Annotated in this window: 61 protein-coding genes, 1 tRNA gene and 1 pseudogene (2 of these 63 running past the window's edge); 36 read left to right on the top strand and 27 right to left on the bottom strand. The window is 38.7% G+C overall.

The features are described 5' to 3' along the window. The 6 genes and pseudogenes from H7N69_RS03290 to H7N69_RS03265 all read left to right on the top strand — a co-directional run. A protein-coding gene (locus H7N69_RS03290; protein WP_187884787.1) for an ABC transporter ATP-binding protein crosses the window boundary here: on the top strand, positions 1-1,224 show its 3' portion. 432 nt of this gene lie to the left of the window's left edge; 1,224 of the gene's 1,656 nt are visible here — the last part of the coding sequence; its start codon lies beyond the left edge, outside the window; its stop codon occupies positions 1,222-1,224. Beyond that, positions 1,218-1,841: a neuraminyllactose-binding hemagglutinin family protein gene (locus tag H7N69_RS03285; protein WP_187884786.1), complete on the top strand. Its 624-nt coding sequence runs from the start codon at positions 1,218-1,220 to the stop codon at positions 1,839-1,841. Before H7N69_RS03290 ends, H7N69_RS03285 begins: the two co-directional genes overlap by 7 nt. A 3-nt stretch (positions 1,842-1,844) precedes the next feature. Then, on the top strand, positions 1,845-2,414 hold the full coding sequence (locus tag H7N69_RS03280) for a restriction endonuclease (RefSeq protein WP_187884785.1): 570 nt from the start codon (positions 1,845-1,847) through the stop codon (positions 2,412-2,414). Positions 2,415-2,546: 132 nt separating this feature from the next. Beyond that, positions 2,547-3,692: an AAA family ATPase gene (locus H7N69_RS03275; protein WP_187884784.1), complete on the top strand. Its 1,146-nt coding sequence runs from the start codon at positions 2,547-2,549 to the stop codon at positions 3,690-3,692. A gap of 11 nt (positions 3,693-3,703) precedes the next feature. Next, positions 3,704-4,376 (top strand): annotated as a pseudogene (locus H7N69_RS03270) (DUF3226 domain-containing protein). A 56-nt stretch (positions 4,377-4,432) separates the two neighbouring features. Next, positions 4,433-5,428: a HoxN/HupN/NixA family nickel/cobalt transporter gene (locus H7N69_RS03265; RefSeq protein ID WP_000780403.1), complete on the top strand. Its 996-nt coding sequence runs from the start codon at positions 4,433-4,435 to the stop codon at positions 5,426-5,428. A 3-nt stretch (positions 5,429-5,431) separates the two neighbouring features. Here H7N69_RS03265 and H7N69_RS03260 read toward each other — a convergent pair whose 3' ends face one another. Continuing rightward, the gene (locus H7N69_RS03260) at positions 5,432-5,947 is read right to left on the bottom strand and encodes a flagellar FLiS export co-chaperone (RefSeq protein WP_165559190.1); all 516 of its coding nucleotides are present in this window, start codon (positions 5,945-5,947) and stop codon (positions 5,432-5,434) included. Between the two features lie 135 nt (positions 5,948-6,082). Here H7N69_RS03260 and csd4 point away from each other — a divergent pair, with 135 nt between their 5' ends. Beyond that, the gene (csd4, locus tag H7N69_RS03255; protein ID WP_097680802.1) at positions 6,083-7,399 is read left to right on the top strand and encodes a DL-carboxypeptidase Csd4; all 1,317 of its coding nucleotides are present in this window, start codon (positions 6,083-6,085) and stop codon (positions 7,397-7,399) included. A 21-nt stretch (positions 7,400-7,420) separates the two neighbouring features. On the opposite strand, the gene H7N69_RS03250 is transcribed toward csd4, so the two are convergent. From H7N69_RS03250 to H7N69_RS03215, 8 genes are all read right to left on the bottom strand, one after another. Further along, on the bottom strand, positions 7,421-8,224 hold the full coding sequence (locus tag H7N69_RS03250; RefSeq protein ID WP_187884783.1) for a hypothetical protein: 804 nt from the start codon (positions 8,222-8,224) through the stop codon (positions 7,421-7,423). Positions 8,225-8,438: 214 nt separating this feature from the next. Continuing rightward, the gene (copP, locus tag H7N69_RS03245; protein ID WP_000869076.1) at positions 8,439-8,639 is read right to left on the bottom strand and encodes a copper-binding metallochaperone CopP; all 201 of its coding nucleotides are present in this window, start codon (positions 8,637-8,639) and stop codon (positions 8,439-8,441) included. After that, entirely contained in the window at positions 8,640-10,865 is a 2,226-nt protein-coding gene (copA, locus tag H7N69_RS03240) for a copper-translocating P-type ATPase CopA (RefSeq protein WP_187884782.1), read from the bottom strand. Continuing rightward, positions 10,862-11,575, bottom strand: coding sequence for a CDP-diacylglycerol--serine O-phosphatidyltransferase (gene pssA, locus H7N69_RS03235; RefSeq protein WP_156578805.1), 714 nt, complete (start codon positions 11,573-11,575; stop codon positions 10,862-10,864). Before pssA ends, copA begins: the two co-directional genes overlap by 4 nt. After that, positions 11,565-11,819, bottom strand: coding sequence for a hypothetical protein (locus H7N69_RS03230; protein ID WP_187884781.1), 255 nt, complete (start codon positions 11,817-11,819; stop codon positions 11,565-11,567). Before H7N69_RS03230 ends, pssA begins: the two co-directional genes overlap by 11 nt. 2 nt (positions 11,820-11,821) lie before the next feature. Then, the gene (gene ftsH / locus H7N69_RS03225) at positions 11,822-13,720 is read right to left on the bottom strand and encodes an ATP-dependent zinc metalloprotease FtsH (protein ID WP_000805304.1); all 1,899 of its coding nucleotides are present in this window, start codon (positions 13,718-13,720) and stop codon (positions 11,822-11,824) included. Between the two features lie 8 nt (positions 13,721-13,728). After that, positions 13,729-14,706, bottom strand: coding sequence for a 50S ribosomal protein L11 methyltransferase (prmA, locus tag H7N69_RS03220; RefSeq protein WP_187884817.1), 978 nt, complete (start codon positions 14,704-14,706; stop codon positions 13,729-13,731). A 12-nt stretch (positions 14,707-14,718) separates the two neighbouring features. After that, the gene (locus H7N69_RS03215; RefSeq protein WP_000772151.1) at positions 14,719-15,093 is read right to left on the bottom strand and encodes a chemotaxis response regulator CheY; all 375 of its coding nucleotides are present in this window, start codon (positions 15,091-15,093) and stop codon (positions 14,719-14,721) included. A gap of 247 nt (positions 15,094-15,340) precedes the next feature. Between H7N69_RS03215 and H7N69_RS03210 the strand changes: the two genes are divergently transcribed. Beyond that, positions 15,341-15,985, top strand: coding sequence for an outer membrane protein (locus H7N69_RS03210; protein WP_000348862.1), 645 nt, complete (start codon positions 15,341-15,343; stop codon positions 15,983-15,985). A 15-nt stretch (positions 15,986-16,000) separates the two neighbouring features. Here H7N69_RS03210 and H7N69_RS03205 read toward each other — a convergent pair. From H7N69_RS03205 to panB, 9 genes are all read right to left on the bottom strand, one after another. Further along, positions 16,001-16,088 (bottom strand) — tRNA-Ser (locus H7N69_RS03205). A 42-nt stretch (positions 16,089-16,130) separates the two neighbouring features. Further along, positions 16,131-16,538, bottom strand: a complete 408-nt coding sequence (locus tag H7N69_RS03200) for a hypothetical protein (protein WP_165515144.1) — start codon at positions 16,536-16,538, stop codon at positions 16,131-16,133. Positions 16,539-16,540: 2 nt separating this feature from the next. After that, entirely contained in the window at positions 16,541-16,783 is a 243-nt protein-coding gene (locus tag H7N69_RS03195) for a PP0621 family protein (protein ID WP_165515142.1), read from the bottom strand. Continuing rightward, positions 16,777-17,313 (bottom strand): 16S rRNA (guanine(527)-N(7))-methyltransferase RsmG, encoded by a 537-nt coding sequence (rsmG, locus tag H7N69_RS03190; protein ID WP_187884780.1) that lies wholly within the window; start codon positions 17,311-17,313, stop codon positions 16,777-16,779. Before rsmG ends, H7N69_RS03195 begins: the two co-directional genes overlap by 7 nt. Continuing rightward, a complete protein-coding gene (gene queA / locus H7N69_RS03185; protein WP_187884779.1) occupies positions 17,310-18,347 on the bottom strand; it encodes a tRNA preQ1(34) S-adenosylmethionine ribosyltransferase-isomerase QueA in 1,038 nt (345 codons plus the stop codon). Before queA ends, rsmG begins: the two co-directional genes overlap by 4 nt. Continuing rightward, on the bottom strand, positions 18,348-19,109 hold the full coding sequence (gene tatC, locus H7N69_RS03180) for a twin-arginine translocase subunit TatC (protein ID WP_187884778.1): 762 nt from the start codon (positions 19,107-19,109) through the stop codon (positions 18,348-18,350). Next, entirely contained in the window at positions 19,102-19,584 is a 483-nt protein-coding gene (tatB, locus tag H7N69_RS03175; protein WP_187884777.1) for a Sec-independent protein translocase protein TatB, read from the bottom strand. The genes tatC and tatB overlap by 8 nt, the downstream gene beginning before the upstream one ends. Positions 19,585-19,651: 67 nt before the next feature. Further along, positions 19,652-20,662: a Holliday junction branch migration DNA helicase RuvB gene (gene ruvB / locus H7N69_RS03170; protein ID WP_000664502.1), complete on the bottom strand. Its 1,011-nt coding sequence runs from the start codon at positions 20,660-20,662 to the stop codon at positions 19,652-19,654. Further along, positions 20,663-21,475 (bottom strand): 3-methyl-2-oxobutanoate hydroxymethyltransferase, encoded by an 813-nt coding sequence (gene panB / locus H7N69_RS03165; protein ID WP_187884776.1) that lies wholly within the window; start codon positions 21,473-21,475, stop codon positions 20,663-20,665. Between the two features lie 148 nt (positions 21,476-21,623). On the opposite strand from panB, the gene H7N69_RS03160 reads away from it, so the two are divergent. The 12 genes from H7N69_RS03160 to H7N69_RS03105 are packed head-to-tail and all read left to right on the top strand — an operon-like array spanning position 21,624 to position 32,279. Further along, positions 21,624-22,346 carry a hypothetical protein gene (locus H7N69_RS03160; RefSeq protein WP_000523328.1) on the top strand — a complete coding sequence of 241 codons (723 nt, stop codon included), beginning with the start codon at positions 21,624-21,626 and terminating at the stop codon, positions 22,344-22,346. Next, entirely contained in the window at positions 22,336-23,193 is an 858-nt protein-coding gene (locus H7N69_RS03155) for an outer membrane beta-barrel protein (RefSeq protein WP_121033614.1), read from the top strand. Before H7N69_RS03160 ends, H7N69_RS03155 begins: the two co-directional genes overlap by 11 nt. A gap of 11 nt (positions 23,194-23,204) precedes the next feature. After that, positions 23,205-24,146, top strand: coding sequence for an outer membrane beta-barrel protein (locus tag H7N69_RS03150; RefSeq protein WP_187884775.1), 942 nt, complete (start codon positions 23,205-23,207; stop codon positions 24,144-24,146). Between the two features lie 9 nt (positions 24,147-24,155). Then, complete coding sequence (locus H7N69_RS03145) at positions 24,156-25,478, top strand: M23 family metallopeptidase (RefSeq protein WP_187884774.1); 1,323 nt, start codon at positions 24,156-24,158, stop codon at positions 25,476-25,478. Between the two features lie 2 nt (positions 25,479-25,480). Next, positions 25,481-26,065 carry a septum site-determining protein MinC gene (gene minC, locus H7N69_RS03140; protein WP_187884773.1) on the top strand — a complete coding sequence of 195 codons (585 nt, stop codon included), beginning with the start codon at positions 25,481-25,483 and terminating at the stop codon, positions 26,063-26,065. Beyond that, positions 26,062-26,949, top strand: a complete 888-nt coding sequence (gene lpxC / locus H7N69_RS03135) for a UDP-3-O-acyl-N-acetylglucosamine deacetylase (protein ID WP_187884772.1) — start codon at positions 26,062-26,064, stop codon at positions 26,947-26,949. Before minC ends, lpxC begins: the two co-directional genes overlap by 4 nt. A 21-nt stretch (positions 26,950-26,970) precedes the next feature. Then, positions 26,971-27,468, top strand: coding sequence for a tRNA (adenosine(37)-N6)-threonylcarbamoyltransferase complex dimerization subunit type 1 TsaB (locus H7N69_RS03130; RefSeq protein WP_187884771.1), 498 nt, complete (start codon positions 26,971-26,973; stop codon positions 27,466-27,468). A 53-nt stretch (positions 27,469-27,521) separates the two neighbouring features. Next, the gene (gene thrB / locus H7N69_RS03125; protein ID WP_000261728.1) at positions 27,522-28,403 is read left to right on the top strand and encodes a homoserine kinase; all 882 of its coding nucleotides are present in this window, start codon (positions 27,522-27,524) and stop codon (positions 28,401-28,403) included. Then, complete coding sequence (locus tag H7N69_RS03120; protein WP_001232481.1) at positions 28,390-28,644, top strand: DUF448 domain-containing protein; 255 nt, start codon at positions 28,390-28,392, stop codon at positions 28,642-28,644. The genes thrB and H7N69_RS03120 overlap by 14 nt, the downstream gene beginning before the upstream one ends. After that, positions 28,641-31,493, top strand: a complete 2,853-nt coding sequence (gene infB, locus H7N69_RS03115; protein WP_187884770.1) for a translation initiation factor IF-2 — start codon at positions 28,641-28,643, stop codon at positions 31,491-31,493. Before H7N69_RS03120 ends, infB begins: the two co-directional genes overlap by 4 nt. Beyond that, positions 31,493-31,828, top strand: coding sequence for a 30S ribosome-binding factor RbfA (rbfA, locus tag H7N69_RS03110; RefSeq protein WP_000991151.1), 336 nt, complete (start codon positions 31,493-31,495; stop codon positions 31,826-31,828). The genes infB and rbfA overlap by 1 nt, the downstream gene beginning before the upstream one ends. Continuing rightward, positions 31,821-32,279, top strand: coding sequence for a ribosome maturation factor RimP (locus H7N69_RS03105; RefSeq protein ID WP_078243612.1), 459 nt, complete (start codon positions 31,821-31,823; stop codon positions 32,277-32,279). The genes rbfA and H7N69_RS03105 overlap by 8 nt, the downstream gene beginning before the upstream one ends. 89 nt (positions 32,280-32,368) lie before the next feature. On the opposite strand, the gene acs is transcribed toward H7N69_RS03105, so the two are convergent. Next, positions 32,369-34,357, bottom strand: coding sequence for an acetate--CoA ligase (gene acs, locus H7N69_RS03100; RefSeq protein ID WP_187884769.1), 1,989 nt, complete (start codon positions 34,355-34,357; stop codon positions 32,369-32,371). A gap of 198 nt (positions 34,358-34,555) precedes the next feature. Between acs and H7N69_RS03095 the strand changes: the two genes are divergently transcribed. Together H7N69_RS03095 and hsrA are read left to right on the top strand one after the other, a co-directional pair. Further along, entirely contained in the window at positions 34,556-35,668 is a 1,113-nt protein-coding gene (locus H7N69_RS03095; RefSeq protein WP_187884768.1) for a metallophosphoesterase, read from the top strand. Positions 35,669-36,017: 349 nt separating this feature from the next. After that, positions 36,018-36,689 carry a response regulator-like transcription factor HsrA gene (hsrA, locus tag H7N69_RS03090; RefSeq protein WP_001265004.1) on the top strand — a complete coding sequence of 224 codons (672 nt, stop codon included), beginning with the start codon at positions 36,018-36,020 and terminating at the stop codon, positions 36,687-36,689. Between the two features lie 792 nt (positions 36,690-37,481). Here hsrA and H7N69_RS03085 read toward each other — a convergent pair. Then, entirely contained in the window at positions 37,482-38,525 is a 1,044-nt protein-coding gene (locus H7N69_RS03085) for a 3',5'-cyclic-nucleotide phosphodiesterase (RefSeq protein WP_187884767.1), read from the bottom strand. A 28-nt stretch (positions 38,526-38,553) separates the two neighbouring features. Beyond that, positions 38,554-40,755, bottom strand: coding sequence for a flagellar biosynthesis protein FlhA (gene flhA, locus H7N69_RS03080; protein WP_001262901.1), 2,202 nt, complete (start codon positions 40,753-40,755; stop codon positions 38,554-38,556). A gap of 136 nt (positions 40,756-40,891) precedes the next feature. Here flhA and rpsO point away from each other — a divergent pair, with 136 nt between their 5' ends. The 13 genes from rpsO (at position 40,892) to H7N69_RS03015 (ending at position 51,016) form a co-directional block, all read left to right on the top strand. Beyond that, positions 40,892-41,164, top strand: coding sequence for a 30S ribosomal protein S15 (rpsO, locus tag H7N69_RS03075; RefSeq protein ID WP_001197108.1), 273 nt, complete (start codon positions 40,892-40,894; stop codon positions 41,162-41,164). A gap of 43 nt (positions 41,165-41,207) precedes the next feature. Beyond that, on the top strand, positions 41,208-42,497 hold the full coding sequence (locus H7N69_RS03070; RefSeq protein WP_187884766.1) for an O-antigen ligase family protein: 1,290 nt from the start codon (positions 41,208-41,210) through the stop codon (positions 42,495-42,497). A gap of 130 nt (positions 42,498-42,627) precedes the next feature. Further along, entirely contained in the window at positions 42,628-43,140 is a 513-nt protein-coding gene (aroQ, locus tag H7N69_RS03065; protein ID WP_000699294.1) for a type II 3-dehydroquinate dehydratase, read from the top strand. 13 nt (positions 43,141-43,153) lie between these two features. Beyond that, positions 43,154-44,227, top strand: a complete 1,074-nt coding sequence (locus H7N69_RS03060) for an aminopeptidase (protein WP_165559206.1) — start codon at positions 43,154-43,156, stop codon at positions 44,225-44,227. Then, positions 44,227-44,715 carry a 2-amino-4-hydroxy-6-hydroxymethyldihydropteridine diphosphokinase gene (gene folK / locus H7N69_RS03055; protein WP_031250607.1) on the top strand — a complete coding sequence of 163 codons (489 nt, stop codon included), beginning with the start codon at positions 44,227-44,229 and terminating at the stop codon, positions 44,713-44,715. Before H7N69_RS03060 ends, folK begins: the two co-directional genes overlap by 1 nt. Further along, positions 44,712-46,088, top strand: a complete 1,377-nt coding sequence (gene flhF / locus H7N69_RS03050) for a flagellar biosynthesis protein FlhF (protein ID WP_001872639.1) — start codon at positions 44,712-44,714, stop codon at positions 46,086-46,088. The genes folK and flhF overlap by 4 nt, the downstream gene beginning before the upstream one ends. Next, positions 46,085-46,969, top strand: a complete 885-nt coding sequence (gene ylxH / locus H7N69_RS03045) for a flagellum site-determining protein YlxH (RefSeq protein WP_001064498.1) — start codon at positions 46,085-46,087, stop codon at positions 46,967-46,969. The genes flhF and ylxH overlap by 4 nt, the downstream gene beginning before the upstream one ends. Before the next feature lie 4 nt (positions 46,970-46,973). Further along, positions 46,974-47,288 (top strand): hypothetical protein, encoded by a 315-nt coding sequence (locus H7N69_RS03040; protein WP_001265943.1) that lies wholly within the window; start codon positions 46,974-46,976, stop codon positions 47,286-47,288. Further along, positions 47,266-48,033 (top strand): RNA polymerase sigma factor FliA, encoded by a 768-nt coding sequence (locus tag H7N69_RS03035; RefSeq protein ID WP_078243900.1) that lies wholly within the window; start codon positions 47,266-47,268, stop codon positions 48,031-48,033. Before H7N69_RS03040 ends, H7N69_RS03035 begins: the two co-directional genes overlap by 23 nt. Then, positions 48,026-49,090: a flagellar motor switch protein FliM gene (gene fliM, locus H7N69_RS03030; RefSeq protein WP_000763568.1), complete on the top strand. Its 1,065-nt coding sequence runs from the start codon at positions 48,026-48,028 to the stop codon at positions 49,088-49,090. Before H7N69_RS03035 ends, fliM begins: the two co-directional genes overlap by 8 nt. A 3-nt stretch (positions 49,091-49,093) precedes the next feature. Next, entirely contained in the window at positions 49,094-49,957 is an 864-nt protein-coding gene (fliY, locus tag H7N69_RS03025; RefSeq protein WP_187884765.1) for a flagellar motor switch protein FliY, read from the top strand. Positions 49,958-49,985: 28 nt separating this feature from the next. After that, positions 49,986-50,522: a NanQ anomerase/TabA/YiaL family protein gene (locus H7N69_RS03020; protein ID WP_187884764.1), complete on the top strand. Its 537-nt coding sequence runs from the start codon at positions 49,986-49,988 to the stop codon at positions 50,520-50,522. Next, positions 50,519-51,016 carry a DUF2147 domain-containing protein gene (locus tag H7N69_RS03015; RefSeq protein ID WP_187884763.1) on the top strand — a complete coding sequence of 166 codons (498 nt, stop codon included), beginning with the start codon at positions 50,519-50,521 and terminating at the stop codon, positions 51,014-51,016. The genes H7N69_RS03020 and H7N69_RS03015 overlap by 4 nt, the downstream gene beginning before the upstream one ends. Before the next feature lie 20 nt (positions 51,017-51,036). Here the strand turns inward: H7N69_RS03015 and fur are convergent, their stop codons facing one another. The 4 genes from fur to H7N69_RS02995 form a co-directional block, all read right to left on the bottom strand. Further along, positions 51,037-51,489 (bottom strand): ferric iron uptake transcriptional regulator, encoded by a 453-nt coding sequence (gene fur / locus H7N69_RS03010; RefSeq protein WP_001253271.1) that lies wholly within the window; start codon positions 51,487-51,489, stop codon positions 51,037-51,039. A 159-nt stretch (positions 51,490-51,648) separates the two neighbouring features. Then, complete coding sequence (locus tag H7N69_RS03005) at positions 51,649-52,824, bottom strand: replication-associated recombination protein A (protein ID WP_187884762.1); 1,176 nt, start codon at positions 52,822-52,824, stop codon at positions 51,649-51,651. Beyond that, positions 52,821-53,192, bottom strand: a complete 372-nt coding sequence (locus H7N69_RS03000; protein WP_000332997.1) for a heat shock protein transcriptional repressor HspR — start codon at positions 53,190-53,192, stop codon at positions 52,821-52,823. The genes H7N69_RS03005 and H7N69_RS03000 overlap by 4 nt, the downstream gene beginning before the upstream one ends. 9 nt (positions 53,193-53,201) lie before the next feature. Beyond that, positions 53,202-54,068 carry a DnaJ C-terminal domain-containing protein gene (locus H7N69_RS02995; RefSeq protein WP_187884761.1) on the bottom strand — a complete coding sequence of 289 codons (867 nt, stop codon included), beginning with the start codon at positions 54,066-54,068 and terminating at the stop codon, positions 53,202-53,204. Positions 54,069-54,235: 167 nt separating this feature from the next. On the opposite strand from H7N69_RS02995, the gene H7N69_RS02990 reads away from it, so the two are divergent. After that, on the top strand, positions 54,236-55,486 hold the full coding sequence (locus H7N69_RS02990) for a hypothetical protein (protein WP_187884760.1): 1,251 nt from the start codon (positions 54,236-54,238) through the stop codon (positions 55,484-55,486). 106 nt (positions 55,487-55,592) lie between these two features. On the opposite strand, the gene H7N69_RS02985 is transcribed toward H7N69_RS02990, so the two are convergent. Next, on the bottom strand, positions 55,593-56,429 hold the full coding sequence (locus H7N69_RS02985; RefSeq protein WP_187884759.1) for a 5'-3' exonuclease: 837 nt from the start codon (positions 56,427-56,429) through the stop codon (positions 55,593-55,595). Positions 56,430-56,684: 255 nt separating this feature from the next. Next, positions 56,685-57,049 carry the 3' end of an OriC activity response regulator gene (locus tag H7N69_RS02980; RefSeq protein WP_187884758.1) on the bottom strand. 532 nt of this gene lie beyond the right edge of the window, so 365 of the gene's 897 nt are visible here — the last part of the coding sequence; its start codon lies beyond the right edge, outside the window; the stop codon is at positions 56,685-56,687.

Below are 57,049 nucleotides of genomic sequence, written 5' to 3'. Positions count from 1 at the left end.
ATTGTTGGGTTAGTGGGGGTGGTGATCTATCAAAGCCCTAAATTAGCGTTAGTGGGGCTAGTGATCATGCCGCTAGCTGCTATTCCTATCAGTAAAATCATTCGTAAGGTTAAAAAACTCGCTAAGTCCCATCAAGAGAGTAACGCCAAAATCACCGCTCGTTTGAGTGAAGTCTTTAACAATGTGGAAGCGATTAAAATCTCTAATGGCGAAAAGTTAGAGCATAAGGCTTTTGTGAAAGAAAATGAAGCGTTTTTTAAAATCGGTATCAAAAACATCGCCGTGGCTGAAATTTCTTCGCCTTTAATGGAGTTTTTAGGATCAATCGCTATAGCGTTAGTGATTTATTTAGGGGGGAATGAAGTGATTAGGGGCCATATTAGCGTGGGGGCGTTTTTTTCTTTCATCACAGCCCTTTTTATGCTCTATACGCCGATCAAACGCTTAACTAGGATCGTTTCTAATTTTCAAGAAGCTTTAGTCGCTAGCGATAGGATCCATGAGATTTTAGAAAGAGAGCCGGCTATTGTTGATGGGGAATTAACGCTAGATGATTCTATACACACCATAGAATTTAAAAAGGTATGGCTGACTTATGCACTAGACAATCAAGAGCGTTATGTTTTAAGCGATATTAGTTTGAAATTCCAACAAAATGAAATCATCGCTCTAAAAGGCGAAAGCGGGAGCGGTAAAAGCTCATTAGTGAATCTGATCTTACGCCTTTATGAGCCAAGCCAGGGCGAAATTTTCATCAATGATCAAAAAATAGAGAGCATCACTCAAAAATCCTTGAGGGAAAAGATTAGCGTTGTCACTCAAAGGGTGTTTATTTTTAACGGGAGCGTGGCTGAAAATGTGGCGTATGGCTTAGAAATTGATGAGGTAAAAATCAAAGAATGCCTAAAAAAAGCCCAAGCCTTAGATTTTGTGGAAAAAATGCCTCATGGGATAGAAAGCGTTTTAGATGAATTTGGCGCTAATCTTAGCGGTGGACAACGCCAAAGAATCGCCATTGCAAGAGCCTTGTATAAAGACGCTCAAGTTTTAATCTTTGATGAAGCCACTTCCGCTTTAGACAATCACACAGAAGAGAGTGTTAAACAAAGCATTTTGGAATTGAAACAAAACCGCTTGATCATTCTCATCTCGCACAACCCAAGCACGCTTAAATTAGCCACTAAGCATGTGAAATTAGAGCATGGGCGTTTGATAGAATGCTAAGGGTTTTAAGCGTTGGTGTTGCTTTTATTTTACTAGGGTGTCAGTTTTTCAACAAAACGACGCTCCATTTAAAATATAAAGATTACCCCAAAAACAGCGCTTTAAAAACCGTTTTTACTTTAAACCCTCCTAAAATCTTTTTTAACGCCCATTTTGTGCCGCCCTTTTACCAAAAAGAATTTAAAAAAGCACTCGCCCAACAAATCGCTTATTTTTTAAAAGATAAAAGCACTCTCACTTTCAATGTTTCAGGCAATGTTTTTTTTTCTTTTGAAGAGAGTCCTAAGGATTTAAAAGCCATTAAAGAAAGGCTTAAAAAGACGATTGAGCCTAACGCTGACCCAAAATCCGTCATGCGTTTTTTAAACCTTCAAGCGAGCTTGATTTTAGAATGCGTCCCGCAAACAACTTGCCCGTTTGACACCCTTTTAATCCCCACCTCTTTCAGCGTGCCTGTTTATTACGCTAATCGTTTGGGCGATAACCCCTCTCTTTTTTCCCAAGAGGACAAATCCTATCATAACGCTTTAATCAAGGCCCTTAATAAGGCTTACTATTCTCTTATGGAGGGTTTAGAAAAGCGTTTGAACGCTATAGAAAATGCGGCATGGCTTTAGGGCATGAAAAAGATTGTATTCTTTATTTTTGTTGTTTTGTTTTCGGTAGGGATTTATTTAACTTGGCATGTTTTGTTGGAAAAATCTCTAGAATTGAAATTAGTAACTTCGGCTAATGATTTGCTTTTAAAATTGTTAGCACTTCTTGGCGTTTTTTCAATATTAGTGTTATTTCAAGGCGTTATTTCTTCGTATAAGAAGCGCCAACTCAAACGCATTTTGCAAAAAATAGACGCCATGAACGGCTTTGAATTTGAAGAATACTCCAAAATCTTTTTCACTTCAAAGGGTTTTGAAGTTACAATCACTCAAAAAAGCGGCGATTATGGAGCGGATTTGATTATAGAAAAAGACGGCATCAAGTGGGCGGTTCAGGCCAAACGCTACTCGCATAAAGTTTCACCCAAAGCCATTCAAGAGGTGGTCTCTTCTAAAGCTTACTACGCTTGCGAAAAAGCTTGCGTGATCACCAATAGCTATTTCACGCAGGCCGCTCAAAAACTGGCTCAAGCTAACGAAGTGCTTTTGATTGATAGAGACGAATGGGTCAAATTTTTGGGTGGGAAAAACTAATCCAAATAGGATAATTTATATAATGCTTTTATTTTTATGATTTCTTATTTATTTCCTATTAAATTTTGTCGTAATCGCATGCGTTATAATATGAAAATTTAGCATCAATTTTTGTTTGGATAAAGGGGTTCAATGATTCAGTCTGTTCGCATTAAAAATTTTAAGACTTTTAAGGACACTCAAATTGATGGTTTTACCAAACTTAATATTATCACCGGCCAAAACAATGCGGGCAAATCCAATTTGTTAGAAGCGTTGTATTATTTGGTAGGTAAATCCATGCATCCATGCACTAATGTATTAGAAATTTATGACAATATACGCAAAGAGCCTTTAACATCAGAATCAAAGAACTTGATGTTTTATGGTTTGGACACTAAGGAAGAAATACAAATTGTTACAACTTTAGACAACAATCAAACCTTGGACTTGCAAATAAAATTCATAGCCAGTGAAAACCAAAAGGTAATAGAGTCGCAAATAATACCTACAGCAGAACAAACTCAAATGCTCTCTCAGCTTAATTTCACTCTTAAAAAAAATAATGAAGAAATCTATAACGATCACTTAAATATTGCTAAAGTTCCCAATTTCCCACCAATTCCTAATCAGTCAGGTTACAATAGGCAATTTAAGAATTTTGATCCTAATCAATTGCAAAAACTTTTACCCTTTGAAAGCGCTGTCATAATACCTAGCGATGTTGTTTACAGGCAAGCTCATATGATTCAAGCAGTGAGTAAAATTTGCAGTAACAACCAATTAGAAGAAGAATTAAATAAACATCTTAATCAATTTGATAACAATATCCAATCTATTAGCTTTAATACCAACAACCAACTCAAATTAAAAGTGAAAAATATCAAAGAAAAACTCCCACTATCTGCATTTGGCGATGGTTTGAAGAAATATTTGCATATTGTAAGTACTTTTATGGCTGATAACGCAAAAACGATTTATATTGATGAAGTGGAGAATGGCTTACACTTTTCTCGCATGAAATTATTATTAAGGTGTGTTATTGATTTTATCAACGACAACAAAGATGGTAATTTGCAAGTGTTTATGACTACCCACAACCAAGAATTTATAGAAATTTTAGATCAAGTTATCAGAGAAAAGGATTTTGCGCATCAAACTAAGTTGTTTTGCTTGGAACAATACGATGATTTAATCGTTGCAGAGTCTTATTATGGAGAAAATTTATCTCTTTATTTCAAGAATAGCACCAATCTTTTTGGAGGTAAAGAAAGGTTTAAGGAAAATAATTATGAGTAAAAAAGACACTCATTTATACAGAAGGAAAAAGTGATAAAAATTTTCTAAGTTGGTGTCTTGATGTTTGGGAATATCAAGCTCATTTTGATATAATCCATGTAGAAGGTAAAGATCAATTATTCTCAGATGGACTTTGTAAGAATATTAAGAGTATTTTAAATAATGAAGACCACAGATACAAACAAGTGTGCATTATTTTTGATGCAGACATAAAAGAAGAGAGCCAAGAAAGCGATGCAGGTTTTAATAACAAGCTTAAGCATATTCGTGAAAAATTCAAAGAAAAAGGGATTGATTTTCCCAAAGAACAAATTTTTTTATTCCCTAACAATCAAGATGATGGCGATTTAGAAACCCTGTTATTAAAAATTGCTAAACACGATGAATTTCTTAAATGTTTTGAAGGATACTTAGAATGCATTAAAAGTAAAGAACATTATAAACCGATTAAAAACATAAGAAAAAATATGCTGTATGCCTATTTAGAAGCACTTGGATTAGAGAATTTGACCAAGACCAATATAGGTGTTTTTGATGATAAAGGTAAAATAAAGGAAGAACACAAAGAAGAATATGAAAAACTAAAAGAAGTGATTGATTTTAACTCAAAATCTCTCATTCCCCTTAAAGATTTTCTAGGGCAATTCGCAAAATAATCAAAAAACAAAACTTAAGATTTTCTAATTTAACAAAATATATTACAATCACTTAAAAAATATTATTTTTACAAAAGGCGCGCTGTGAAATTGTGGTTTCCTTATTTTTTAGCGATTGTGTTCTTGCATGCATTGGGTTTGGCGTTGCTCTTTATGGCTAATAACGCTTCGTTTTATGCGGCGGCGTCTATGGCTTACATGCTAGGGGCAAAGCATGCGTTTGATGCGGATCACATCGCTTGCATAGACAACACCATTAGAAAGCTCACCCAACAGGGCAAAAACGCCTATGGCGTGGGGTTTTACTTTTCTATGGGGCATTCAAGCGTGGTGATTTTAATGACCATTATCAGCGCGTTTGCGATCGCTTGGGCTAAAGAGCATACGCCGATGCTAGAAGAAATAGGGGGGGTAGTGGGGACTTTAGTTTCTGGGCTTTTCTTGCTCATTATAGGGCTATTGAATGCGATTATTTTAATAGATTTATTAAAAATCTTCAAAAAATCGCATTCTAATGAAAGCTTGAGCCAGCAACAAAACGAAGAGATTGAACGGCTTTTAACGAGTAGGGGCTTACTCAACCGCTTTTTTAAACCCTTGTTTAATTTCGTTTCCAAGTCGTGGCATATTTATCCTGTGGGTTTTCTTTTTGGGCTAGGCTTTGATACCGCTAGTGAAATCGCGCTTTTGGCCCTCTCTAGCAGCGCGATTAAAGTGAGTGTGGTGGGCATGCTCTCTTTACCCATTCTTTTTGCCGCTGGCATGAGTTTGTTTGACACATTAGATGGGGCGTTCATGCTTAAGGCGTATGATTGGGCGTTCAAAACCCCTTTAAGAAAAATCTACTACAACATTTCCATCACCGCCTTAAGCGTGTTTATCGCGCTTTTTATCGGGTTGATTGAGCTTTTTCAAGTCGTTAGCGAGAAACTCCATTTAAAATTTGAAAACCGCCTTTTAAGCACCCTGCAAAGCCTGGAATTTACAGATTTAGGTTATTACTTGGTGGGCTTATTCGTGATAGCGTTTTTAGGCTCATTCTTCTTATGGAAAATCAAATTTTCTAAACTAGAAGGCTAGATTTTAAGCTCTCAAGTTATCGCTCAACAAATCTTTAAGGTTTTTATTTGAAAAACTTGGCGTAAAGGATTTAGGGTTTGAAAGGCTTTCGCTCAAATAACCTAATAATCCCTTAATTTCGTTTAATTTTTCTTCCAAATAAGCTTGAAACTCGCCCGCATTTTCCAATAAATCCAACGGATTAGCCACAATCATGGAAAAAACTTCATCGTTAATGGCAATGTTGAGCTGAGTGTCAAACAAAGGGGAGGCTAAAAACTGGCAATTTTCTACAATTTCTCGCAATTCTTGTTTGATGATAGAAGCTTGCAAAGCGTCTTTATCTTCTAAACCCATGCTCTTATTGAAAAGCTTTTTGCAAGCGATTTGCAAGACTTGTAACGCTCCAACGCTCTCGTTTATATTTTTCATGTCCCTACTGAATTTAGCGATTTGTTGGGATTTTTCTATCGCATTGGTTTTAAAATCGCTTGTTTCAACATCGCCCAAATGCTTTTGAAGAGTTTTTAAAATATCCATAAAAAACCTTTTAAATAGAATTGATCATTCACAAGCATTTTTCGTTCCTTTTTTATGGAAATTTTAAAAAACACCCTTAAAAAGGTTTTTAGGTATAATTAGCGATCTTTTAGTTTTAAATAGTAGAGAGATTGAATGAAAAAAATATGGCTTTTGGTGTGGGGTTTGTATTCTTGGGTGTTTTTGCATGCGATAGAAACGATAGAAAAAGCCCCTACAAATGTAGAAGATAGAGACAAAGCTCCCCATTTGTTGCTTTTAGCGGGGATTCAAGGCGATGAGCCTGGAGGGTTTAATGCAACTAATTTGTTTTTAATGCACTATAGCGTTTTAAAAGGCTTGGTGGAAGTGGTTCCGGTATTGAATAAGCCTTCCATGTTAAGAAATCACAGGGGCTTGTATGGGGATATGAACCGCAAATTTGCCGCTTTAGACAAGAATGACCCTGAATACCCCACTATCCAAGAAATCAAATCCTTGATTGCAAAGCCTAGCGTGGATGCTGTCTTGCATTTGCATGATGGCGGTGGGTATTATCGCCCTGTTTATGTTGATGCGATGCTCAATCCTAAACGCTGGGGGAATTGCTTTATTATTGATCAAGATGAGGTTAAAGGGGCGAAATTCCCTAACTTGCTTTCTTTTGCAAACAATACGATTGAGAGCATCAACGCCCATTTATTGCACCCCATTGAGGAGTATCATTTAAAAAACACGCGCACCGCGCAAGGCGATACAGAAATGCAAAAAGCCCTAACTTTTTATGCGATCAACCAAAAAAAGAGCGCTTTTGCCAATGAAGCCAGCAAAGAACTCCCTTTAGCGTCAAGGGTGTTTTACCACTTGCAAGCCATTGAGGGCTTACTCAATCAACTCAATATCCCTTTTAAGCGCGATTTTGAGCTTAACCCTAACAGCGTGCATGCCCTAATCAACGATAAAAACTTATGGGCAAAAATCGACTCTCTGCCTAAAATGCCCCTTTTTAACTTGCGCTCTAAACTCAATCATTTCCCCTTACCCCACAACACTAAAATCCCACAAATCCCCATAGAGAGCAACGCCTACATTGTGGGGCTAGTCAAAAATAAACAAGAAGTGTTTTTAAAATACGGCAACAAGCTCATGACACGATTATCGCCCTTTTATATAGAGTTTGATCCTTCTTTAGAAGAAGTGAAAATGCAAATTGACAATAAGGATCAAATGGTTAAGATAGGGAGCGTGGTTGAAGTGAAAGAGAGTTTTTATATCCATGCTATGGACAACATCCGCGTGAATGTGATTGGTTTTAGCGCTTCTAATGAAAGTAAACCTAATGAAGCGGGCTATACGATTAGATTTAAAGATTTCCAAAAACGCTTTTCACTGGACAAGCAAGAAAGGATCTATCGCATAGAATTTTATAAAAACAACGCGTTTAGCGGGATGATCTTAGTGAAATTTGTGTAGGAATGGTAAATCCATTGCCTTTTAATATTCAAGGGTTTTGGTATTTTTCGCTTTAAACGAATAGGCGTTTTTAGCTTGATTTATTTCTAGTGTGTTGTCTTTGATTGTCAAATTAAAATTAGAATTTTTAATCAAGTCAAAAAGCGGTTTTTGATAGTAGAGGGTGGTGGTGTAGGTTTTATCATCAAGCATTAGCTCAATAATATCGCTTGCATGGTTATAGTTTGCGATTAAGGCGTATTTTCGCCCTTTTTTATCCGTTATTTTTATGGATAGGGTCTCGGTGAAAAGATCTTTTTTAGCAAAGCGTTTGATGATTTCTTTTTTCAACCATCTAAAAACAATGGTGTGTTTTGTTTTTAAGCGTAGGATGATTTGATAGGGGTAAATTTTAGTTTTAAAATCATTTGCTTTGATCAATCTAAAAGTGTCTTTAGCCGCTAAATTTTCATGTTCAATTTTAGCGCTATAGGTATTCCTTGTTGTTCTCAAAAATATTAAATCATTTTGCAATTCAAACACAAACCTCTTTTTGAATTTTGCGCCATTTTCTAAAGATTCGTTTTCTGTTTTATCTTTTTGGATTTCATCGCTTAAATCCATCGCTCTGCCCACTTTGTCCGTTAGCTTTTCTCTTAAGTAGTTGTTTTGTTCCGTGAAAACAAACCGGTAAAACTCGGGCTTGTTGCTAAAAAACAGATCTTCCACTTTCTCGCTCGTCTTATCCACCATGTGCTTAATGAAATCCTGTTCCAAACTCGCTTCCGCTTGCGCGATCTCTCGTTTTAAGGTTTCAAGCTCAATTTCTTTTTCTTTGATACCCATGCTTATCCTTTATATTTGATAGCTTCTTTTTGATTTTAGATTACGAGTGTTATTACCTAAAACTCCTCCCCTTTTCTAGCGGTTGCAAAAACACCCAAACAAACCCAAGCATTCAAAGACAATAACCCTTTTGCATGTTGCGGTATTTGGCTTATTTTTATACTGAACCACTTTTAACATTAATCCGCTAACTCTATATCACACCACTTCTATATCACACCACTTCTTGCCCCGCATCTAGTAAGGCTTCCTTAATCAAATCCTGTGTCGCTGGAGCGTCAAATTCTACAACCACGCTCTTTTTTTCCACGCTCGCATCAATAAAGCTCACGCCTTCAATTTCGCCCACAAATTTTTCAATTTTATCCACGCAATGGCTACAAGTAATGCTTGGCACCTGAAAAGTAACTTTCATTCAATGATCCTTAATTTTAAAATTCCTTAGCCTTTGGGAGTTTAAGACCACACTCACAGAGCTTAAGCTCATCGCTAAACCCGCAATCGCCGGGCTTAACATGATACTAGCCTTATAAAGAACCCCACAAGCTAAAGGGATAAACACGCTATTATAACAAAAAGCCCAAAACAAATTTTCTTTGATATTTTTAATGGTCGCCTGGCTCAATTTAATCGCGCTATAAACCGATTTGATGTCGTTATTAAAGCTCACAATATCCGCTGCTTGCACGCTCACATCACTCCCTTTAGCCATCACCACCGCCACATCGCTCATAGCAAGGCTAGGGGCGTCATTCAAGCCATCGCCCACCATCATAACGATCCGCCCTTTTTCCTTAAGCTCTTTAATCTTGTTGAGTTTGTCTTGTGGTTTAGCGTTGCTGATATAACCATCTATCCCTAATTCAAGCGCGCATTTTTTGACATTTTCCCTATTGTCCCCACTCAAAAGAAAGGTGTTAATGCCTAAATTTTTGATTTGAGCGACATGCTCTTTCACGCCTTTTTTGGGCAAATCCTCTAAAACAAACGCCCCTAAAAGCTCGTCTTCTTTTTCATTGATCGCTCTACCCACAAACACTAAAATCCCGTTTTCTTGAATTTCTAGCGTGTTAATAGGGTTAAAAAATTCGCTGTTACCCACTTTGATGATTTCTTTAGCGCCTTGATAATCTACTTTAGCGCTGATGCCAAAGCCCGTTTTCACTTTAACTTCACTCATTTCTTTTAAGGGAGCGTTACGCTCTTTGGCGTATTCTACAATCCCCTTAGCAATGACATGTTCGCTGCTCTTTTCAATGCTGCTCGCTAAACTCAATAGCTCTAATAATTCTATGTTAGAATGGACGCTTTTAACGACAGGCTTGCCGTTAGTGAGCGTGCCGGTTTTATCAAAAACGATCGTATTAACTAGCCTTGCTTTTTCTAAACTTTTAGCGTCTTTAAAAAATAAGCCTAAAGAACTCGCTTTTTGGTTCGCCACTAAAATACTCATAGGCGTAGCCAATCCTAAAGCGCAAGGGCAAGAAATCACCAAAACCGATACAAACACTTCTAAAGCGGTGCCAAAATTCCACCAAAAATCAGGCTTAGGCGCAATGATGAGCCACACCACAAACGCTAAAATAGCGATAGCGATCACGCTTGGCACAAACACGCTTGAAACCTTATCCGCTAAGCGAGAAATCTCTGCCTTTGAGCTTTGAGCGTTATGGATCATTTCTACAATTTGAGACAAAGTGCTGTTTTTGTTATCTTGCGTGGCTTTCATTAAAAAACTCGTGTTGCTGTTGAGTGTCCCTGAAAAGACTTTATCGCCGACTTTTTTATAAACCGGCAACGCTTCACCGCTTAACATGCTTTCATCTAATTCCCCTTCGCCCTCTATGATTTCACCATCCACCGCAATCGCGCTTCCAGGGAGGACTTTTAGAATATCCCCCACCACAATGCTATCCACTAAAACTTCAATCTGTTGGTTATTGTGCATTTTAAGGGCGGTTTTTGGGGCGTTTTTCATCAAAGCTTGCATAGCGTCTAAAGCTTTGTCTTTAGAAATATTTTCAATGCGTTTGCCCACCATCACAAACGTTAAAATCACGCACACGCTTTCAAAATAATAATGCCCATAAGACCACTGATTCGTATAAACGAAATACAATTGCCACAGGCTTGAAATTAAAGCAGCGCTTGTGCCTATGGCGATAAGGCTACTCATGTTAGGTTGTCTGTGCCATAAGGCTTTAAACCCTTGAATGTAAAAATCCCTCCCCCAATGCATGACAATGAGCGTGCCTATAAGCTGTAAGCAAGCGTTTAAAAAATTACTATGGTTGTTAATCGTAAGCAAGCTTTCAGGTAAAAGGCTAGGACTAAGCATCGCCCCCATAGAAAGATACAAAACCAAGAGCGTGAAAATAACCGCCAACGCTAATTTAACATTAGGGCTAAAAAATTCTTTTTTTTCTTCTGCTAGAGTTTTTTTAGGGCTATAACCCAATTTTTCAATGAGTTTAAAAATCTCGTCTAAATTGGTTTCGTTTTCGTTAAATTCAATGTTAGCGCTCTTATTTAAAAGGCTCACTTCTATTTTTTTCACAAAACTTTTACGCCCTAAAGAGCGTTCAATCCCACTAGAACACGCCGTGCAAGTCATTCCCTCTATGTAAAAAGATTCTTTCATGCGCTTTTATTTTTATTAAAAATAATTTTTACCATTAAAAAGAGCCACCGAATGATGCCATAAATCAAATACAGCCCCATAAACACGCTCAAAGCCTCTAAAGGGCACACAAACACTAACGATAAAAAGATCAACACTAAGATAAAAAGCTTGAGATTCCACTTGACTTTTTTAAAATTAGGGTAGCGGATATTGCTCACCATAAGCACCCCTAATAAGACAATAAAGCCTAAAAACGACTTTTCGGTATTGCCTTCTAAGAAATGGTATTTATTATCTAATAACACACAAAGCACCACCAATACCGCCGCCGCAGGAATGGGGATACCGATGAAAGAATAGGGGTCGCTTGTGTTGGTGCTGATATTGAATCGCGCTAATCGTATCGCTCCAAAAATCACAAACAACGCGCTCACCGCCATGCCTATGCGCCCAAAGTTATACCCCACATAAAAGTAAGTAATAAGACTTGGGGCTACTCCAAAAGCGACTACATCAGCTAAAGAGTCAAATTCAATGCCAAACTTGCTAGTGGTGTTGGTAAGCCTTGCGACACGCCCATCAAGCCCGTCTAAAATAAGGCTCGCTACCACTAACCAACACGCCATGACAAATTGATAACTGGAAGCGTAAAAAATACTCATCATGCCTAAAAAAATACTGCTAGCGGTGAAAAGATTGGGGAAAAGATAGAGAGGGTTAATAGGCATTAGAGATTCTTTTTAACTTGGCTTTTAGAATAGGAATAAAAACGATTTTAAAATCCATTATGGGAATAAAAATTTTACAAGCGTTAAAAAACTCACAAAAAAAGAGCGTTAGAGCAAACGCTTTATAACGCTGTTGGTAAGCATGAATTTTGAGAAAACAAAACCTAGAAAAAAGCTTTAAACAAACAGAATGTTTATCATAAGGCTTTAAACCCTTATCAAAAATCTGTTTGTAAGCTCGCACTTTTAACTCGCTTGCTCTTCTAAAGGGATCAAACGGCTTTCTAAATTATTGGCGGCCTCGTATTCGCTGATGATTTCACGCACCCTCTCGCCTGTAATGACTTCTTTGTCAAACAATTCTTTGACCATGATTTCAATCGCTTCTCTGTAGTCGCTCAAGGTTTGTTTGACATGCTCATAGCGCTCTTCTAGCAAGTTTTTAATGAAAAGATCCATTTCTTCTGCGGTTTTTTCGCTAAATTCCCTACTGCTTCCATAACCGCCTCCTAAAAAGGCGTTCCGTTGCTTTTCTAACACCATAAGCCCGCTGACACTGCTCATGCCGTAGTAACTCACCATGCCTTTAATAATATCAGTCGCTCTTTCTAAATCGTTGCTCGCACCGGTAGAAATTTCTTCCAAAAAGACTTCTTCAGCCGCCCTCCCGCCTAAAAGCACATCAATTTCAGCGATGAGTTCATGCTTTTGCATCAAGTATTTGTTTTCTTCAGGCGTGTTAAGGGTGTAGCCCAAAGCCGCCATGCCCCTTGGAATGATAGAAACTTTATTCACCCTAGCGCTCCCTTTAGTCATTTCAGAAATCACGGCATGCCCACTTTCGTGGTAGGCGACGATTTTCTTTTCTTTAGGACTGATACGCCTGCTTTTCTTTTCTAGCCCTGCAATCCCTCTTTCAACCGCTTCTTTTAAATGCTGTTGTTTGACTTCTTTTTGGTTGTTTCGTCCTGCTAAAAGCGCAGCTTCATTGATGATATTCGCCAAATCCGCCCCTGCAAGCCCTGCGGTGAGTTTGGCGACTTCTTGCAAATTCACATCATTAGCGAGTTTCACGCCTTTAATATGCACTTTTAAGATTTCTACCCTGCCATTAAAATCAGGCTTATCCACTAAAACCTGCCTGTCAAAGCGTCCTGGACGCATTAAAGCCGGATCCAAGATTTCAGGGCGGTTCGTTGCGGCTAAAACAATGACAGGCGCGTTTTCGCTCCCAAAACCATCCATTTCGGCTAAGAGCTGGTTTAGGGTTTGCTCTCTTTCATCATTCCCACTTATCATGCCTCCAGCCGCTCTGCTCTTGCCTATGGCATCAATTTCATCAATAAAAATGATGCTAGGGGCTTGTTTTTTAGCGGTTTCAAACAGATCCCTAACCCTGCTTGCCCCTAAGCCCACAAACATTTCAATGAAACTGCTCCCTCCCATAGAGAAAAACGGTACATGCGCTTCGCCAGCCACCGCCTTTGCTAAAAGGGTTTTACCGGTTCCTGGAGGCCCTACTAACAGCACGCCTTTAGGGATTTTAGCCCCTAAATTGGCGTATCGTTCAGGGTATTTTAAGAAATCTACGATTTCTACCACCTCTTCTTTGGCTTCTTCATTGCCCGCCATGTCATTAAAACGCACATTGGGTTTTTCAGCGTTAATGAGTTTTTTCGCGCTCCCCATGCCAAAAATACCCCCACCCATATTTTTTTGCATGCGGTTTGCCATAAACATCCATAGCCCTAAAATCACTAAAATAGGCATGAGCCACCCTAACATGTCGGTAAAAAAGTTAGACTCGCTAAAACCAGAATAATTGATTTTTTTCTCGTCTAACAAAGGCACTAAGGTTAGATCAGGCACTCGTTTAGCGATATAAATCACACGATTGTTACCCTCTTTGTGGCTGGCTTTGATCAAAGTTTGACCGATACTCACATTTTCCACTTCATTATTACTGATGAGCTGTTTGATTTCATGGTAGCTCACATTTTTAGTGCTAGAAGCTAAGAAATTGTCCGAAAAACTGCCATCAGAATTGAAAGAGCGTAGAAAAAAAATGAGTAAAATCCCTCCAAGAACCGCAAGGACAATGGGACTTTGAAAAAAAGGTTTTTTAGGTTCGTTCGTTGGTTTCATTATAATCCTTAATTTATTGATTGTTTTTTAAGCAATTTTAGAGCGACCCATTCGTTACGCTGTCGTTGCTCTAAAACCTCAAACCCATTATAATAGATCTGTAAAACAGAGTTTAAATGGGTTTCTAAAATCCCTGATAAAATAAGAGTGTGGTTACAAAGCCGCACAAATTCACTATACAAACTCTTAATCACATCAGCGACAAGGTTCGCCACAATGATATCAAAACGCCCTCCAATTTTTTGCGTAGATCCATAAATGATTTTATCTTGCGTTAATAGGGGTATTTGATTCAGGCTAAAATTTTTTAGAGTCTCTTCAATGGCTAAACTATCCGTATCGCAAGCTACTAAAGCGCTAACGCCTTGTTTTTTTAAGGCGATGCTTAAAATCCCACTCCCACAGCCCACATCTAAAGCGTTTTTGCGTTTTAAATCAAGATTAGAGAGCAATTCCAAACACATGGAAGTGCTTTCATGATGGCCTGATCCAAAGGCCAAAGCCGGATCGATCATTATGCAATCATTTATAGCAACATGGCTTGGTTTTTGATGCCAGCTAGGGTGTATGTAAAATTTGGCGCATCGCACCGGTAAAACAGCTTGTTTGTAGGCTTCTAGCCAGTCTTTTGAAGCTAGATTGCGTGAAAGATAGAAAAAATCAAACTCGCTTTGCAAACTTTGCTTTAAGTTCAAACAAAACGCTTTTAACGCCGGAAAAAGCGAAGCGCTCAAATTTTTTTCAGAGCGTAAAATAACGAAATTCTTGAGATGTGGGGGTTTTTCTTTTAAATTTTCTTTTAGGGGGTCATGAGTGGCGAAATAACGCCAACTGGATTGGCTTACAAATTCAATGGTTTCTTCATCGTCAAACGCTTTTAAATTTTCTAAGCTTGATTCTTCTAAGGCTAGATGCGTGGTGTCTAAAAGAAAGCTCTCAAAAAGCTCTCGCTCCTTAGGGAAGATAAAGAAAAACTCATAATACATTGGCTTTAACACTCAATCGTTTGTCCCTAAAACAACCTCTAATTTTTCTTTCAAAACTTGGGGGGTAAAAGGTTTCACAATGTAGTTGTTCACGCCCGCTTTCAAAGCCGTAATGACTTCGGCCTTACCGCCCTCTGTGGTGATCATAATAATAGGGATTTCTTTAAAACGGCTATCAGAGCGCACCTTTTTAACGAGATCCAAGCCGTTCATTTCAGGCATGTTCCAATCTGTAATAAGCACCTTAGTGTCCGCATTAGCGTCTAGTTTCTCCCAAGCTTCCACCCCATGCTCAGCTTCTAAAACATCTTCATAGCCTAAGCGTGAAAGTGTATTTTTAATAATTCTTCTCATAGTTGAGCTATCATCTACTACTAGTAGTTTCAAAGCGCTTCTCCTTTTAAGATTGCATTTAAATTAGGCTCTTTTTAAACAGCCAAAGCGTCTCTAACGCCTTATAATAATAAATCATTCCAAATAATAGCATGTTTTGATTAAAATTACCTTGACCAACAATAATCATTGGCTAAATGGAGCGTTTAATGAGCGTTCTCATTTGTAAAAAAATTCAGTTTGTTTGCTATCATAATAGTTTAAAAGTAATAAAATAACTTTTGAGCGTGATAAAGGGTCATTGGATGGTTTAAAAAAAGAAAGACAAGGATTTTACAAGCAAGTGCATTATTTAAGAATTTTAATACTGAGTATGAGTTTTTTAAATATTTTAAATGCTGAAAATTTGAGTTACATGTCTTCTTCTTATCAAATAGGCACGGTGTTTATGCGCCCTTTAAACACCAACAAGCTTTTACAAGGGGCTTCAATCCTTCAAGGCTATGAAGTGAATCCTAAAAACGATTGGGCTTATTCTAGGTATTATTTCTTTATAGATTATGGCAATGTGCTTTTTAATAATGACTCTACTTTGCAAGCGAACATGTTCACTTATGGGGTGGGAGGGGATTTTATGGTCGCCTACGCTAAAAACCCTATCAACCGCTGGGCTTTTTTCTTTGGCTTGCAACTGGCCGCCAACACATGGATACTCAACAATAAAGTCAAAGATTTGGTGGTGAATACTTGGGATTCGTTAAAAGATTTCAATTTTCACAACACTTATTTTAGGGCTATTGGGAAATTTGGGGTGCAGTTTCGCACGATCGTTTTGTATCATAAGGTGGATGTAGAAATTGGTATGAAAATCTTTCTAACCCCTGAAAGACGCAGTTTGTTTGAAAGGAGCTTTTTGTTTTTTGTTTCGCACTCGTGGCATTTTTAAGTGGCATTTTTAAAATGGCGGAGAGAGAGGGATTCGAACCCTCGAAGGCTTGCACCTTACACGCGTTCCAGGCGTGCTCCTTCAACCACTCGGACATCTCCCCTTAAAAAGGGCTTATTATAACTAAGATTTGTTTAAAAAGGGCTTATTTCAAAAGGAGTGAATCTTTAGAAATGACGCCATCTATTTGATTTTTAGCGCAAATTTCCCACGACTCTGTATCGTTAAAATCCATAGAAAACAAGATTTTGCTATCTAACAAGTAATTAGTGGCGTGTTGTTGGGCGAGTATGGCTTGCTTAATATCCTTAAAAATACAATAGAGCGGTTTGAAAGCGTTGAATAAAAAAAAGGCGTCCGTCTCTATCTTGTGCGATAAAAAGATCACGCTAAAATGGACACCATTTTCACAGCAATACTTAGCTAATTCCAAATTTTTTGGGTTTGCTTCAAAACACACTATATCGTTATTGGTGTTGGAATGAATAGCATCGGTGTCTTTAATGAAAACAAAACGAGCGCTAGGGATTAAAGGGTGTCCTAAAATAAGCATGTTTACCTCTTATCCTTCAAACAAGTTTCACTGCAATAGGCTACCGCTCCGCTGTAAATAGCGTCTTTGCTAGAGACATAGGTTTGGCATTTAGAGCATACAATCATGTGATCTTCTAATTCTTTGGGGGTTTGTTGCGTGTAAGAGTGGTTGTCTCTGTGGTCGTTTTTGTGGGGTTTTTGCCTCAAAAACAAACGCCATAAAATCCATGCGATAATGAGTAAGGGGATTAAGATTCTTAACATAAACTTTCCTTTGATTTGTAAAAATAAACACGCTTTTGATACATAAAGCATTCAGTGTCTTTACAAGCGATTTCATCTTTTAACTGCTCGCCTTTATAGAATAAAAAATACCCCTTATCTTTTAGGAATCGTTGGCTTTTTTCTATCAAAAAAGAAGAGCTAGCGACCGCTCTAGAAGTGATTAAATCCACTTGTAAAAGATTTTGATAATCTTCTAAACGCTTTTTAATGATTTCAATGTTGTTTAAAGGCAAAACGCTTTTAAGGTAGTTTAAAAAAGCCACTCTTTTTATCCTTGGCTCTAAAAGAATGAATTGCGCTTCAGGTTTTTCAAGGGCTAAAGGGATAGCAGGAAGTCCCGCCCCGCTCCCAATATCCAAGCAGCTTTTAAAATCTTTGACAAATTCTAAGGGCTTTAGAGCGTCTGTGATCTGGGGTTCTAACTCGCTTAAATTCCTCGCGCCGCTCAAGTTGTGCGTTTGATTCCATTCTAAAAGGATGCGCGCGTAATCTTGCAATAAGGGGTTCATAAAATCAGCATCCCATCGCCATAAGAATAAAAACGATACTTCTTTTCTATGGCTATTTTGTAGATTTCCTTGGTTTTTTCTAAACCTATCATCGCGCTTACAAGCATCAAAAGGCTTGATTTGGGCAAATGGAAATTAGTGAGCAAGTGATTGACATGCTGGATAGGATTGGCAAGATGCAAGAAGATGTCGCATTCAAACGATTCTTGATTAGGGTTTTTTAAACGCTTAAAGTATTCCACGCTCCTTAAAGCGGTCGTGCCGATGCATAAAACCTCTTGGGATTCTTGCAAAATTTCTTGGCTCTTTTTAGGAATGCGTAAAACTTCTGTATGGATTTGATGCTCTCTAATATCCTTAGTTTCTACGCCAAGAAAAGTCCCAGCCCCCACATGCAAGGTTAAAAAAGCGTGCTTGAAATCTTTCAATAATTTTTCTAAGGCGTGTTGAGAAAAATGCAATGACGCCGTAGGGGCAGCCACCGCACCGATGTGTTTAGCAAACACGCTCTGGTATTCATGCGCATCCAAACTCTCATCCGCTCTTTTAATATAAGGAGGTAAGGGCATATGCCCGTATTGCTCTAAAAGCTTTAAGATATTTTCTTGATTTAAGGGGGTTTGATTGTCATAAAAAGCGATCAAGCGCTGGCCGTTATGAAGCAATTCTAAGACTTCAGCGTAATAATTTTCATCAAAAAAAATCTTATCCCCCGCTTTGATCTTGCCCTTGATTTGAGTTAAAGCGGTGTTGCCTTTAAAAAAGCGGTGGAAAAACACTTCGGTCGTTTTTGATGGCAAAAAGGCATGCTTAGATCCAAAAAGCCTAGCCTTAATCACTTTAGTGTCGTTTAACACCACAAGGGCGTTTTTAGGGAAAAAGTCTAAAACATGCTCAAAAGTGGTGTGCGTGATTGTTTGCGAACGCCTTTCATAGACGAGTAATTTAGCCTTTTCTTTGGGCAAAACAGGGTAGTTTGCGATCAATTCCTTAGGCAAATGATAATCATAGCTTTCTAAATCAAATTCTTTCAACTACGACTCGCTCTTTGTATTCTCTTTGGTGTTATTTTCGTTATCATTTTCGTTATCATTTTCGTTGTCTTTAGGAGCCGGATTGACCATTTTGGCAATCAAAATAGAAAGCCCATAAAGCCCCACTAAAGGCAATGCCATAAAGATTTGACTCACCACATCAGGGGGAGTGATAATGGCTGCTACAATAAAAATCACTACAATAGCGTATTTGAAATACGCTTTCAAGCTCGCATCGGTAATCAAGCCCACTTTAGCTAAAAAATACGCCAAAACAGGCAGTTCAAACGCCACGCCAAAGCCTAAAATCAAGCGTGTGAAAAAGCTCACGTAACTGGACGCAGAAATATTGGCCGCAAACACATCGCTCCCAAAAGTGGCCAAGTATTCAATAATGAAAGGAAACACCACATAATAAGAAAACGCCGCCCCAATCAAAAACATCCCACTCCCAAAAAACACAAAAGGCAAAATCACTTTTTTTTCATTTTTATAAAGCCCTGGAGCGATAAAGAGCCACAATTGCCAAAAGATAATAGGCATGGAAATGACGATAGCGGCTGAAAAACTGATTTTAACCGCTACCATGACCCCTTCAATAGGGGAGAGCTGAATGAGCGTGCCTTTATAAGAATTTTTAACGAATTCAAAAATATTTTTCCAAAAATGAAAACACCCCAAAAACGCCACTAAAATCGTTCCCACAGAAACCATTAAACGTTTTCTTAATTCCTGTAAATGCGGTTTTAAATCTTCAAACATGCTCTTTTTCTTTGTCGTGTTCTTTGGCGTTGTTATCGGTTGTTAATTGGACTTCTTTAGGAGATTCATCGCTTGAAACTTCTTTATTTAAAGCTTCTTCATTGGAAACTTCTTCATTTAAATGGTTAGGAATCGTGTTGGTTTCTAAGCTGCGTTTATAATCTTGCATCAAATCCTGAATGCTTTTAATCTCATTTTCTGCAGTTACTTTAGCGTCTTCTAATTCTTCAATCTTAACGCCTTTAAGACTCTCTACTTTGTTTTCAAAGAGTTTTTGATACTCTAAGGTTTCTTTTTTGATTTCTTCAATATTGATTTCTTTATCTAAAGTTTCCTTGGCGTCATTGAGCGTTTTTTTAACTGCGCGAAAAAATTTCACCATATCCACGACAGCTTGAGGGAATTTTTCTGGCCCTAAAAAGATAATCGCTACAATCAACACCACAAGGATTTCAAAAAAGCCCATGCCAAACATAATAATCTACTTTTACACCCTTTAAAATTTTATCGTTATTGTAATGTAATTTTCTTTCTAAACAAGATTAAAATAAAGTTTGAGACTTTAAAGTAGGGATTTTTAAAAGCGCGTGGGTTTTAGGCGTGGCGATTCTGCCTTTAGCCGTGCGTTCTAAATAACCATTAGCGAGTAAAAAAGGCTCAATCACGTCTTCAATCGTGCCTTCATCTTCTCTCATAGACGCCGCAATCGTGTTCAAACCCACCGGCCTTCCTTGAGCGTTGGCTAACAAAGATAAATACGCCAAATCCGCTTCATCAAAGCCCAATTCATTCACGCCCAATTCATTCAAGGCATGTAAAGTGATGTTTAAATCCATCAAGCTTGAATTTTTGACGAGTGCAAAATCGCGCACCCTTTTCAAAAGCCTTAAAGCGATCCTTGGCGTGCCTCTACTCCTTTTAGCGATTTCATCAGCGCTTTCTTCTTTGATGTCTTGGTTGAGTTTAATGGCGGCTTTTTTGATGATGAGAGAAAGTTCGCTAGGGCTATAAAATTGCATCCTAAAACTCATGCCAAATCTGTCTCTTAAGGGGTTAGAGAGCATTCCGGCTCTAGTGGTAGCGCCGATGAGGGTGAAAGGGGGTAAATCAATCTTAATGGTTTGAGCGGCTGGGCCTGAGCCTATGATAATATCCAATCTAAAATCTTCCATAGCCGGGTATAAAACCTCTTCAATCGCTGGGCTAAGCCGGTGGATTTCATCAATAAAAAGAATGTCTTTAGCTTGCAAGTTAGTCAAAATGGCGGCTAAATCACCGCTTTTTTCTATCATGGGAGCGGCGGTGATTTTGATATTGGTTTCCATTTCTTTAGCGATGATATGGCTGATTGAAGTTTTACCCAAACCGGGCGGGCCAAAAAAGAGCATGTGATCCAAACTCTCTTGGCGTTTTTTAGCCGCACAAATAGAAATTTGCAAGTTGCTTTTAATCTTTTCTTGACCGATAAAATCTTCCCAAAGATTAGGGCGCAAACTCACTTCTTGAGAAGTTTCAAAATCCAAAGTTTCTAAATTGACTATCCGTTCTTTCATTTAATGATAACTTTCTAGCTCGTTAGGGAAGATTCCCTTTTTCACATCGTCAGCGTATTGTTGAATCGCGTTTTGAACCAATTCTTTCCCCTTAAGGTATTCTCGCACGAATTTAGGCTTAAAACTATCAAAAAAGCCTAACATGTCGCTCCACACTAAAATCTGCCCATCGCAATCCTTGCCGCTCCCTATGCCGATCGTGGGGATTTTGATTTTTTGCGTGATCGTTTGAGCGATAGGGGTGGTTATACCCTCTAAAACCAACAAACCCACTCCAGCTTCTTCTAAACTCAACGCGTCTTCTAAAAGCTTTTTTTGTTGCTCTTCATTTTTGCCCTTAATCTTATAGCCTCCATCAAGACGCACGAATTGAGGCATCAAGCCGATGTGTCCTACCACGATAACGCCCTCATTAGTGAGCGTTTTAACCAGTTTCGCTTTTTCTTTCCCCCCCTCTAGTTTGATCGCGCTCGCTTGGGTTTCTTTATAAACCCTGATGGCGTTTTTTAGGGCTGTTTTTTCATCTTTATAGCTTCCAAAGGGCATGTCTGTGATGATAAAAGGAGTCTTAGCGCCCGCGCACACGGCTTTAGTGTGATAGAGCATCATTTTTACACTCGCGCTTAAAGTGTCGTTTTGATTGAAAAAACTCATATTCAAACTATCGCCCACTAAAATCACATCCACTAGCGGATCAAATATTTGAGCGAATAACGCGTCATAAGCGGTAATGGCGATGATCTTTTCTTGATTTTTTTTAGCTTGGAGATGACTAAGGGTGATTTTTTTAATTGGGGCGGTTTGCATGCTCATTAAAAATCCTAAGTGTTAAATATAGTGGCATTGTAGCATGACTTTATTGGGGTGGGTAAAAATTTTACTCCATTTTAACCGGTCATTTTAATTATTTTAGTATAATTGAAAGAAGCTTTTAACAAACAATTCAAGGGATTTGGCGATTTTGGGTCTTAAAAAACGAGCTATTTTATGGTCTTTAATGGGGTTTTGTGCAGGATTGAGCGCACTTGATTATGATACCCTAGACCCCAAATACTACAAATACATCAAGTATTATAAAGCCTATGAAGACAAAGAAGTTGAAGAATTAATCAGAGATTTAAAGAGGGCGAACGCTAAAAGCGGGCTTATTTTAGGGATCAATACCGGGTTTTTTTACAACCATGAAATCATGGTTAGAACCAATAGCTCTAGCATCACCGGGAATATTTTAAATTATTTGTTCGCTTATGGCTTGCGTTTTGGCTATCAAACTTTCAGGCCGTCGTTTTTTGCGCGCTTGGTCAAGCCAAATATCATTGGCAGGCGCATCTATATCCAATATTATGGAGGGGCTCCTAAGAAAGCGGGCTTTGGGAGCGTGGGGTTTCAATCGGTCATGCTGAATGGGGATTTTTTATTGGATTTTCCTTTGCCTTTTGTGGGGAAATACCTTTATATGGGGGGGTATATGGGTTTAGGCTTGGGGGTTGTAGCGCATGGGGTGAATTATACGGCGGAATGGGGGATGTCTTTTAACGCAGGATTGGCTCTAACGGTATTAGAAAAAAACCGCATTGAATTTGAATTTAAAATTTTAAATAATTTCCCTTTTTTGCAATCCAATTCTTCAAAAGAGACTTGGTGGGGAGCTATAGCAAGCATTGGGTATCAATATGTGTTCTAAAAAAATAAGAAATCTCATTTTATGCTTTGGTTTTATTTTAAGCTTGCACGCTGAAGAGAATATCGCCAAAGAAAACATGACTGAAACGAACACGACTGAAGAAAACACCTCTAAAGACGCTCCCATTCTTTTGGAAGAAAAACGCGCCCAAACGCTAGAGCTTAAAGAAGAAAAGGGGATTGCAAAAAAGATTGATGAAAAAAGCCTGCTTGAAGAGATCCATAAGAAAAAACGCCAACTTTACATGCTCAAAGGGGAATTGCATGAAAAGAATGAATCCATCTTATTCCAACAAATGGCTAAAAATAAGAGCGGTTTTTTTATAGGCGTGATCCTTGGCGATATAGGGATTAACGCTAATCCTTATGAGAAGTTTGAACTTTTAAGCAATATTCAGGCTTCTCCTTTGTTGTATGGCTTAAGGAGTGGATACCAAAAGTATTTTGCTAACGGGATTAGCGCTTTACGCTTTTATGGAGAGTATTTAGGGGGGGCGATGAAAGGGTTTAAAAGCGATTCTTTGGCTTCTTATCAAACCGCAAGCTTGAATATTGATCTATTGATGGATAAGCCTATTGACAAAGAAAAAAGGTTTGCGTTAGGGATATTTGGAGGCGTTGGAGTGGGGTGGAATGGGATGTATCAAAATTTAAAAGAGATTAAAGGGTATTCACAGCCTAACGCCTTTGGGCTGGTGTTAAATTTGGGGGTGAGCATGACGCTCAACCTCAAACACCGCTTTGAATTAGCCCTAAAAATGCCTCCCTTAAAAGAAACTTCGCAAACTTTTTTATATTATTTTAAAAGCACTAATATTTATTATATTAGTTACAACTATTTATTGTAAAGGCTCAAGGGTTGAAACTCAAATACTGGTTGGTTTATCTGGCGTTCATTATAGGGCTTCAAGCGACAGATTATGACAATTTAGAAGAAGAAAACCAACAATTAGACGAAAAAATAAACCATTTAAAGCGACAGCTCACCGAAAAAGGGGTTTCACCCAAAGAGATGGATAAGGATAAGTTTGAAGAAGAATATTTAGAGCGAACTTACCCAAAGATTTCTTCAAAGAAAAGAAAAAAATTGCTCAAATCTTTTTCCATAGCCGATGATAAGAGTGGGGTGTTTTTAGGGGGCGGGTATGCTTATGGGGAACTTAACTTGTCTTATCAAGGGGAGATGTTAGACAAATATGGCGCGAATGCCCCTAGCGCGTTTAAAAACAATATCAAGATTAACGCTCCTGTTTCTATGATTAGCGTTAAATTTGGGTATCAAAAATACTTCGTGCCTTATTTTGGGACACGATTTTATGGGGATTTGTTGCTTGGGGGAGGGGCGTTAAAAGAGAACGCGCTCAAGCAGCCTGTAGGCTCGTTTTTTTATGTTTTAGGGGCTGTCAATACCGATTTGTTGTTTGATATGCCTTTAGATTTTAAGACTAAAAAGCATTTTTTAGGCGTTTATGCGGGTTTTGGGATAGGGCTTATGCTCTATCAAGACAAGCCTAATCAAAACGGGAGGGATTTGGTAGTAGGGGGTTATTCAAGCCCTAATTTTTTATGGAAATCTTTGATTGAAGTGGATTATACTTTTAATGTGGGTGTGAGTTTAACGCTTTATAGGAAACACCGCTTAGAAATTGGCACAAAATTACCGATTAGCTATTTGAGGATGGGAGTAGAAGAGGGAGCGGTTTATCAAAATAAAGAAAATGATGAACGATTGTTGATTTCGGCTAACAATCAGTTCAAGCGATCCAGTTTTTTATTAGTGAATTATGCGTTTATTTTTTAAGGCTTGATCTTGGAGTTAAGGTTTAAAATTTTAGCGTTAGTCGTTTTAATTTTAGGGGGTTATTTGATTTTTAACGCTTTAATCACAAAAACCAAAGCTTTAAGTTTTAGTTTGAATAGCAAAGAGGGCGTGCTCAATGACAATAATGAAGTGCTTTTTTGGGATTTAAAAAAACCCATTAAGATTAAAATAGCAGCCCCAAAGGGCATCAAACGCTATGAACTAAAAGTAACCACAAAAGACAATTTGATCTTATATGAAAAAGAAAATCTGGTATTAGATAAACCCAAGTCTTTAGAAGTGCCTTTGATCAAGCCTGAAATCATGGGGTTAGAAGACAAGTGCCTTTTATATGAAATTCAAGCTAATGATTGGAGCTATGCTAATTTTTTCAATGGCAATAAGGCGTCTTTCAAACAAGAAGTGTGTGTTGATACGATAAAACCCTCAATTACTATTTTATCTCGTTCTCCAAGCATCGCTTATGGAGGGAGCGCGGTAGTTGTCTTTGAAGCTTTGGATAAGAATTTGTCTCAAGCGTTTGTGCGCGTCAAAAAAAAGGATTTTAAAGCTTTCAGGCTTTTAGAATTCAAACAGCGTAATGTTTTTATCGCTCTAGTGCCTTGGTCTTATAAAAATAAGGATTTTAAGGCGTTCATTGTCGCTAAAGATAAAGCCTATAACTCTAATACCGCCCCTTTATTACTCAAGCGAAAAACCCATCGTTTGAGGGAAAAAGAGATAAACTTAAGCGTCTTAAAAGACAAGATTGCAAAGCAAGAAAAATTTCAAAATCACACTGAGCAAACTTTATTAGAAATGTTTTCCAACACGCGCTTAAAAGATTTAGAAAAAATCCAAAAGATCGCTTTAGATCAAGGGGATTTTTATAAGGATTTTTCCCATTTTCAAGTGCTAAAACCCTTGAACGGGCCTTTTAAAATGATAAGCAATTTTTTAGAAAATCGGCGTGTCTTAAAGGACAATCAGGTGTTGTTCCAATTCTTGCATTTAGGGGTGGATTTGATACCCAGTAAGGATTTATCTTTAGCGTTTGATCCATCGATAAAGAGGGTTTTTAAGGGGGAGTTAGATTTTTATGGTAATAGTTTAATGGATTGCTATGGGTTAGGTTTGTGCGTTTTTTTAGCGCATTTAAAAGATGATGGAAGCGTGGGGAGTAGTGGTTTGAAATTAGGGAGCGGGTTGCATTTAGGGATGCTTTTACAAGGGGTTTTTGTCTGGCCCAATGAATGGCTTAATGAGCAATGGATAAAAACCAATATCATCACCCCCATAGAGCAAGCCAAACGGCTTTTAATGAAAGGATAGTCATGTTAAAAACCAATCAAAAAAACGTGCATGCGTTTGAAATTGAAAAGCAAGAGCCTGAAGCGGTCATGGAATTTTTAGAAAAAAACCACGCCCTTTTGCAATATTTTCTTATTATTTTTAAATATGATATTGAACCAGAAGTCAAAGCCATTTTGCACAAACACCAGCTTTTGTTTTTAGAAACGAATCGCGTTTTAAACGGGCGTTATATCAAAACCACAGAAAAAGACGCTAACCTTTTAAAGCAAAATAGCCCTAATGCGATAGAACCCAAAACAACGATTTATGAGCGCAATATCAGGAGTGGGGAAGAGATTTATAGCGCTAACCACCTTATTTTTTTGGGTAATATCCACAATGGGGCAAAGATCATTTCAGAAGGTTCTGTGTCAGTTTATGGGGTTTGCGAAGGGGCGATTGTGTGCTTTGGAGAGTGCTTGATTTTAAAAGAAGTCAAGAGCGCTCAAATCGTTTTTCAAAATAAAATTTTCTCTTTAAAAGAGGTTGAACGGCTTTTGGTAAACAAAAATATTAAAATAATCACTAAAAATGACGATATACTAGACATAAAGGAAGTATTATGAAACAAATAACCATTAACCACTCTGTGGAATTAGTAGGGATAGGCTTACACAAGGGCGTTCCTGTGAAGCTTGTTTTAGAGCCTTTAGGAGAAAATCAAGGCATTGTTTTTTACCGCTCTGATTTGGGCGTGAAGCTCCCCTTGAAACCTGAAAACATCGTGGATACCAAAATGGCAACCGTGTTGGGTAAAGATAACGCTAGGATTTCTACGATTGAGCATTTGCTTTCAGCTATCCATGCGTATGGTGTTGACAATCTTAAAATCTCTGTGGATAACGAAGAGATCCCTATCATGGATGGGAGTGCTTTGACTTATTGCATGCTTTTAGATGAAGCGGGGATTAAAGAATTAGACGCTCCTAAAAAGGTGATGGAAATCAAGCAAGCCGTTGAGGTTAGAGAGGGCGATAAGTTTGTTAAAATTGAGCCAGACAGCCAGCTTTCTTTGAATTTCACGATTGATTTTAACCATCCGGTTATCGCTAAGCAAGCCCATCATTTCGTCTTTAGTAAAACCGCTTACAAAGAGCAAGTCGCTAAAGCCCGCACCTTTGGGTTTTTGCAAGAAGTGAATTACTTGCGATCCATTGGTTTAGCCAAAGGGGGGAGCTTGAATAATTGCATCGTGCTAGATGAAAACAGCATTTTGAATAAAGAAGGATTGAGATGTGAAAAGGAATTCGTGTGCCACAAGATTTTAGACGCTATGGGGGATCTAATGGTCTTAGGCATGCCTGTGATGGGCAAATACACTTCTTTTTCAGGCAGCCACAAGCTCAATTCCATGCTGGTTAAAGCCATTTTAGCAGACGCTAAAAATTACGAAGTTTTGATCGCTTCAGATCCGGCTAAAGAGTTTGCGTTGCAAAAGGCTTTCGCTTAATCTTAAATTAGGGCTTATTTTTTGGAATTGGATTTAGCGCTTATCTCTTTAGGCGAGGGGGTCTTGCTTGGGGTGTATCAAAACGATTTTTTATGTGCTTCTTACACTTCCAAATTAAAAACAAGCGAAGCTTTGGTGGGAGTTTTTTCACAATTATTTGAAGATTTTAAAAACCCCACCATTTACCCCACGATCTACCCTGATTTACCGGCGATTAAAGGGGTTTATTACGCTAAGGGGCCAGGGAGTTTCACTAGTTTAAAGCTCACGCATGTTTTCTTGCACACTTTAGCTTTGATCCATGACTTTGAACTCTATTCAACTACAGGCTTTGATTTTAACGACAACACGCCCATTTTGGCGTATGCCAATAAATACTTTGTTTCAAAAGAAAGGGAAAGCTTGAGCGATTTTAAAGATTTGAAAATTGCACCAAAAGATTTCATGCTGCCCTCTTTTTTAGAGAAAGACAAATTCACTCAATTGAACACGCCGTTTTACATTTTGCCTCCTATTTAGTGTATAATGCTAGTTTTAAAAATGAAATGGTATCAACAATAGGGGTTTAAAATTTGGTAGTGAGTGTTCCTGCAACAAGTGCGAATTTAGGCCCCGGTTTTGATTGCTTGGGTTTGAGTTTGAATTTACGCAATCGGTTTTTTATTGAGCCTAGCAGCTTCCATGCGGTGAAATTGGTTGGGGAGGGTGAAGGGATCCCTAAGTTTTTAACCAACAATATTTTCACTAAAGTGTTTTATGAGATTTTAAAAAAGCATGGGAATGATGGATCGTTTAAATTTTTATTGCATAATAAAGTCCCTATTACAAGGGGCATGGGATCTAGCTCGGCGATGATTGTGGGGGCGGTCGCTTCAGCGTTTGCGTTTTTAGGGTTTGATTTTGATAGAGAAAATATTGTCAATACCGCTTTAATTTATGAAAACCACCCGGATAATATCACTCCGGCGGTGTTTGGGGGGTATAATGCAGCGTTTGTGGAAAAAAAGAAAGTGATAAGTTTAAAAACCAAAATCCCCTCTTTTTTAAAAGCGGTGATGGTGATCCCTAATAGGGCCATTTCCACCAAGCAATCGCGCCACCTCTTGCCCAAGCGTTACAGCGTGCAAGAAAGCGTGTTTAACCTTTCGCATGCGAGTTTGATGACGATGGCGATTGTGCAGGGGAAGTGGGATTTATTGCGTTGTTGTTCTAAAGACAGGATGCATCAATATAAGCGCATGCAAACTTATCCCGTGTTGTTTGCGATCCAAAAGCTCGCTTTAGAAAATAACGCCTTAATGAGCACGCTTTCAGGGAGCGGTTCGTCGTTTTTTAACATGTGTTATGAAGAAGACGCCCCTAAATTAAAGCAGGTTTTGAGCAAGAAATTCCCTAAATTTAGGGTAGCGGTTTTAGATTTTGACAATGATGGAGTCCTTATTGAGAAAGACTGAAATTAAAATCCGCATGTGTGTGGCGTGCAGAATGCGCCAACCCCAAAAGGATTTGTTGCGTTTGAAAAGCTTTGACAATCAAATCATGGAGTTTGATGGCAAAGGCCGTAGTTTTTATGTGTGTGGAAATTGTTTGAAAAATGGAGAAAAAAAGTTGTTGAAAGCGGTTTCAAAAATAAAGAACGCCCCAAAAGATGTTAAAAATATCATTACTTGGATTAAGGAGAGAAGCATAGCATGAGTGGTATGGTTGATTTAAAAGAATTTTTAGCCGAGCTTGGTAAGACCCAAAAAGAGCTTAAAAATGTGATCGAGCAAGCCAAAGACATTGGTTTAGAGCTTAAAACAAATTCTAAAATGACCCCAGAGCAAGCCGGCAAGCTATACAAATACATTGTGGATGGCATTAAAGAACAAATACAAGCCAATAAACCCACTAAAAATCCTGAGCAAGACAATAAAGACGATTTGAATACAGCCGTAGCGTCTAAACCTCTTAACAAAAAGGTTTCCAAAACGCCTAAAAAAGAAGAAACAAAAAGCCAGCCAAAGCCCAAAAAAACTAAAGAAAAGAAAAAAGAAGCTCCCACGCCCATTGCTAAAAAGAAGGGTGGGATAGAGATTGTCAACACTTTTGAAAACCAAACGCCCCCTACAGAAAACACCCCTAAAGCGGTTAGCCATTCTCAAATAGAAAAAGCCAAGCAAAAGCTCCAAGAAATCCAAAAAAGCCGAGAAGCCCTAAACAAACTCACCCAAAGCAACACCAATACCACTAACAACGCTAACAGCGCTAGTAATGTCAGCAACGCTAAAAAAGAAATCAGCGAAGTTAAAAAACAAGAGCAAGAGATCAAACGCCATGAGAATATCAAAAGATACACGGGCTTTAGGGTGATTAAACGCAACGATGAAACAGAAAATGAAATTGAAAACAGTGTAACAGAAAGCAAAAAACCCACTCAAAGCGCGGCGGCTATTTTTGAAGACATTAAAAAAGAATGGCAAGAAAAAGATAAACAAGAGACTAAAAAAGCCAAAAAACCCAGTAAGCCCAAAGCCACCCCCACCGCCAAAAACAACAAATCCCATAAAATTGATTTTAGCGATGTAAGGGATTTTAAGGACAATGATATTTATGATGATGAAACCGATGAAATCTTATTGTTTGATTTGCATGAACAAGATAACCTCAATAAGGAAGAAGAAGAAAAAGAAGCGCGCCAAAATATCAATGACAGGGTGCGCGTCCAAAGGAAAAACCCTTGGATGAATGAAGGCGGGATCAAACGACAATCCAAGAAAAAGCGCGCATTCCGTAACGATAACAGCCAAAAAGTGATCCAAAGCGCGATTGCAATCCCTGAAGAAGTGCGCGTCTATGAATTCGCACAAAAAGCGAATTTGAATCTGGCTGATGTGATTAAAACCCTCTTCAATTTAGGGCTTATGGTGACTAAAAACGACTTTTTGGATAAGGATAGCATAGAGATTTTAGCCGAAGAGTTTCATTTAGAAATTTCTGTTCAAAACACCTTAGAAGAATTTGAAGTAGAAGAGGTGTTAGAGGGCGTGAAAAAAGAGCGCCCGCCTGTGGTGACTATCATGGGGCATGTGGATCATGGTAAAACTTCGCTACTGGATAAAATCCGTGATAAAAGAGTCGCCCACACTGAAGCTGGGGGGATCACTCAGCACATTGGCGCTTACATGGTGGAAAAAAATGATAAGTGGGTGTCTTTCATTGACACCCCAGGGCATGAAGCCTTCAGCCAGATGCGTAATCGTGGGGCTCAAGTTACAGATATTGCAGTGATTGTGATAGCGGCTGATGATGGCGTGAAGCAACAGACTATTGAAGCTTTAGAGCATGCAAAGGCCGCTAATGTGCCTGTGATTTTTGCGATGAATAAAATGGATAAGCCTAATGTGAATCCGGACAAACTCAAAGCCGAATGCGCTGAACTTGGTTATAACCCTGTGGATTGGGGCGGAGAGCATGAGTTCATCCCTGTTTCGGCTAAAACGGGCGATGGCATTGACAATTTATTAGAAACCATTCTCATTCAAGCGGATATTATGGAATTAAAAGCCATAGAAGAGGGCAGTGCTAGAGCGGTTGTTTTAGAAGGGAGCGTGGAAAAAGGGCGTGGGGCAGTAGCCACGGTGATTGTCCAAAGCGGGACTTTGAGCGTGGGGGATAGCTTTTTTGCCGAAACAGCCTTTGGTAAAGTAAGAACGATGACTGACGATCAAGGCAAGAGCATTCAAAATTTAAAACCCTCTATGGTGGCTCTCATCACAGGCTTAAGCGAAGTGCCGCCTGCGGGATCTGTTTTAATAGGGGTGGAAAACGATTCCATCGCACGTTTGCAAGCTCAAAAGAGGGCGACTTATTTACGCCAAAAAGCCTTGAGTAAAAGCACTAAAGTGTCTTTTGATGAGCTTTCAGAAATGGTCGCCAATAAGGAATTAAAAAACATTCCTGTAGTCATTAAAGCGGATACGCAAGGAAGCTTAGAAGCCATTAAAAACAGCTTGTTAGAGCTTAATAACGAAGAAGTGGCGATCCAAGTGATCCACTCAGGGGTGGGGGGCATTACTGAGAATGATTTGAGCTTGGTTTCTAGCAGTGAGCATGCCGTGATTTTAGGCTTTAATATCCGCCCCACCGGTAATGTAAAAAATAAGGCTAAAGAATACAATGTGAGCATTAAAACTTACACGGTGATTTATGCCTTGATTGAAGAAATGCGATCGCTGTTATTAGGCTTGATGAGTCCTATCATTGAAGAAGAGCATACCGGGCAAGCGGAAGTGAGGGAAACCTTTAATATCCCTAAAGTAGGCACGATAGCCGGGTGTGTGGTGAGCGATGGGGTGATCGCTCGTGGCATTAAGGCGCGTTTGATTAGGGATGGCGTGGTGATTCACACCGGCGAAATCCTTTCTTTGAAACGCTTTAAAGACGATGTGAAAGAAGTTTCTAAGGGCTATGAGTGCGGGATCATGTTAGAAAATTATAATGAGATTAAAGTGGGTGATGTGTTTGAAACCTATAAAGAAATCCATAAAAAAAGAACCCTCTAATGAACGCCCATAAAGAACGCTTAGAATCCAATCTTTTAGAATTGTTGCAAGAGGCTTTAGCGAGCTTGAATGATGGCGAGTTGAATTCTTTAAGCGTTACTAAGGTGGAATGCTCTAAAGGGAAACACCACGCTTTGGTGTTTGTGCTTTCATCAGATCATAAAATCCTTTCCAAATTGAAAAAAGCTGAGGGTTTGATCAGGCAATTTGTTTTGCAAGCGAGCGGGTGGTTTAAATGCCCAAAACTCAGTTTTGTTTTAGATGATAGTTTAGAAAAGCAGCTCCGCCTAGACGCCATATTCAATGAAATCGCTAAAGGGAAAGATAATGACTAAAAGAATAGAAGAGAAAATAGAGGGCGTGATTGAAAGCTTGGGATACTTGCTTTATGATGTGAGCTTGGTTAAAGAAAACGAGCAGCATGTTTTAAGGGTGAGCCTTAAAAACCCTAATGGAGCGGTTAGTTTGGACATTTGCCAACAAGTGAGCGAGATCATTTCGCCCTTATTAGATGTGTGCGATTTTATTCAAGACGCTTATATTTTGGAAGTGAGCTCTATGGGGTTAGAAAGAGTGCTTAAAACCCCCAAACACTTCAAGCTTTCTTTAGGCGAAAAAGTGGAGGTCAAACTCATCAATAAAGAAAGCTTTCAAGCCGTCCTTAAAGACGCTAACGATCTGAGTGCGGATTTTGAATTAGAGAATCACGCTATCAAAAGCGTGGAGTATAAAGATTTAAAGAAAGTTAAAACGCTTTTTGAGTGGTGGAATAACGCAAAGCGGTAGCGTTCTTACACTTTATGAGAGATTACCGCTTGATTGAAACTGGGCTCTCATTATTTGGTTAAAAAACGCTAAAAAGCGTTTTTGAGATTTCACTCTTCCATTTGAACGATACTCATTATTTCTTTGACCACATTCACATCTTCTAGCGTGCTTAAATCTTGAGTGATGGGCTCTTTTTTGGCGATAGATTTCAAAAGCCTTCTCATGATTTTCCCGCTCCTGGTTTTAGGCAAACCTGGCACATACATGACATTGTCTAATTTAGCGATCTTTCCAATTTCAACGGATAAGATATGATTCATTTCTTTTAACAATTCTAAACTCTCGCCAAGATTGCATTTAGCCCCATCGCACAGCACCACAAACGCAAATAAGCCCTCTCCTTTAATCGCATCAGGGATACCCACTACCGCGCATTCAACCACCATTTCATGTTTAGAAATAGCGCTCTCCACTTCAGCCGTGCCAATCCTATGCCCACTCACATTCACAATATCATCTGTGCGCCCAATAATAGTGATGTATCCGTTTTCATCCACGATAGCGCCATCTCCAGAGAGGTAGACATATTCCCCATTCAACTTGATCTGAGAAAAATAGCTATCAATGTATCGTTTTTCATCGCCCCAAATGTTTCTTACCATAGAAGGCCATGGCTTAGTGATGCATAAAAACCCTTGCTCTCCGGGCTTTGTTTTGGTGCCGTCTTCGTTTAAAACTTCTGCATGGATTCCAGGCAAAGGTAAAGTCGCACAACTGGCCCTTATAGGCGTAGCTCCCGGTAAAGGGCTGATGATATGCCCGCCTGTTTCTGTTTGCCACCAAGTATCCACGATACTGCATTTTGAGTTACCGATTTTTTCATAAAACCATTTCCATGCCGTAGGGTTAATAGGCTCTCCCACCGTTCCCAAAACTTTGAGCGATTCTAAATTATACTTTAAGGGTTCGTTTTCGCCTTTAGCATGCAGCATTCTTATAGCGGTGGGGGAAGTGTAGAATTTATCCACGCGGTATTCTTCTATCATCCTCCACCATCTCCCATAATCCGGATAAGACATCGTGCCTTCTAGTATCAAAGTCGTTGACCCGCAAGCTAAAGGTCCATAAACCACATAAGTGTGCCCTGTGATCCAACCAATATCAGCGGTGCACCAAAAATTATCGTTATCTCTAATATCAAAAACCCACTCCATCGTCATTTGCGCCCACAGCAAATACCCTGCACTGCTGTGTTGAACGCCTTTAGGTTTCCCGGTTGATCCGCTTGTATAGAGCAAGAATAAAGGATCTTCAGAGTCCATCATTTCAGGTTCGCATTTATCGGATTGGTAATTGACCATTTCATTATAGACAAAATCGCGCCCTCTCACATAGTCAATCTCTTTGGCGTTTCGTATCACAATGAGCGCTTTTTCCACGCTAGGGCAGGCGTTATTTTCTAGAGCCTTGTCAAGGGCTGGCTTGAGCATGTAAGGTTTGCCTTTTCTAAAAGTCCCATCTGCTGTGATAACTAATTTAGCTTGAGCGTCGTTGATCCTATCCCTTAAGGCTTCAGGGCTAAACCCAGCAAAAACGATGCTATGGATCGCTCCAATCCTAGCGCATGCGAGCATCATATAAACGCTTTCTACAATCATGGGCATATAGATAATGACTCTGTCGCCTTTTTTGACATTGAATTCGTTTTTTAAAAGGTTGGCTGTTTTATTGACTTCAGAGTGGAGTTTTCTGTAAGTGATGACATTATAATCCCCCATTTCCCCTTCAAAAATGATCGCCACTTTATTTTTTTTGTCTTTTAAATGCCTGTCTATGCAATTGTAAGAAACATTGATTTTGCCGTTTTCAAACCATTTGAAAAAAGGGGCGTTATCGCTGTTTAAAACCTTATCAAAAGGTTTAAACCATGTGAGTTTTTGCTTGGCTAACTCGCCCCAAAAATGTTCATAATCTTCATTGGCTTCATGCACTAAATCTTTATATTCGCACATGTTTTTAATCCTGGCTTGCTTGGCAAACGCTCTGTTAGGGTTAAAGATTTTTTTAGCGAATTCTAAATCATTGTCTAATTGCATCGCATCTCCTTTTTCATGGTTTTAAGCGCATTTTTTATTATTATATCCAAACTCACACTCTTTTAAAGGGAGGGATACTTTTCTCTTTCTGTGTGGATTGAGACTGATAAAAAAGGAAATAGCACGATGAAACCTAAAGGACGCATTAGCGTTAACATGCTAGAATGACAGAACACTTTATGATAATAAAAGGGTGGTATGCTGATCTCCATAGCGTTTTTATTGGTTTTGTGTCTTTTGAATTATAGTTCTTTTAGGATGTTAAAATCGTTTTTAACCTTAAAGAAAATCTCTCAATACGCTTATTTATGGTTTTTTGTCCTTTTGAGCGCGGGCGAGGCGGCTTTTGCTTTTTATAGAAATACTATGCCTAGCCATTTGTTTGTTTTGACTTCGGCGTGTTCGTTTGTATCCTTTATTGTGTTTGTTTTTTCTTTAAGTTTTTACGGGTTTTCCTACTCCATAGAAAAAATAGATTTCTTACCTTCAAGGCGTAAAGGTTTAAAAAACTTTTTAAAATTAGGGTTTTATCTGGCGTTATTAGGGTATTTTTGGCGCGGCTTTTATGAAGGGTTGGCCCGCCCTAAAATCAAAGAAACCCCTATTTATTTGGATAAGCTAGACAAGGAATTAAAGGTTATTTTACTCACAGACATGCATGTGGGGAGCTTGTTGCAAAAAGATTTTGTTGATTACATTGTAGAAGAAGTCAATCAACAAAAAGTGGATATGGTGCTGATTGGGGGGGATTTAGTGGATGAAAACATTGAAAAAGTCAAATCCTTTTTACTGCCCTTAAACAACCTTAAAAGCACGCATGGCACTTTTTATGTGCCAGGAAACCATGAGTATTATCATGGCATAGAGCCGATTTTATCGTTTCTTAACACGCTTGATATGACGATTTTAGGGAATGAATGCGTGCATTTAGGGGGGATCAATTTGTGCGGTGTGTATGATTATTTCGCAAGAAAGCGTCAAAATTTTGCCCCCAATATTGATGAGGCGTTAAAAAAGCGTGATAGTAGTAAGCCCACGATCCTTTTAGCCCACCAGCCTAAACAAATTAGAAGCGTCAAAGAAAGCCACTCTATAGATTTAGTGCTTTCAGGGCATACCCATGCAGGGCAAATCTTTCCCTTTAGCCTTTTAGTCAAGTTAGCGCAAACTTATTTGTATGGTTTATACAAGCACAGCGGCACCACTCAAATTTATGTGAGCAGTGGGGCAGGGTATTGGGGCGTTCCTTTAAGGTTTTTAGCCCCTAGCGAGATCGCATGCCTTAGGCTTTTACCTAAAAATCAAGCTTAGTTAAACAAAATCTTAATCGTAATCAAGCGGTTAAAAATAGGGATTAAAACAAGGGGTTAAAAACAACCGCCAAGACAAAGGGAAAGGAGGGGGAGATGACCCTTCAATCTTAAGCGGTGCCAACCAAACCATAAGGAATGGTTGGATTGTGATTATACAATAAAATGGTGATTTTTAGTAAATGGTTTTAAAAATTATCCATAAAAACGCTCAAAGGCATTTTTTACAACCAATAACCAAGGGCTTGATTTTAATCAAGCGATAACTTTTATTAATATTTTCTTAAACTAATTTAAAATTATGATATAATCAGTGCTTGAATTACTCTTAAATGCAGGAGTCATACACCATGCGCGTTCTACTGATTGAAAAAAGTTCTGTTTTGGGTGGAGAAATTGAAAAGGGCTTAAATGTTAAAGGCTTTATGGCTGATGTAACAGAGAGTTTAGAGGATGGGGAATATCTTATGGATATTAGGAACTATGACTTGGTTATGGTTAGCGATAAAAACGCTTTAAGTTTTGTTTCTAGAATCAAGGAAAAGCATTCTTCTATTGTTGTTTTAGTTTCTTCTGATAACCCTACAAGCGAAGAAGAAGTCCATGCGTTTGAGCAGGGCGCGGACGATTATATCGCTAAGCCTTACCGCAGCATTAAGGCTTTAGTCGCAAGGATTGAGGCTCGTTTGAGGTTTTGGGGCTCTAATGTGATTGAAATTGGGGATTTGACCATTAGCCCTGATGAAGAAAAGATTATTTACAAGGGGCGTGAAGTTGAAGTGAAAGGGAAGCCTTTTGAAGTGCTTACCCATCTTGCCAGACATAGGGATCAAATCGTCTCCAAAGAACAGCTTTTAGACGCTATTTGGGAAGAGCCTGAAATGGTTACCCCTAATGTGATTGAAGTGGCTATCAATCAAATCCGCCAAAAAATGGATAAACCCTTAGGGATTTCCACGGTTGAAACCGTGAGGCGCAGAGGCTATCGTTTTTGCTACCCCAAACCGGCGTGTGAAGAGTAAACTTCGTAATTTTTTGCTAAAAAATACGATTGGTTGTCGTGGGGTGGAGCGGGTGCGAGATCATTGACAATATTTTAATAACGATAGCAATAATGTCATATTATGTTTGGTTGGGTGGTATGATTATTTTATCTGTAGTTGGATTAGTGAGGTATTTTGATTAAAAAACACTCAAATAAATTCATATCAATTCATGGATTTAAATATCCATCAAAATACAAAAATATAAGATTTGGCTCTGTTTTCATTGGATATTGACAAAGTCTTATTTTTGTGGGATTTTTATGGGATACAAGAAAAATACACAAAGAAAACGCTAGCTAAACTCTAGCTTGCACTAAAATTTTAGTGTAGTGGCGTTGCGAGAACCATAAAACCATGATGACTAATCGTTTCATAGTTGGTTGTCTCGTTTTTAAGATAACCACCCGCTATTACCCCAAACCCTAACATGCTCCAAATACCCGCAACACAAAACAATAAAATAGAGGGATAACTTAAACCACTATTGGCTGTGATTACGGATTAAAAAACCTAAAAATATTAAAAAAGCATTTTTTACAATCAATAATAAAAAGGCTTGATTTTAACCAAACGATAACTCTTTAAGCGACCTTTTGGGGTTAGGGGGTTTGTAGGGGAATATAGGGGAATAGTTTTTAAAATACCCCTTTACCTTAAAGAAATGGGTTTATACAAAATGATAAAATAGAAGTTTCTAAACCTTTCCAAAAAAGTTTTAAACTCTTAGTTTTTATAACCAACGCTTTTTATAAACAGCTAACTTTAGTGTTAGGCGTTATTGAAAATTTCTTCAACTTGCTCTTTAATGTCCTTATAATTAAAGCTTTCTTTAAAGCCATCAATCTTGCCCCCGCTCGCATTCCTATGCCCGCCCCCATTGAAACACATTTGACTGAGTTCGCACACATCGCAATTCCCATTCGCCCTTAAGCTCACATTCCCTTTAGCGTTCACATCCATATAAAAATCAAAATCCGGATTTTGCGTTAAAAAAAGGTTAGCCAACACGCTAATACCCCCCATAGAATAACTTAAAAACCCTTTTTTATCCTGGTAATAAACGCTGCAATCATGCTTTTTTAAAGAGAGCAAACGCGTTTGCGCGTTTGAAGAGATATTGTCCATCGTTTCTGTAGTAGGGTCGCCCCCTAGAGCGATTTTTTTAAGCTTGAACAAATCATTATCATAGGCTATAGGGGCATTTTCTAAAAACAAATAGTTTTTAACTTCTTCTAAAAGCTTTAACTTATAGTTGCGGTTTTCATCATCAAACATGAAGCGGTTCAATTCAGAGCTTTGAGTGATCATGCGCATGCACACCTTGCCTAATTCAAAGCCATAACCTTGCGTGTCCCAAATATCCACAGAATTGACCATTTCCACTAAAGGCTCTAGCCATGTTGCGTTTTTTGGCTCTAAAATTTTGTAGCGATTTTTCAAAAATTCATACACGATTTTAGTCGCGCAGCGGTTCGTGTCTAAAAAATACCAATGGAAACTCTCAGCCACTTCCTTACCACTAATATGGTGATCCAAAAGCTGGATTTGAATGTCTTTATTTTGCAAGCGGTGTTCTTGGATTTTATCTTGCAAATACTCTGCTTCGTTTAAGTTCAAATTCAAATCGCTAACCAAAATAAGGAATTCACTCTCTTTAGATTGAGCGATCGCGTTTAGAATTTCATAAATTCTCGCTGAGACTTCACGCCCGTAATTAGCGTTATAGCATTGGATATTTTTAAAAAATTGTTTTGAAACAAGCTGGCATGCATAGCCGTCTAAATCAATGTGTGAAAGGTGGTAAACTTGCATTATTTTCCTTTTTATTTTATAAATTAAATTAAAAGTTAATGTGGATCGTGCCTAAGGCTTCAAAATTAGAGTTAGGATCTAATTCCGCATGGCTTAGCACGACCACATCAATCCTGGCCTGCTCCATTTGATTAGAAAGGGCTTTTCTTAAATTAGGCTCTACGATCAAAATCACCGGAGCGATCCCTTTTTGCAAGACTTTCATGGCCTCTTCAGAGACCACTTCAATGAGTTTTTGCAATTCGCCCACATTGAGCAGCAGGCTCTTAGAAGTGCCATTTTCTCGCAATTTATTAAGCAAAAATTGTTCGCTATCGGTAGAAAAGGTTAAAAATTTCAAACGCCCGTCTTCAGATTTAAAAGCGTTAGTGATCACCCTAGAAAGCCTCGCCCTCACTTGTTCGGTTAAGATATTCACATCGTTTTGAACCAATGGGGCAATATCGGTAATCGTTTCTAAAATAGTGAGCATGTCTTTAATGGGGATTTTTTCATGCAACAAGGCTTGCAAGACTGAGCGGATCGCACCGGTGGGGATTTTTTTACTCTCTTCTACAATCGTAGGATAGTCTTTAGCCAAGCGCTCTAAAAGGGATTTCACTTCGTCTTTAGTGATAAAATCTTCAGCGTATTTTTTCACTAATTCGCTGGTGTGCGTCGCAATAACGGTGCTTGGATCAATAATAGTATAGCCTTGAATAATGGCTTCTTCTTTATTTTTAGTTTCAATCCATAAAGCGTCCATTCCAAAAGCCGGCTCTTTAGTAGGAATGCCTTCAATTTCTTTATTCACAAAACCGGTATTCATAGCTAAAAACTTATCCGGCATCACCATGCCTTCACCAATCACAATGCCCTTAAGCTTGATTTCATAATGCGTTGGGGGGAGTTGCAAATTATCCCTGATCCGGATTTGCGGCATCAAAAAACCATAATCGCTCGCTATCTTTTTTCTAATGCCCCTAATCCTTTCTAACAAATCGCCCCCCTGTTTCATGTCCGCTAAGCTAATGAGCTGATAGCCTAAAGCCAATTCTAAAAATTCAATTTTTAACACTTCATCAATGGCTTGCTCTTCTTCTCTTTTAAGCTCTTCTTGGGTTTTAGCCCTTGTGGTTTGGGTGTGGGGTTTGATTTTGGAGCTGTGAGGTTTTTCGCTCAAATCCAAGCCGAATTTTTGACTCAAATAATTTTCTAATTTAGTGAGCAACCCGTCTTTTCCCTCCCTGCTAATCAGCCATGCGATGAACAAAAAGAGAGTCCCTACAAACGCTAAAGAAAAGGTAGGGAGTCCAGGAATGGTTGCAAAAAGCAATAAAATCGCTCCCACAATCACTAAAGTTTTGCTTTTATTGGTGAGCTGTGTGATGAGTTTAGAAGCAAAGTCCTCTTCTTCGTTTTGCGTGGTGCGAGTGGCGACAATACCCGTCGCTGTCGCAATGATTAAGGCAGGGATTTGCCCTACAAGCCCATCGCCAATGGTTAGGATAGTGAAAGTGCTAGCGCTAAAGCTCAAACTCATATCCCTTTGAAACACGCCCACTAAAAACCCTCCAATGATATTGATAAGCGTGATGATGATAGAAGCGATCGCATCGCCTTTGACGAATTTAGACGCGCCATCCATCGCGCCATAAAAATCCGCTTCTTGGCTTAGAGCGGCGCGCCGTTTTTTAGCTTCCTTATCATCAATAAGCCCTGAGTTTAAATCCGCATCAATCGCCATTTGCTTTCCTGGCATAGCGTCTAGAGCGAATCGCGCCCTCACTTCAGTAACCCTAGTAGAGCCATTAGTAACCACCAATAAATTCACTAGCACTAAAATACTAAAGATAATCGCCCCAATCACATAATTCCCGCTCACGCTAAATTCCCCAAACGCCGTGATAATATCGCTCACCGCGCTAGGCCCTTTATAGCCTTGGGTTAAAATCATTCTAGTGGTGGCAACATTTAAAGCCAAGCGGTATAAGGTTACAATGAGGAGTAAAGTGGGGAAAGCGCTAAAATCAGTAGGCTTGTCAATATAAAGCCCGATTAAAATGATTAGCACCGATAGCGCAATAGAAATCGTGAGTAAAAAATCCAACACAAAAGGCGGTAACGGCACGATAATGATCGCTAAAATAGCGATCACAAAGACCACAAGGGCTAAGTCTTTGGATTGCAAGAAGCGTTTAAAGACAGGGAAAGTCTTTTTAAAAGCTAATTTGGAGCGTTCGTTTGCCATAATCTAAAATCAATGCCTTAATTTGGTAGGTGTGTTTGTCTCTTATTATAATATAAAGTTTAAGAGTATGGCGCAAAAAAGCTTATTTTACGCTATAATAGCTTCTTTTAAAATTATTACCAATTAGGAGGTCGTTATGGCTTTGAATCTGGAGAAAAAACAAGAAATCATTAAGGCGTTTGCTACTAAAGCAAACGATACTGGTTCTTGTGAAGTGCAAGTGGCGTTGTTGAATGAAAGGATCAAGCTTTTAACCGAACATTTAAAAACTAACCCTAAAGATCATTCCAGTCGTTTAGGGCTTTTAAAATTAGTCGCTCAAAGACGCAACTTGTTGAAATACATCAAACGCACCGATCATGCACGTTATGTGGTTTTGATTGAAAAGTTAGGCATTAAAGACAGGTAGTTTTTATCGGTTTTAGGGGATTTTAAATCATCATGGCGATTTTGTGTTGAAAGAGCGTTTGAAAGCCTTTTTCAGTGCGGACTCTGTTTTCACTTTAATTTTTGCCCTTTTTTTTCTCACTTCGTTTAAAAAACCTTTAACTCAAGTCTTGTTGATTGTTTTAATGGTTTTTTTGTTTCTTAGGTGTTATTTCCAAGCGTCTTTGAAAGAAACTTTCACGATTAATTATTTAAAAACCATGCCCTTTAAATGGCTCACTCTGGCTTTTTTGGGCGTGTTTTTAAGCATATTCCCTAACATGTTTAGCATGTATGATAGCCAAACTTTCCGCTACAATTTATTCGCTCTAAACATGTCCTTAACTTACGCTTGTGGGGCGTTATGCTTGCTTTTTTCTAGCCGTTTAAGAATCAAATTGAATCAAAAAATCCTTTTTTACAGCATGGCTGTTGCAAATTTCATTAACGGCTTGCTTTCATTGGTGCAAAAAATTTATTTTAACATGCCCAGAGCGCAAGGGTTTAGCACGGTTAAGGAGTATGTGGTTTTAGTGAGCGTTTCCATTTTAGGCTGTTATATTTATGCACTTTATTCGCAAAATCAAAAAGAAAAACTTTTTTTCACCCTTTCTGTTTTTGTGGGGTTTTTAGTCGTTATTTTAAGCGCTACAAGGAGCGCGACAATCGCCTTTGTAGCTACTTTTTTAATCCTGTCTTGCTTTATTTTATACGCCAAAAAATCGCTCAGACCATTGAGCTATATGGTGGTTGTGAGTCTTGTTTTGAGCGCTTTGTATATGGGGAGTAACGCTTTAGAAAAAAGGGGGGCAATAGAGCAATCTAGGGTTCAAAACCAAAGCTTTGAAGAAGATTTGAAACGCTACGCTAAAAAGGACGCTGATAGCAGTATCGGGTGGCGTTTGGAGCGTTGGAAAGAAGCCCTAACGGTTTTGCGTTTAAGGCCCTTTTTTGGTATGGCCGCTAGCGAGAAATGCCAGAGGTTAGAAGAGATTTTATCTTTATCGCATTCTTACAGAGCCAAAGATTTGATTCTTTGTTATGAAAGATACGACAACCAAATCATTCATGTTCTAGCCACTAGGGGGATCATAGGCTTTTTAATCTGGCTCTTTTTTTTATTAGTCATTGTAAAGATTTTTTGGAGCGGGATAAAGCAAAACTCTTTAATCTCACTCTTTATATTAACGACTCTCACTTTTTATCTCGTTTTTGGTATCGGGTTTGACCCCTTTGATTTCTTCATTACGGGAAGTTTTTTTGTAGGAATGGTCATGATGGCTGTTTTTTTAAAAAAGGATAAAAGCGCTTTTTAGCATCAAAAAATTTAACGCTAGTCAAGCGGTAGTTTCTTGACAATGCGTTCTTAGGGGGATTTAAGGGGTAAGATAAAAACTTATGCTATAATGCGGTTTCATTCCATATTCAACAAGGAGAAATAAATTAATGAAAATTTTAGTGATTCAAGGGCCTAATTTAAACATGTTAGGACACAGAGACCCAAGACTTTATGGCATGGTAACCTTAGACCAAATTCATGAAATCATGCAAACTTTCGTGAAACAAGGCAATTTAGAAGTGGAATTAGAGTTTTTTCAAACCAATTTTGAGGGCGAAATCATTGATAAAATCCAAGAGAGCGTGGGCAGCGATTATGAAGGGATTATCATTAACCCTGGAGCGTTTTCGCACACTTCTATTGCGATTGCGGATGCGATCATGCTAGCGGGCAAACCTGTCATTGAAGTGCATCTCACTAACATTCAAGCCAGAGAAGAATTCAGGAAAAATTCTTACACTGGAGCGGCTTGTGGAGGCGTGATCATGGGATTTGGCCCGCTTGGTTACAACATGGCTTTAATGGCGATGGTGAATATTTTAGCCGAAATGAAAGCGTTCCAAGAAGCCCAAAAAAATAACCCTAATAACCCCAATAACCCGATCAACAATCAAAAATAAAAGGGGGTTGTTGATGAGAGGATTAGAGAGAGAATCGCATTTCACGCTCAATGAAAACGCGATGTTTTTTGAATGTGCTTATAGTTGCGATAACGCTTTGTTTTTGCAATTAGAGGATCGCTCGTTTTTTATCACTGATTCTCGCTACACTCAAGAAGCTAAAGAAAGCATTCAGCCTAAAAATGGTGCTTTAGCGGAAGTAATAGAATCCAGCGATTTAGTGCAAAGCGCGATTGATTTGATCACAAAACACTCGGTTAAAAAGCTCTTTTTTGATCCCAATCAAGTGAATTTGCAAACCTATAAGCGTTTGGATTCGGCGGTTGGGAATAAGGTTATTTTAGAGGGCGTGCCTAGTTACCACCGCCAAAAACGCATCATTAAAAACGATCATGAGATCCAACTCCTCAAAAAATCTCAAGCGTTGAATGTTGAAGCTTTTGAAAATTTTGCTGAGTATGTGAAAAAGATTTTTGATGAAAAAGAATCCTTGAGCGAGCGGTATTTGCAGCATAAGGTTAAGGACTTTTTGACTAAAGAGGGGGTTTATGATCTGAGTTTTGAGCCTATTTTAGCCTTGAATGCGAACGCGAGCAAGCCCCATGCTTTGCCTAGCGCAAAGGATTTTTTAAAAGCGGAGCATAGCATTCTTTTGGATATGGGGATCAAATACGAACGCTATTGCTCGGATAGGACTCGCACGGCTTTTTTTGACCCTAAAGATTTTGTCTTCAAAAGAGAGCAGAGTTTCAAGGATAAAGAGCGTCAAAAGATTTATGACATTGTGAAAGAAGCGCAAGAAAAGGCTATTTCAGGCATTAGAGCGGGCATGACCGGTAAAGAAGCGGACAGCTTGGCTAGGGGAGTGATTAGCGATTATGGTTATGGGCAGTATTTCACTCACAGCACCGGGCATGGCATTGGCTTAGACATTCATGAGCTTCCTTATATTTCATCGCGCAGTGAAACCATTTTAGAAGAGGGCATGGTGTTTTCCATAGAGCCTGGGATTTATATCCCCGGGTTTTTTGGGGTGCGCATTGAAGATTTAGTGGTGATCAAAAATTCTAGGGCTGAGCTTTTGTGATGCGAGAGATCCTTATTAGCCGCTTTTTCCCTAGCCTTTTTAAAAAAAGGCTTGATTTTTCTAATAGGGTGGTTTTAGGACTAGGATCTAATCTTAAAAGCCCTTTAAAAATATTAAAAAATTGTTTTTTATATTTTAAAAATCATAGTAAAATCGGGAAAATTTTTTCTTCGCCTGTTTATATCAATCCGCCTTTTGGTTACACTAATCAACCCAACTTTTACAACGCTACGATCATCCTTAAAACATCTTTAAGTTTGTGCCATTTTTTTGCTCTGGTTTTTTATATAGAAAGGCGTTTTGGGCGCCAAAGGAAGCGCGATTTTAAAGACGCTCCAAGAACTTTGGATATTGATATTATCGCTTTCAACCAAGTCATTTTAAGGCAGAATGATTTGACTTTACCTCACCCTAAATGGAGTGAAAGGGATTCGGTGTTAGTGCCGTTGGCTTTGCAACAAATTCTTTTTAAAAAAGGGGAGTGGTGAAATTCTATACCTATAGTGGGGAGACGGCCGCTGAAGCTTTAAAGATCGCTCAAAGCCACCATGGGGTGGATACGCTGGTGTTTAAAACGCAAGAAATCCGTAAAAAAACGCTCACTTCTTCTGGGCTTTATGAGATCGTTGTGGCGGTTGAAGAAGAGAGCGAAAACAAGCCCCCTAAAGCCCCCCTCATTCCAGAGAGTTTGTATGATGAAGAATTGAATGAAGAAGATGTTGTCATGCAGCTTTCAAGCACCGTAGAAGAAATGCGCAAACTCGCCGGGGTTTCATCTAATCAGCGCAACTATAGTTTTTCAAAAAATAAGATCCTTTTAGAAAAAGACGCCCCGTTAGAGGATACGCCTTTAGAGGCTAATAAGCAAGACGCTTTATTGCAAGCCTTAAAAGATGAAGCCAACCATAAAAAAGAAAGAGAAAAAAGAGAGGTCAAACAAGAAGAAGAGATTAAAGATATTAATCTGCAATTAAGTAAAATCAGAGACAGCTTAAAACTCATTCAAAACATGTTTTGGGATGAGAAAAACCCCAATTCTGTCAATATCCCTCAAGAATTTGCCGAAATTTACAAACTGGCCAAACAAAGCGGGATGAAATCCAGCCATTTAGATGAAATCATGCAATTGAGCCTGGAATTGATGCCTTTACGCATGCGGGAAAATTCCGTAACGATCAAGCGCTATTTTAGAGAAGTGTTGCGTAAAATGATCTTGTGCCGCCCTGAAGATTTGAATTTAAGGCAAAAACGCATCTTAATGCTTGTAGGGCCAACAGGCGTGGGGAAAACGACGACTCTAGCCAAATTAGCCGCGCGCTATTCTAGGATGCTAGCGAAAAAATACAAGGTGGGCATTATCACTTTAGACAATTATCGCATTGGGGCTTTGGAGCAATTAAGTTGGTATGCTAATAAAATGAAAATGAGTATAGAAGCGGTGATTGACGCTAAGGATTTTGCTAAAGAAATTGAAGCTTTGGAATACTGCGATTTTATTCTAGTGGATACGACAGGGCATTCGCAATACGATAAAGAAAAAATTGCCGGTTTGAAGGAATTTATAGATGGGGGTTATAATATTGATGTGTCCTTAGTGCTTTCAGTTACCACTAAGTATGAAGACATGAAAGATATTTATGATTCTTTTGGGGTGTTAGGGATTGACACTTTAATCTTTACGAAATTAGATGAGAGTAGGGGGTTAGGGAATTTGTTTTCTTTAGTGCATGAAAGCCAAAAACCTATCAGCTATCTTTCTGTCGGCCAAGAAGTGCCTATGGATTTGAAAGTGGCTACTAACGAATATTTAGTGGATTGCATGCTAGATGGCTTTAGTAACCCCAATAAGGAACAAGCATGAACAATCAAGCGAGCCGCTTAGATAATTTGATGAATCTTAAAAACCCTAAAAGTTTTTTTGATAATAAGGGGAATACCAAATTCATCGCTATCACAAGCGGTAAGGGGGGCGTGGGGAAATCCAACATTAGCGCTAATTTAGCTTACTCTTTATACAAGAAAGGTTATAAGGTAGGGGTGTTTGATGCGGATATTGGTTTAGCGAATTTGGATGTCATTTTTGGGGTGAAAACTCATAAAAATATCTTGCATGCCTTAAAAGGCGAAGCCAAATTGCAAGAAGTCATTTGCGAGATTGAACCCGGACTTTGCTTAATCCCTGGGGATAGCGGCGAAGAAATTTTAAAATACATTAGCGGCGCGGAAGCTTTGGATCGATTCGTAGATGAAGAGGGGGTTTTAAGCTCTTTAGATTATATTGTGATTGATACAGGCGCTGGGATTGGAGCCACTACGCAAGCGTTTTTGAACGCGAGCGATTGCGTGGTGATTGTTACCACACCCGATCCATCAGCGATTACCGATGCGTATGCATGCATTAAAATCAACTCTAAAAATAAAGATGAATTGTTCCTTATCGCTAACATGGTAGCCCAACCTAAAGAAGGCAGGGCGACTTATGAAAGGCTGTTTAAAGTGGCTAAAAACAATATCGCTTCATTAGAATTGCACTATTTAGGGGCGATTGAAAACAGCTCCTTATTGAAACGCTATGTGAGAGAGCGAAAGATTTTGAGGAAAATAGCCCCCAACGATTTGTTTTCGCAATCCATTGACCAGATAGCGAGCCTTTTAGTTTCTAAACTAGAAACCGGCACTTTAGAAATACCAAAAGAAGGTTTGAAAAGCTTTTTTAAAAGGCTTTTGAAGTATTTGGGGTAGACTGATGAGAGTTCAAAATTTTATCCATTTTTCTGTTGTGGTGGGGTTTTTCTTGGGGTTAGTGTTTTCGGTGTTGAAATTCAATGAGCCAGAGAGCATTTTATTATGGACGGTGTTATCCACGCTTGGGGGGTATTTGATCGCCTTATTGTTCGCGTCTATCTTTATCGCTTGCACGGATTTAGATATTTGTCTTTTTGATAAAAAAGGCACTGAAGAGAGTTTGCTTCGTTTCAACCATGAGTTTAAAAACAGAGAAAAAGAAGTGGCTAGTATTTTAAATTACATTAGAAATTATGATTTTGATGATGGAAAATAGAATGCCCAAAGGAATTCAAAAAACTGAAACCAGTGAAAAAAATATAGAAAAGGTTTTGAACGCCTATGATGAGCAGCAACACCACCATCAAGACGCGCTCGCTATCCAGTATTTACCAGCCGTGCGCGCCATGGCGTTTCGTTTAAAAGAGCGCTTGCCCAGCTCTATTGATTTTAACGATCTGGTTTCTATTGGCACTGAAGAATTGATTAAATTAGCCAGGCGTTATGAGAGCGCGTTAAATGATTCTTTTTGGGGGTATGCGAAGACTCGTGTCAATGGGGCGATGCTAGATTATTTGCGCTCTTTAGATGTGATTTCTCGCTCTAGCAGGAAACTCATTAAAAGCATTGATGCTGAAATCACCAAATACCTTAATGAGCATGGGAAAGAGCCTAGCGATGAGCATTTAGCAGAAGCTTTAGGCGAAAATATTGAAAAGATTAGAGAAGCCAAAACGGCCTCAGATATTTATGCGTTAGTGCCAATAGATGAGCAATTCAATGCGATTGAGCAAGATGAAATCACTAAAAAGATTGAAGCAGAAGAGTTGTTAGAGCATGTCCAAAAAGTATTGAATCAAATGAGCGAACGAGAGCAAATCCTTATCCAGCTTTATTACTTTGAAGAGTTGAATTTGAGCGAGATCAAAGAGATTTTAGGCATTACTGAATCGCGCATTTCTCAAATCATTAAAGAAGTGATTAAAAAGGTGCGTAAATCCTTAGGAGTGGATCATGGCTGATATTTTAAGCCAAGAAGAAATTGATGCGCTTTTAGAGGTCGTTGATGAGAATGTGGATATTCAAAATGTCCAAAAAAAAGATATTATCCCGCAGCGCAGCGTAACCCTCTATGATTTCAAACGCCCTAATCGTGTGAGTAAGGAGCAACTGCGTTCTTTTAGGAGTATCCATGATAAAATGGCTAGGAATCTTTCCAGTCAAATTTCTTCTATCATGCGTTCTATTGTAGAGATCCAGCTCCATAGCGTGGATCAAATGACTTATGGCGAATTTTTGATGAGTTTGCCTAGCCCTACGAGTTTTAATGTCTTTTCCATGAAGCCTATGGGAGGAACAGGGGTTTTAGAAATTAATCCTAGCATCGCTTTCCCTATGATTGACAGACTATTAGGGGGTAAGGGGAGCGCGTATGATCAAAATAGGGAGTTTAGCGATATTGAATTGAATTTATTGGACACGATTTTACGCCAGGTGATGCAAATTTTAAAAGAAGTGTGGTCGCCTGTGGTGGAGATGTATCCTACCATTGACGCTAAAGAATCCAGCGCGAATGTGGTCCAAATCGTCGCTCAAAATGAAATTTCTATCATGGTGGTTTTAGAGATTATCATTGGGCATAGCCGTGGGATGATGAATATTTGTTACCCGGTGATTTCCATTGAGAGCATTCTTTCTAAAATGGGGAGTAGGGATTTGATGCTTTCAGAGACGAACTCTAAAAAGAGCCGTAATAAGGAATTGCAAGCGCTATTGAGTGGGGTGAGCGTGGATATGATCGTGTTTTTGGGCGCGGTAGAATTGAGCCTGAAAGAAATGTTGGATTTAGATGTGGGGGATACTATCCGGTTGAATAAAGTCGCTAATGATGAAGTGAGCGTGTATGTGCATAAAAAAAAGCGTTATTTAGCGAGCGTGGGGTTTCAAGGGTATAGGAAAACCATTCAAATTAAAGAAGTGATCTATAGCGAAAAAGAACGCACTAAAGAAATTTTAGAAATGCTAGAAGAACAGCGCAGAGGCAAAGTGGGCGATATTATGAAAATAGAAGAAGAGTGAGAAATGCAAGATTTTATTAAGATTTTTATTCAAGAGGTTGTCTCCACTTTAGAAGGGTTAGTGGGTAAGGCTCCAAGCGTGGGATTAGAAAAAGAAATTTCTAATAGTGAAGAAGCTTGGGAGAGTTTGATCAGCACGCCTTATGCAAGAGTTGTGATAAGCGCGATTGAAAAAGAAGAGAGCTCTATTGAATTGCTGGCTCCGGTAGTTTTAGTTACCGCTTTAAGCGATTTGATGTTAGGAGGTGAGGGGGCGAGTAAGGAAGAAATGGATAATGACGATTTAGACGCGTTTAAAGAAATGGCTTCTAATATTTTTGGCGCGATCGCTACAAGCTTGAAGTCTCAAGAATTGCTCCCTAAACTCAATTTCACCACTATAAACGCTGAAATCGCTAAAGAACTTCCTAAAAAAGAAGATTACGCTAAAGCGATGGTGTTTTCTTTTAAAATGGAAGCCATCAAAGAAAGCCAAATCATTTTATTGACTACGGCAGCTTTTGAACGCCAATTTGAAAAAACGCATAAAGAAGAAAAAGAAGAAACGACACAGAGCGCTACTGAAGAGGTTAAAACCCACGATGCGTCTTTAGAAAACATAGAAATCCGCAATATCAGCATGCTTTTAGATGTGAAATTGAATGTTAAGGTGCGTATCGGGCAAAAAAAGATGATTTTAAAAGATGTGGTTTCTATGGATATAGGGAGCGTGGTAGAGTTGGATCAATTGGTGAATGACCCTTTGGAAATTCTTGTAGATGACAAGGTGATCGCTAAGGGCGAAGTGGTGATCGTGGATGGGAATTTTGGTATTCAGATCACGGATATTGGCACTAAAAAGGAACGCTTAGAGCAACTGAAACATTAAATCTTTTTATCATAAAAAGGAAAAGAGTATGGCTATTTTTGGGGAATTAGGCTCGCTTGGGCATTTGTTTAAAAAAACGCAAGAATTAGAAATTTTGCATGCGTATTTAAAAGAGGTCATGCAAAAGGGTAGTGGAGCGAATCAAAGGGTTTTAAATCTCGATCCTAATACGGAATTTCAAACGCCTTTAGGGCATGGCATTTTTAGCATAGAGCAGAGCTATTGTTTAGAGCATGCTAAAGAGGGCGAGAAAGGCTTTTTTGAAAGCCACCGACAATATGTGGATTTCCAATTGATCATCAAAGGCGTTGAGGGGGCTAAAGTGGTTGGTATCAATCAAGCCACCATTAAAACCCCTTATGATGAAAAAAGAGATTTGATCGTTTATGAGCCGGTTAGTGAAGCTTCTTTTTTGCGTTTGGATGCGGGCATGCTGGCTATTTTTTTTGAAAACGATGCGCATGCGTTGAGGTTCTATGGGGAGTCTTTTGAAAAATATAGGGAAGAGCCGATTTTTAAAGCGGTCGTTAAAGCGCCTAAAGGGTTAATCAAATTAAAATTATGAAATTGGTGAGTCTTGTTATAGTTTTTTGTTGTTTTTTAAGGGCTGTAGAGTTGCCTGGAATTTATCAAACTCAAGAATTTTTATACATGAAAAGCTCTTTTGTGGAGTTTTTTGAGCATAATGGGAAGTTCTATGCCTATGGTATTTCTGATGCGGATGGCTCTAAAGCCAGAAAAGACAAGTTTAACCCTAACCCAAAACTAAGGAATCGCAGCGATAAAGGCGTGGTGTTTTTAAGCGATTTGATTAAGGTTGGGGAACGATCTTATAAAGGCGGTAAAGCGTATAATTTTTATGACGGCAAGACCTACCATGTGAGAGTCACTCAAAATTCAAACGGGGATTTGGAATTCACTTCAAGCTATGACAAATGGGGGTATGTCGGCAAGACTTTCACCTGGAAACGCCTGAGCGATGAAGAAATCAAAAATCTAAAGCTCAAGCGTTTTAACTTGGACGAAGTCCTTAAAACCCTTAAAGATAGCCCTATTTAAGCTAGCTTCTTTAAATTTTTTTAATCATCACTCTCTTGGCATTCTTTGCACCACACGAACATTTTCATGTCATGGCTAATCAGCTTGGCTTGGTATTTTTTAACGACTTCATTCTGGCGGTGTTCAATTTCAGGGTCTGCAAATTCAATGATCTTACCGCAATGCAAACAAATGATGTGATCATGGTGTTCTTTAGCCGCAATTTCATAACGCCGACCGCTCTTTGAAGTCTCTAAAACGCAGATAAAATTTTCTTTTTCTAAGAAATTTAAAATGCGATACACGGAAGAAATGCTGGTGTTTTTGTCTTTTTGGCGGATAGAGTGCGTGATTTCTTCAGGGCTTAGGTGTGTGCCGCTGCGATACAAAACGCTCACCACTTCTTCCCTTTGTTTTGAATTTTTGAGTCCGTTTTTTTTGATAGACATTCTCAAGCGCTCTAAAATGGATTCTAAAGTTTCTAACCTTCTCATGCTAATATTTCCCTTGTCTGTAAAATGATTTTTATAACTAGAATATTATTATACAATAATAATGCGATGAACCATAGATAAAACTCATTATTATTTTAATTCAATCAAAAAATGTTGATTTTTTATTACCATTGTCGCATTTTAATGCAACTTATAAGATCAATTTCTTATTTTATCAAGCCATTCTAAAAGGGTTTTTTCAAACCCTATGCCTTGAGAAGAAACCAAATTGAGGGGTTTTTCTAAATAATCTTGTTTGACATAGCCGTTATAATCATGCGGGTAAAGGTAATCTTTAGCGTTAGGTAGCAGGTGTTTAGGGATAGGGTAGAGCAAGCCCTTTTGAACGCAATCCAAAGCCTGATTGATCGCTCTATAAGCCGTGTTAGACTTGGGCGAACAAGCCAGATAAATCACGCACTGGCTTAAAATGATGCGCGCTTCAGGGTAGCCGATTTGTTTGACTGAAAACAAGCAAGAAGCGGCTAAATTAAGGGCGTTTGGGTTAGCGTTACCAATATCTTCGCTCGCAAAAATCACCAGCCTTCTGGCGATAAATTCCGGGTTTTCCCCACCAGCAATCAAGCGCGCCAGATAATAGATGGAAGCGTTTTCATCGCTCCCTCTTAAAGACTTGATTAACGCGCTAGTAAGGTTATAATGCGTATCATCGCTATAAGATCCGTCATTTAGGCTATGAGGCCGTAAGGATTGCAGCGTTTCTAAAGTGATAGGATCTTCTATTTTAGCGCTCAAATCTAAAAGGTTTAATAACGCTCTAGCGTCGCCAGCGCTGTTGTTTAAAAGGTAGGTTTTAGCGCTAGGCTCTATTTGTTTTTTGAGTAATGTTAAAGCTTTAGTGCAAAGCTTGTCTAAATCGCTCTTTTTTAGGGGGGTTAATTCAAAAATAAAACTTCTTGAGCGGATCGCATGGCTTAGGCTGTAATTAGGATCTTGCGTGCTAGCCCCTAAGATTAAAGCGTGATCTTTTTCCATAATGGGGAGTAAAAATTCTTGTTGGGTTTTATTCAATCTGTGGGTTTCATCAATAAAAACAACGGGTTTTAAAAGGGTGTTTTGGTAATTTTTAAGCTTAAGGCGCAAATCCTCTAGCTTAAAATCTGTCGCATTAAATGAAAGAATGGGGCGCTCTAGCATGTGGGCGATGATTTGAGCCAGGCTTGTTTTACCCACGCCAGGATGGCCATAGAAAAAGACATGGGGGAAGTGTTTGGATTGTAGGGCTTTAAATAAGGGGGCGTCTTTCCCTATTAAATGCTCTTGGCCTAAAAAATCTTCTAGGCTTTTTGGGTTTAAAAGCGCAGTCAGGCTCATTTTTTAAATAAAATCAATTCGTAAAAATTCGTAGGGGTGTTTAAATTTTTCGTTGGGGTTTTGTTGTTTTTAGAGTGTTTTTGCAGAGCGTCTTGCAGTTCTTTATTGAGATTGTCTAATTCATCAAGCTTTTCTTTTAAGCGCAAAATGATATCCACGCCCGCTAGATTAACCCCCATATCCCTTGTAAGGCGTAAAATTGTTTTGATTTTGTCCATGTCTCGTTGGGAATACAAGCGCATTTTCCCATCAGTCCTGCTAGGCTCTATCAAACCCTCTTTTTCGTATTGGCGCAAGGTTTGAGGGTGCACGCCTAAGATTTTAGCCACAACGCTTATCAAATAAAGCGGTTCATCATAATCGCACACGATTCCTCCTTACAATTCTTTTTCTAATAGCGCTTTTAACTCATTAGAAAGCGTTTCCGTTTTAGGCAAGATCAAACGAGCTTGCAAATACAAATCCCCCACATGCGAAGTTTTTCTGTTTTTGATCCCTTTGTCTTTGATGCGGAATTTTTGCATCGCTTTGGTGTTAGGGGGAATGGTTAGGGTTAAGGTTTTATGCCAAGTGGCGATTTCAATTTTCCCTCCAAAAAGAGCCGTTTTTAAGGGTAAATCAAAGATTTGGATAATATCGTCTTTTTCGCGCCTATACATTTCATCTTCTTCAATATGGATCTGTAAGAGCAAATCGCCCCTACCCATTCGCCCCGTTTTCCCCTTGTTGCGAACCCTGATTTTTTCGCCCTCTTCCACGCCGATAGGGATTTTAAGACTAAAAGTCTCATTATTGATGCTCACTTGTTTTTTATTGCCTAAAAGGGTGTCTAAAACAGAGACATTTAAAGTGGCGGTCATGTCTAAATTTTCAGGGGCGAAATTGGAAAAATTAAAGCCAGAAAAGCCTTGCGAGTTTTGAGAAAATCTTTGCGAAAAGCCTCCTTTCCCAAAAATAGAGCTTAAAATATCGTCTAAATCTTCACTAGGACCACGGCTTCTGGCAAAATCGCTGAAATTCTGCCCCCCAAACATGTTGTCGCCAAACTGATCGTATTGGCGGCGTTTTTCTTCATCGCTCAAAATTTCATAAGCGGCGTTGATTTCTTTGAATTTCTCTTCGGCTTCTTTGGTTTTATTCAAATCCGGGTGGTATTGCCTAGCTAAACGGCGGTAGGATTTTTTGATTTCATCTTGGCTGGCGTTTTCGCTCACGTTTAAAGTTTGGTATAAACTCTTACTCATGGATCACCTTTAAAATAGTTTTATTAGAATACTATCATAAATCTTTAGTGTTAGTCAATCAAGTTTATTGATAATGTTTAGTGGTAATTGAGATTTTAAACCCGTTTCAGCGCAATTAAAAGGAATTTTAACTAAAATATTGAGTTTAAATCCACGATGAGTTTTTAATGCAATATAAGAAAAATAAGAAAAGATATTATTATTTAGCGTTAGGGATCCTTTTTTTAAATGGTCTGTCTTTGAAGGCTTTAGAAATCGCAGTCAAACCTTTTGGCTATCTGGGGTTATTGTATAATCAAGGGGCGCAAAAAAACCCTCACAGCTATGTGGGGGCTTTAGCGCGCCTTGGGGTGGATTTTTCTTATAGCAACGGGTGGTCCTTTGGTATTGGAGCGATTGGGGCTTGGAATATTTATAACAAACAGCGTTTGGCTAACCTTTACATCAGTCTAGGGAATTTTTTTGGTAACCCTAACAACGTTAAACCTTATTTGAGCGCTGGCGATGTTTCTGATGCGTATCTTCAATACGCTAACCAGCGTTTTAAAATCGCTTTAGGGCGTTTCAATACCGATTTTGTGGATTTTGATTGGATAGGGGGCAATATTCAAGGGGTTTCTGTGGCTTTCAAGCAAAATTCCATGCGTTATTTTGGGATTTTTATGGATAGCATGCTTTATAACGGGCATCAAATCAATAAAGAGCAAGGGAATCGGATCGCCATTTCCCTAAACGCTCTAGCGTCTTATGATCCTGTGTCTAAACGCTTGTATGTGGGGGGGGAAGTGTTTGTTTTGGGTGCAGAATACAGGCATGAAAATCTTAAAGTGGTTCCTTTTATTTTAACGGACACCCGCTTGCCTTTGCCCACTCAAAATGTTTTAGTGCAAGTGGGGGGTAAGTTGGAGTATGACGCTTCTTTAGCTAAGGGTTTCACTTCGCGCACTCTAGTGCATGGCATGTATCAATACGGCAACACTGATAGTGCTACAAACGCTAAAAATGCCGGCTTGTTTTTGATCGATCAAACTTTTAAATACAAAATTTTTAATTTTGGAACGGGTTTTTATATCGTTCCGGCAAGGAACAATAAGGGTTATCTATGGACTTTTAACGACAGGACTAAATTCTATGGCCGTGGGATCAACGCGCCCGGTGTGCCAGCGATTTATTTTGCTAATTCTAGCATTTCAGGCTATGTTTTTTTAGGGCTTAAGACTAAAAGGGTGCGTTTAGACGCGATGGTGGCTTTTGGGGATTACCAAGAATATTCTTTAATGAGCAGCTTTAGGGTTTGGACTTATAGGAGTTTGTCTTTTGATATGGGTGGGGGGTATGTGTATGCTTACAATTCTAAAGCCACGAGAAAAAGCCTTGGAGATAGTTCTTTTGTCTTTTTTGGGAAGTTTTTGTTTTAAAAAAATGCCATTTTTGCAATCAATAGCAAAGGGCTTGCCAAAAGTAAGCGATAAAGCAAGCGATAATTTCTTTGTTTAAAAATCAATATTAAAAGAAGTTTTTGTTTTAAGAAATTCTTTTAGAATCAGGTCTTTGGGGTTTTTTAGGGAAAAAAGCTTTTTTAAACTCAGGTTCCCATAGTTTGATCACGCCATGGTGGGTCATCTGGTGCATATTGACTAAACGCATGTTTAAAAGAGCCTTTTCTTTAGCTTCGCTATCGCTCAAGTCTTCTTTAATTTTGAACGCTTGAATGATCTGCTCCCACAATTCATGCTCTTTAGCGTCTTCGTTTAAAAAATCTTTATAGTTGAAGCCACCAATCCCTTTGACCCCCTTAATATTATCCCCCTTATCCCCCACAACGCACTGGTAATAAGCAAAAAAATGGGCTTCTTTTTGACTCACATTAAAAAAAGCGTTGGTTTTCAAGTTGAAATGAGAACCTCTATTGGAATACAAAATATCCTTATCCATGCTGGCTATCACATAATTGTTGGGGTCTTTCTTTTTGTAAAAAGAGATAATATCATCGGCTTCATATTCAAAACAATGTTCGCCCTGGATTTTAGCCCCTTTTTTTAGGGGGTATTTTTCCACAATGGCGATTTTTAGGGTTCTTAGAAGGGCTTTAAAATCTTCATCAAATTGGTGGCGTTTTTGTTTGTAATGATCGCACAGCTGGTAGCGGAAACTCTCTCTGCCCCTAGTGATAAAAAAAAGCGTTTTAGAGCAACGGGTTTTGCGCATGATAGATAAAATTTGAGTGGTGAGAAAAATAATGCCCACTTCTTGCAAGCTATAAGCGGCGAATCTTTTGGGGAGCGTTTTATTAGAGAGCAAACGCCTAACAATATTAGGGATAACGCAATCAATGTCTAGTAAAAGAGTTCTTGAATGCATGAATCTTGTTTTGTTAAACGCTTGTCTAATGGTTAATCCTTAAGTTGAATTTCTCTTTTTTAAAAGTTAAACTATTATAGTAAATATATAGCAAATAATAAGTTATTTTAATAATAATTAGCTCTATTCTCATTAAATACGCTAAATTTTAAGAGATCACCGCTTGTTTTAGCTCTTTTGATTGTAAAAACGCTTTTGGCATTTTTACCTTTTATGATCAAACGCCCAATGAAAACAGGGCTTAAGGATTTTCTTTTATTTGCGCGGTAAGTTATACTTCCGGCGTTTTTCCCAAAGGCTTTTGCGGCTAATGCCAAGCTTGTTAGCCAATTCTGTATCGGTGCAAGTAGAAGAAAAATGCCTGATCGCTTCTCTTTCATATTCTTGAATGGAAAGGAAAGCCGTGTGGTTGCTAAACAAAGATAGGGGTTTGTTGCCGCATTCAATGCTCACAATTTTAGGAAATTCTAGGGGCTCTTTATGGGTATAGGACAAAACAATAGGGCATGAACGGGCCAATTCTAGCAATTTCAATTGCTCATCTTTTTTAAGCTCTTCTAAATGCATGATGTAAAAAGGGCGTTCTAGTTTGTCTTTATTCTTGTATAGTTCTTTCCAAG

This window comes from Helicobacter pylori (assembly GCF_014497725.1).
GTDB classification, from domain to species: domain Bacteria; phylum Campylobacterota; class Campylobacteria; order Campylobacterales; family Helicobacteraceae; genus Helicobacter; species Helicobacter pylori_DE.
Note: the sequence above shows the minus strand (reverse complement) of the source record. Positions and strands in the feature narration are given on the sequence as shown.

Bases quoted from the DNA above. Each gene is read 5' to 3' on its own strand.
- H7N69_RS03040 (WP_001265943.1), top strand. From the start codon at position 46,974: ATGAGAGTTCAAAATTTTATCCATTTTTCTGTTGTGGTGGGGTTTTTC.
- copA (WP_187884782.1), bottom strand. From the start codon at position 10,865: ATGAAAGAATCTTTTTACATAGAGGGAATGACTTGCACGGCGTGTTCT.
- minC (WP_187884773.1), top strand. From the start codon at position 25,481: ATGTTAAAAACCAATCAAAAAAACGTGCATGCGTTTGAAATTGAAAAG.
- hsrA (WP_001265004.1), top strand. From the start codon at position 36,018: ATGCGCGTTCTACTGATTGAAAAAAGTTCTGTTTTGGGTGGAGAAATT.
- ftsH (WP_000805304.1), bottom strand. From the start codon at position 13,720: ATGAAACCAACGAACGAACCTAAAAAACCTTTTTTTCAAAGTCCCATT.
- folK (WP_031250607.1), top strand. From the start codon at position 44,227: ATGCGAGAGATCCTTATTAGCCGCTTTTTCCCTAGCCTTTTTAAAAAA.
- pssA (WP_156578805.1), bottom strand. From the start codon at position 11,575: ATGCCTATTAACCCTCTCTATCTTTTCCCCAATCTTTTCACCGCTAGC.
- H7N69_RS02990 (WP_187884760.1), top strand. From the start codon at position 54,236: ATGCAATATAAGAAAAATAAGAAAAGATATTATTATTTAGCGTTAGGG.
- H7N69_RS03260 (WP_165559190.1), bottom strand. From the start codon at position 5,947: ATGGATATTTTAAAAACTCTTCAAAAGCATTTGGGCGATGTTGAAACA.
- aroQ (WP_000699294.1), top strand. From the start codon at position 42,628: ATGAAAATTTTAGTGATTCAAGGGCCTAATTTAAACATGTTAGGACAC.
- copP (WP_000869076.1), bottom strand. From the start codon at position 8,639: ATGAAAGTTACTTTTCAGGTGCCAAGCATTACTTGTAGCCATTGCGTG.
- ruvB (WP_000664502.1), bottom strand. From the start codon at position 20,662: ATGAAAGAACGGATAGTCAATTTAGAAACTTTGGATTTTGAAACTTCT.
- rsmG (WP_187884780.1), bottom strand. From the start codon at position 17,313: ATGAACCCCTTATTGCAAGATTACGCGCGCATCCTTTTAGAATGGAAT.
- H7N69_RS03195 (WP_165515142.1), bottom strand. From the start codon at position 16,783: ATGTTAAGAATCTTAATCCCCTTACTCATTATCGCATGGATTTTATGG.
- H7N69_RS03035 (WP_078243900.1), top strand. From the start codon at position 47,266: ATGATTTTGATGATGGAAAATAGAATGCCCAAAGGAATTCAAAAAACT.
- csd4 (WP_097680802.1), top strand. From the start codon at position 6,083: ATGAAAAAAATATGGCTTTTGGTGTGGGGTTTGTATTCTTGGGTGTTT.
- tatC (WP_187884778.1), bottom strand. From the start codon at position 19,109: ATGTTTGAAGATTTAAAACCGCATTTACAGGAATTAAGAAAACGTTTA.
- rbfA (WP_000991151.1), top strand. From the start codon at position 31,493: ATGAACGCCCATAAAGAACGCTTAGAATCCAATCTTTTAGAATTGTTG.
- prmA (WP_187884817.1), bottom strand. From the start codon at position 14,706: ATGTATTATGAGTTTTTCTTTATCTTCCCTAAGGAGCGAGAGCTTTTT.
- H7N69_RS02995 (WP_187884761.1), bottom strand. From the start codon at position 54,068: ATGAGTAAGAGTTTATACCAAACTTTAAACGTGAGCGAAAACGCCAGC.
- H7N69_RS03020 (WP_187884764.1), top strand. From the start codon at position 49,986: ATGGCTATTTTTGGGGAATTAGGCTCGCTTGGGCATTTGTTTAAAAAA.
- acs (WP_187884769.1), bottom strand. From the start codon at position 34,357: ATGCAATTAGACAATGATTTAGAATTCGCTAAAAAAATCTTTAACCCT.
- lpxC (WP_187884772.1), top strand. From the start codon at position 26,062: ATGAAACAAATAACCATTAACCACTCTGTGGAATTAGTAGGGATAGGC.
- fliM (WP_000763568.1), top strand. From the start codon at position 48,026: ATGGCTGATATTTTAAGCCAAGAAGAAATTGATGCGCTTTTAGAGGTC.
- H7N69_RS03285 (WP_187884786.1), top strand. From the start codon at position 1,218: ATGCTAAGGGTTTTAAGCGTTGGTGTTGCTTTTATTTTACTAGGGTGT.
- fliY (WP_187884765.1), top strand. From the start codon at position 49,094: ATGCAAGATTTTATTAAGATTTTTATTCAAGAGGTTGTCTCCACTTTA.
- H7N69_RS03105 (WP_078243612.1), top strand. From the start codon at position 31,821: ATGACTAAAAGAATAGAAGAGAAAATAGAGGGCGTGATTGAAAGCTTG.
- H7N69_RS03275 (WP_187884784.1), top strand. From the start codon at position 2,547: ATGATTCAGTCTGTTCGCATTAAAAATTTTAAGACTTTTAAGGACACT.
- H7N69_RS03095 (WP_187884768.1), top strand. From the start codon at position 34,556: ATGCTGATCTCCATAGCGTTTTTATTGGTTTTGTGTCTTTTGAATTAT.
- rpsO (WP_001197108.1), top strand. From the start codon at position 40,892: ATGGCTTTGAATCTGGAGAAAAAACAAGAAATCATTAAGGCGTTTGCT.
- H7N69_RS03200 (WP_165515144.1), bottom strand. From the start codon at position 16,538: ATGCTTATTTTAGGACACCCTTTAATCCCTAGCGCTCGTTTTGTTTTC.
- H7N69_RS03060 (WP_165559206.1), top strand. From the start codon at position 43,154: ATGAGAGGATTAGAGAGAGAATCGCATTTCACGCTCAATGAAAACGCG.
- H7N69_RS03085 (WP_187884767.1), bottom strand. From the start codon at position 38,525: ATGCAAGTTTACCACCTTTCACACATTGATTTAGACGGCTATGCATGC.
- infB (WP_187884770.1), top strand. From the start codon at position 28,641: ATGAGTGGTATGGTTGATTTAAAAGAATTTTTAGCCGAGCTTGGTAAG.
- H7N69_RS03015 (WP_187884763.1), top strand. From the start codon at position 50,519: ATGAAATTGGTGAGTCTTGTTATAGTTTTTTGTTGTTTTTTAAGGGCT.
- H7N69_RS03280 (WP_187884785.1), top strand. From the start codon at position 1,845: ATGAAAAAGATTGTATTCTTTATTTTTGTTGTTTTGTTTTCGGTAGGG.
- H7N69_RS03005 (WP_187884762.1), bottom strand. From the start codon at position 52,824: ATGAGCCTGACTGCGCTTTTAAACCCAAAAAGCCTAGAAGATTTTTTA.
- panB (WP_187884776.1), bottom strand. From the start codon at position 21,475: ATGAGCATGCAAACCGCCCCAATTAAAAAAATCACCCTTAGTCATCTC.
- tatB (WP_187884777.1), bottom strand. From the start codon at position 19,584: ATGTTTGGCATGGGCTTTTTTGAAATCCTTGTGGTGTTGATTGTAGCG.
- H7N69_RS03250 (WP_187884783.1), bottom strand. From the start codon at position 8,224: ATGGGTATCAAAGAAAAAGAAATTGAGCTTGAAACCTTAAAACGAGAG.
- flhA (WP_001262901.1), bottom strand. From the start codon at position 40,755: ATGGCAAACGAACGCTCCAAATTAGCTTTTAAAAAGACTTTCCCTGTC.
- ylxH (WP_001064498.1), top strand. From the start codon at position 46,085: ATGAACAATCAAGCGAGCCGCTTAGATAATTTGATGAATCTTAAAAAC.
- H7N69_RS03155 (WP_121033614.1), top strand. From the start codon at position 22,336: ATGTGTTCTAAAAAAATAAGAAATCTCATTTTATGCTTTGGTTTTATT.
- fur (WP_001253271.1), bottom strand. From the start codon at position 51,489: ATGAGAAGGTTAGAAACTTTAGAATCCATTTTAGAGCGCTTGAGAATG.
- H7N69_RS02985 (WP_187884759.1), bottom strand. From the start codon at position 56,429: ATGCATTCAAGAACTCTTTTACTAGACATTGATTGCGTTATCCCTAAT.